The following is a 57671-nucleotide window of genomic DNA, read 5'->3' as shown; positions in this document are numbered from 1 at the left end:
AGTTGGTGGCGACGGGCTTCGTGGCGTTACGGTCCGGGAAATCCGTGACATAGGTCTTCAGGGCGTTCGACGGCAGGACATCCGTGATGTCGAGGTTGTCCGACTGCAGGTCAGTGTACGCGGGGCCCGGATCAGTGTAGAACTTGAAGGTCACGCCACCGTTCTTCGCCTCACGGGGTCCGCTGTAGTCTGCGTTCTTCACCAGTGAGATGGACTGGTCGTGTACCCACGCGCCGTCCTTTTCGAACTTGTACGGGCCGTTCCCGACAGGGTTTTCGCCGAAGGTCTTCGGATCCGTCAGGGCTGCGGAGGGCAGAGGGAAGAATGCCGAATATCCAAGTCGCAGCGACCAGTCAGCCTCGGGCTGAGCGAGCTTGACCGTGATGGTGGAGTCATCCTTGGCTTCAAGACCTGACATGGTTTCGGCTGTGGGTGCGGGCGTCGTGGTGGTCTTGCCGTCGGCAGACTTCTCAGTGGTGACGGCCGAGACTTCCTCGTAGCCGGCAATGGATTCGAAGAAGAATCCGTTGTTCTGGAGGTTCTTGGAGTTCGCGGCGAAGTTCCACGAATCCACGAACGTCTTAGCCGTGATTTCTTCGCCATTCGTGAACTTCTGGCCCTGCTTGACCTTGATGGTCCAGTTTTGGGCGTCAGGCGATTCAATGGACTCGGCAAGGGCGTTGACGGGTTTGCCGTCGGCGTCGTACGTGCGAAGGCCTTCGAACAGCAGTTCGACAACACGGCCGCCATAAACTTCATTGGTGTTGGCGGGCAGCAACGGATGCTGTGGTTCGTTGCTATACGCGGTAATGACCTTGTTGGGGTCGCCGGCAGACTGGGTGCCGCCGTCGTCAGTACCGCCTCCGGCACCGCAGCCGGTCAGGGCAAGCGCGGCGATTGCCACCATGCCCAGTGCTTTGGAAGTGCGCGTGAAACGCATTCCGCCTCCTATGAGTTGTGGGAGATATTCAAGGGAATCTTTTGCTTCCCCGCAGCCTGGACCACAGTCTTCCACTGTGACGCAGGCTACATATACGAGTAGCCTAACCGCACAGAGTCCAAATACTGGTACTCCGTTGCCAAACCGTAACCGGTTAATCGCCATTAGCTCGCCGGGGCACGGAAGTTGTGCAAGTCACATGTTACTCGCAGGTAGGACCAACGCCGAATTGACCCTGCCAACTCCGCCACAGCAGCCTGGACAGGCGGCAACGCGCCTTAGTTCAGGCGCCACTCCCACACGTTCCACCACACGCCCAAGGGGCCACCACTGGCCTTCACGCCCGTGATCCGTCCCGCAACGGCAGTGGTTCCCGTCGTCTGGTAGAGGGGCAGGCCGTAGTCGCTTTCCCAAACCCGTTTGTCTATCTCAGCCATCAGTTCGTCCTGCTTGGCCAGATCAGTGGTGGTGGACAGTTGTTCCATCACCTGGTCCGCGTCGGCGTCGGAATAGCCATTGAAATTACTGCCCGCTCCGGTCCGGAAAATCTGCGGTACCCGGCCGACGCCTACCCCTGTACTGATCCAGCCGAGGATGGCGGCATCGTAGGAGCCGCCGCCGAGTGCCTTGGCCCAATCGGCGTTGCCCTGCCCGGCATCGATCACACGGAAGCCGGCCAGGGCTGCCGAGTCACGGATCAACTCAAATGCCCGCACGCGGTTGGGGTTGTCGCGGTTGTAAAGGATCCGGACCGTGGGAGTCGCACCGTCCAGGAGCGACGCAGCCCCGCCGATGTCTACTTCCGTGTAGTCCGTCGAGCCGTTGTCCTTCACCGTTTCGGTGTACTTGGGGTGGGACGGCAGGAAGACGTGGGAGTCGAGCGGTTTGGCGTCCGGCATCTGGTCTCCGACGATTTCTTCGACGATGTCCTGCCGCGGGACGGTCTTGAGGAATGCCTCACGGATCTTGTCTTCGGCGAACACGCCGGAAAAGTTCAGGTCGAGGTGGTCGTACCCAGACTGGCTGTAGCGTTGAACAGCTATTCCCTGGCCCTCCAGGCCGTTGAACAGGTCCTCGGATCCTGCGGAGGGCTGGGGAGAAATGATGTCAGCCCGGCCGCTTTTGAGCGCGTCCACAGCCGCCGTCACAGCACCTGTGAATTGGATAGTGACCTCATCCAGGTAGGGCTCCGAACCCCAGACGTAGTCCTTGTTCCGAACAAGTGTCACTGAAGCCTCAGGGATGATGTCCCGGACAATGTAGGGCCCATTCGAGAGGTAAATTGCCGGATCACCGGGCAGCGTTTTCGCATCAAAGCCGGAGTTCCAGAAGCTGCTGACCACCTGGAGGTCCGCATTCAGCACCGGCTGCTCCGCGTCACCGCGGGGCGAATCCCGCAAGAGTTCAATCAGGTCATCTTCATCATTGAGTCCGCCCTTGGCGGCCACAACATGGGCCGGAAGACCGACGTCGAACGCCACTTCCCAGTCAGCGTAGGGCGATCCGTATTCCAAAGTGATGGAGCGTCCGTCTCCCCCTATTTCGGGAAAAACCGTAGTGGCCAGGCCGCTGGTGTCCGACGCTGCGGAAAAGTACTTTCTTCCGGTGCCGGCCGCGGGGTCAGCGTCGTCAAAGTAGCCGGACCCCGCCGCCCACGCCAGCACCAGGTCACCCGCATCGACGGCTTCGCCGTCGGACCATTTCACGCCTTCGTTGACCGTGTACCGCACTTTCAGCGGCTGGTCAGAGATCTTTTCGTACCGGCCGAACTTCTCGTTCCGGACCACTTTTGCGGAGTCGTCAACGTAGTAAAAGCCGGAGTGGGTGGCGTACCAGACTTTGGAATTGATGTCGGTGTTGCCGTCCGTGCTGAACGGATTAAAGGAGGAGAGGGCATTGACTTCAGCCACTGTGGCACTGCCGCCGCGTTTTGCCTCGCCGACCACGACGGGCAGCGCTCCCCCGCCGCCGCCGGAACAACCGGCAAGAACCAGGGCCGCCGCCGCTGCACTGCTGATGAGCTTTACCAGACGCCTGAGAGGCATGCCGTCTCTCCTTATGTGTACCCTCTGCCTGAGGGGCCCCTGGACACGCCAGGATCACGTCCAATGTCCTTCAGCAAGAATACTTCGTATGGTCCGGGGCCGGCACCAAAAAGCTGCCCGGTTCCCTGAACCGGGCAGCTTTCGATCCACCCAGCACGCGAAATGAAGGTGCCCTATATGCGCCTTTTCAGCCCGACGTGGGCAGTCCGATATCCGAGTCGGGTGTAGAAGGCTCGGGCCCGTTCCCGTGCTTCGTCCGTGGTCACCTGTGCCAGTTGCGCCCCACGCGCCCGCCCGAAATTGTGTGCCCATTCAAGCATCGCGGTGCCCAAGCCAAGTGAACGCTCCGCGGCCGCAACTCGCAGTCCCTCGATCTGAAGTCGGGAAGAACCACCCCGGGAAAGACCAGGAATAACGGTCAACTGCATCGTGCCCACGATGCGATCGGCACCATTGCGGACAACCCCCAGATAGTTTGAACTGTCACGTTCAACCACGTTGAAGGCCGCCTCGTATCGTTCGAGTTCGGCGCACTCACGATCGGGTCCGAACTGATCATCAGACAGCAGCGCGGCGATGGCCTGAACATCTTCGCGACTTGCCCGTTCCAGCCTGAAGGTCCGGCCCGCCACCCGCAACAGTCCTCGAACCGAGGATCGCGCGTCTGCCTGCAAACGGGCGACCAGCAGATCAAGCCATCCGCCGACGTTGGCTCGAGCCTCGACGGTATCGGGGTAACGGCATCTCAAGTGCAGCCCGGACTCGTCCAGAATGAACCAGAGCATGACGCTGTCGGTGTCGATTGTGGCGCTGACATAATGGGCTTCGAGTCCGACCGAGTCGATTCGCACCGGCAGTCTGCGCAGGTCCAGCCAGGAGATCGCAAACATACCAGGAGCTACGGGCATGCCGCCCCATGGAGCCAGCACGTCCGCGAGCGGCCACGAGCCAAGCTGTACGGCCTCTTTTACCGCGGCCGCCGCAGCGTGCGGCTCGGCGACCGCCGACTCAAGTACCGAATTGGTAATGAACCAGCCGACTGAGTCATGCCAGTTCTCATCGAAGCGGCTGTGAACGGGAAAAACAGCTCGCAGCGGCGTTCCGGCCAACTCGCGGGTTACCGCAGTCATCGCAACAACAGCGAGTGCGAGCGTCGACACACCGTCACTGCGGGCCTGCGCGGCAAAGGCGGCACCGTCGTCGAGATCGAACACATCGCGCACTTCCACACGCTCGTGCTGCGGATCGGCCGCGCCCAGGGGCAGTGGGAATTGCGGCATAACGCCGCCGCTGTCCCGGATGATGTTTTCCCATCGGTGACGCACGGAGCCCGGCGCTGCATTCCGCTCCAGCAGTGCTTGCGTGTGTTCAACAAATGCGGGCGCTGGCCCGCGGAACGGTTCGCGGTCCGCCCTCCCAGCATCGAGCGCCGACAGCAGGTCGCGCGCGATCACCAGCATCGACCACATATCGACGTGGGCGTGGTCTGCCGCAATCACGACGGTCAGTCCAGCAGCAGTCTCCAACACGCAGAGCCGGTGCGAGGGCTGCTGATATGGCGAACATGCGGCATCGAGAATGTCCCGCACCGTGTCGTTGACGGCCTGGCCAGGAGATATCTGATGCTCGACCCAGGTTCCCGGACCAACGTCAATTTCGTGAAGCTCCGGATCACCATCCGCACCGGGCACGAATGCCGTTCGCAGTGTGCCATGACGGGCTACGACAGCCAGCCACGCATCGGCAATTGACTCACGACGGGTTGGAGTCGGCAGCCGAAAAGACAATGCCATCCAAGAGCCGGGGCGGTCGCCTGCCCCCACATGGAGTTGCTGGTCAAAGGACACTGGAAGGCGTCGGTCCAGCACATTCACACTGACGTCGTAGCCCCAAAGTCGTCCAAACGGTAGGCGCAGGTGCTTGACGTTGGTCAGCCGCATGGCAGAAGCCTATCGCCCCGGATAACCTGAATGCTCAACGCGGCCGCCCGAGGTCACGCGGTCAGTCACGAAACGAGGAGCCAGATGCCCACTTTCGAGGTTCCCGGAGCGGAGCTTGCGGTTGCTTTGAGCGACGAAGGTGGACACCCGGTTGTCCAACTGCATGGCCTTACCTCAAGCCGCGCGCGCGATCGCGTGCTCAACCTCGACCTCGGTCGAGGCCTTAGTGGCACTCGGCTGCTGCGGTACGACGCACGCGGCCATGGCCGGTCGACGGGGCGGAAGGTCCCCGAGGACTATCAGTGGCAAAGCCTCGCCGACGACCTCCTGCGACTGCTCGATAAATGGTTCCCGGGCGAACGTGTCCACGGAGTTGGTCCCTCCATGGGTACCGGCACACTCTTGCACGCCGCTTCCCGCGAGCCGGACCGCTTTACCGGGCTCACGCTTATGGTGCCACCCACGGCGTGGGAAACCCGACCTGCACAGGCTGCAAACTACCGGGTTGCCGCAGCGCTAATCCAATCTGACGGTGTCAAGGCATTCCTCGCCACCACGCGCGGAGCGCCACCTCCGCCGGCCACAATTGGTGCGCCGGAAACGGTGCCTGACGTCCCCGACGCCCTCTTGCCGTCGTTGTTTCGAGGCGCGGCACTCAGCGATCTGCCTGCTCCCGAGGCCATCGCGCGAATCGATGTACGGACGACAATCCTGGCGTGGGTCGATGATCCGGGCCACCCGCTGTCAACCGCCGAATCCCTTGCCGCGCTGCTCCCCCAAGCAACGCTGACGGTCGCCCAAACCCCCGGAGAAGTCGAAACCTGGCCTAATATCCTGAGCCAGGATGTCGCCCATTGGGGCTAACCGATAATTGGCTCGACTACTTGGTCAGACGGAAGCGGCACTCGACTAAACGTTGAAGCGGAACTCCACCACGTCGCCGTCGGCCATTACATATTCCTTGCCTTCAATCCGGACCTTGCCGCGCGACTTGGCTTCGGCCATGGATCCGGCCTCGATCAGGTCGTTGAAGGAAACCACTTCGGCCTTGATGAAGCCACGCTGGAAGTCCGTGTGAATGACGCCGGCCGCCTGCGGAGCGGTGTCACCCTGATGGATGGTCCACGCCCGCGTTTCCTTGGGTCCGGCTGTGAGGTAGGTCTGCAGCCCCAGCGTGTGGAAGCCCACGCGGGCCAACTGGTCGAGGCCGGACTCGTCCTGGCCGTTCATTTCCAGCATTTCCCGGGCTTCTTCCTCGTCCAGCTCCACGAGGTCGGACTCGAGCTTGGCATCGAGGAAGACGGCGTCCGCGGGGGCCACCATGGCCCGCAGCTCTTCCTGCTTCTCCGGGTTCCCCAAAATGCCTTCGTCGGCGTTGAAGACATAAATGAACGGCTTGGCCGTCAGCAGGCTGAGCTCCTTGAGGTGCTCCATCTCCAGCTTGTCGCTTTTGATGGAGGCGAAGATCGTGTCGCCGCGCTCAAGGACTGCCTGCGCAGCCTTGATGGCTGCCAGTTCGGCGGCTTCCCGCTTCTTGATCTTGACTTCTTTTTCGATCCGCGGAATGGCATTCTCAATGGTCTGCAGATCGGCCAGGATCAGCTCGGTGTTGATGGTTTCCATGTCCGAGCGTGGGTCCACCTTGCCGTCCACGTGGATGACGTCGGGATCATCGAACACCCGGACCACCTGGGCGATGGCCTCAGCTTCACGGATGTTGGCAAGGAACTTGTTGCCCAGGCCTTCGCCCTCCGACGCGCCCTTGACGATTCCGGCGATGTCCACGAAGGACACCGGGGCCGGCAGCAGGCGCTGCGAGCCAAAGATCTCCGCGAGCTGCTTCAGCCGCGGATCCGGCAGGTTCACGACGCCGACATTCGGCTCGATCGTGGCGAACGGATAGTTCGCTGCGAGCACCTGGTTGCGGGTCAGTGCGTTGAAGAGAGTTGATTTGCCGACGTTGGGCAGTCCGACGATGCCAATAGTAAGAGCCACGAGCATTGATTCTACCCGCAGCAGGCCCAGAACCTTTCAGCGGCGGTCTTTGGAAGTCCGCGCAACCCTGCGGACATCCCGCGCGCAGGACTGCCGCTGCCCTGAAATGTCACAGGGGCGTGCCACAGTGAGGATATGGATGCTTTCGCCCTGATTCTTGCCCTGTTGATGCTGCTGATCGGCGCCTTTGCCGGTGCCGCCGCCACCTATTTTTCGTTCCGCCGCCGCGCCCACTCGCTGGAGGAGGATTTCGACGCCGTCTCATCCCGCCTTTCCGAGGTCAGCGCCCAGTTCGCCGCAGCCGACGCCGAACGCCGCCTCCTCAGCATCCAGAACCGGGAGCTCGGCGAGTCCCGCAGCCAGGACGGGAACGTGCTGCGTGCGCTCGCACCGGTCGCAGAAAAACTGACGGCCGTGCAGCAGCAGGTGGCTCTGCTCGAGCGTGACCGACTCGAACAGTATGGCCAGCTCGCTCAGCAGCTCCAGGAGGCCCGTCTCTCGGACGCCCAGCTGATCCGCTCCACCCACGCCCTCGAATCCGCCCTTCGCTCGAACAGCGCGCGTGGCCAATGGGGCGAGGTACAGCTGCGCCGGGTGGTTGAAGCATCCGGGATGCTCAAGCACGTGGACTTCCTGGAGCAGGTCCACAGCTCCGGCACGGACTCAACCGTCCGCCCCGACCTCGTGGTCCAGCTGCCCGGGGAAAAGCAGCTCGTGGTGGACGCCAAGGTGCCGCTGTCCTCATACCTCGCCGCCCAGGAACTGGGTTCCGTACCAGCGGGTGAGCAGGGAAATCGTCCCCTGGACGGCGGCGGCTCGCAGCAGGCCTTGCTGGCCGCCCACGCCAAGGCCCTGCGAGCCCACGTTGACGCCCTCAGCAACAAGAAATATTGGGACATTCCCGGAAACACTCCCGAGCTGGTGATCTGTTTCCTGCCCGCCGAATCGATCCTGGCAGCGGCCCTCATGGCTGATGCCACTCTGCTCGACCATGCCTTGTCCAAGAATGTGGTCCTGGCTTCACCCAGTACCCTGCTGGCCGTGCTGAAGTCTGTGGCCTTCACATGGCGCCAGGATGTGCTGACGGACAGCGCACGCGAACTCTTCGAGCTCGCTCATCAGCTGTACGAACGCATGGGAACCCTGGGCGAGAACGTGGGCAAGCTGGGCTTGTCGCTGAAGTCCTCAGTGGACCGGTACAACTCCATGGTCGGCACCCTTGAGGCCCGGATCCTGCCCACTGCCCGGAAACTCAACGCCATGGACGAATCCGGATTGCTCACTCCGCCTGCGCTGGAAGTAACGCCGCGTTCGCTGGCAGCCCCGGAGCTGCAGCAGGACGACGCCGCGGCCTGACGTTGCCGGGGAACTGTCAGCTGCGGGACCGGCGTCCGCCGAGCGCGCGGCTGACATCCCCGGCTTCCTTGAGAGTTGCGCGAAGTTCTTTGGGCAGCGAGAAGAGCAGGTCTTCCTCGGCCGTGACAACTTCCTCCACGGAAGAGTAGCCGTAGTCTGCGAGCAGCCGCAGGACATCCTTGACCAGGACTTCGGGCACGGAAGCGCCGGAGGTGACCCCTACAGTCGCCACGCCTTCAAACCATGCCTCGTCCACTTCGTTGGCAAAGTCCACGCGGTAGGACGCTTTGGCACCGTATTCCAGGGCAACTTCCACAAGCCGTACCGAGTTCGAAGAGTTGGCCGAACCCACCACAATGACCAGGTCCGCCTGCGGAGAGATCTTCTTGATGGCCACCTGCCGGTTGGTCGTCGCGTAGCAGATGTCGTCGCTCGGCGGATCCTGGAGGGTGGGGAACCGCTCCTTGAGGAGCCGGACGGTCTCCATGGTCTCATCAACACTCAGGGTGGTCTGGGACAACCAGATGACTTTTTCCGGATCCCGGACCGTCACCTGGTCCACTTCATGCGGGCCGTTGATGATCTGGATGTGCTCCGGTGCCTCGCCCGCGGTTCCTTCAACTTCCTCATGGCCGTCGTGGCCGATCAGGAGGATGTCGAAATCGTCCTTGGCGAACCGGACGGCCTCCTTGTGGACCTTTGTCACAAGCGGGCAGGTGGCATCAATGGTACGGAGTCCGCGGTCCTCCGCGGACTGGACAACGGCGGGCGATACGCCGTGGGCAGAGAAAATGACCAGGGCGCCTTCGGGCACCTCGTCGGTTTCGTCCACAAAGATGGCGCCCTGTTCCTCCAGCGAGCTCACCACGTGGACGTTGTGCACGATCTGTTTCCGCACATACACCGGAGGGCCGTAGTGCTCCAAGGCCTTTTCCACCGCGATGACGGCCCGGTCAACACCGGCGCAATAGCCGCGGGGAGCCGCCAGCAGAACCTTCTTCGGGCCCGCTACCGGGGCCGCCGCAGCAACGTCCTCAGGCGAGCGCCGCCTTCGCGGGACAGTTGGCATCGAGAGGGAAACGGCGGTTGAAGTCATTCCTCCATGCTACCGGGTGAGGGCCCGCCGCCCCCGCGAAGCGATGCCGATCACAAGGGCGGCCGCCAGGAGCACTCCGCCTGCAACCGCGGTTCCCGATATCCAGGACTGGAAGCTGCTGGACGCCGCCGCCACGAACGCATCCTTGAACCTGTCGGCCACCTCATTTCCGCTGGCCGTCCCCACGACGGCGCCGCGGGCCCATTGTGAGCCGAAAGTCCACAAGGCCGCCAAGACCAGTGCCCCCACGCCAGCACTGAAAAATACGGTCCAGCGCCGGCGCGCCAACACCAAGGCGAGTGCCAGGGCGATTCCCGCGCCGATCGCCAGCGAATAAGCCAGCGGGGCGTAGGCAGACAGGCGCTCGATCCACTGGCGCTGATCCGGCTGTCCAACGTTGATCAGGGTCTGTTCGGGGGCTTCCAGCTTCAGTCCCGTCGTGCGGGAAAGCTCCTCAACCGCCAGCGCAACCAAGGGTGCCACATCCAGCGTGAGCGACGTGGCGGCGTCCGCTTCGGCCGGCAGGGAGGCGGGGTCGGCAAAGTTCAAACGATGGCTCTTCCGGAGGGACTCTTCCCAGGCTGCCGGGTAACCGGGCAGCCCGGTCAGGGAGCCGGCCGCCGCTTCTGCCACCGGCTGGACGAGGCCTGCCAACGCGTCCGGGATGGAGCTTGTGTCGATGGTTCCCACTGCAGCGGCAGCGAGCCGCTGCTGGAAGTCTGCGTCCTGCCCCAGCGGAGCCGACATTGCCACAAAGCCGTCCTCATCCACCACGTTGCGGTCCACCCAGATAGCAGGGACTGCCACGGCGGACAGCAGGACGCCGAGGAGGACGGCTACGGCTGAAACGAAGGTGCGCAAAAGCTGGTCCTAACTGGTTGACGGCTGAGGGGCCATCCTATGCATGAAGCCTGGATAAAGAATGTCCGCCTTCGGTGGTAGAGCTTATGGATAAGGTTGAATGACAGCCGCCATTCAAACATGAACTGCCAATTGCCGAACAAAGGACCGCCATGCCGCCAGCCACAGCTTCCCGGGGCAGCGCGCATGTCTGAACAGGCTGCCCTTCCGGGCACCGCTGCCAGCACGTTGCCCGCCACTGCCGCTGAAACCAGCCCGGACAATCCTTGGCCTTTGCAGTTGTTGTCCCAGAAACTCAAGGCGCACATCGACCGCACGCCTTCGGCATGGGTCGAGGGCCAGGTCATCGAAATGAACCGCCGCGGCGGCAATGCCTATTTGACGCTGCGCGACGTCGACGCGGAGGTTTCGCTGCCGGCGTCGGTCTGGACCAAGGTGTTGGACCGCCAGAACATGCCGTTGGAGCGGGGATCCCGGGTGGTGGCCCTCCTGAAGCCTGAGTTCTGGCTGAAGACCGGCCGCCTCAACATGCTCGTCAGGGATATCCGGCCGGTAGGACTGGGCGATCTGCTGGCGCGGATCGAACGCCTGCGCCAGGCACTTTCGGCCGAGGGCCTTTTTGCGGACTCCCGGAAAAAGACCCTGCCGCTGCTGCCCCACCGCATCGGCCTCATCACGGGTCGGGATTCCGACGCCAAGAAGGACGTCCTGCAGAACGCAGCGCTTCGTTGGCCGGCCGTTGAGTTTGAAATCCGTGAGGTGGCTGTCCAGGGCAACACCGCGGTGTCACAGATCGTCCGGGCACTGCGCGAGCTTGACTCCCGTCCCGACGTCGACGTCATCGTCATCGCCAGGGGCGGCGGAGCCTTGGAGGACCTCCTTCCGTTCAACAGCGAAGAACTGATCCGCGCCGTCGCGTCCGCGGTCACCCCGGTGGTCAGCGCCATCGGCCACGAGGCGGACAGGCCATTGCTCGACGACGTCGCCGACCTGAGGGCTTCAACGCCCACCGATGCCGCCAAACGGATCGTCCCGGATGTCGCGGAGGAACTGGCGGGCGTCGGCCAGGCCAGGGAACAGCTCCGCCGCTGCATCAGCCGGCTGGTGGACCGGGAGACGGACCGCCTCCATGCTCTGCAGTCCCGCCCGGTGCTGGCCGCGCCGGAGACCATGGTGACTGGCCGCTCGGAAGAGATTGAGCGCCTCCTGCGGCGGTCCTCCGCGGCCGTCAGCTCGCTGGTGGTGCGGGCGGCTGACCAACTCGCCCACCTGCAGGCCCAGGTGCGGTCCCTTTCCCCACAAAAAACCCTCGACCGCGGCTACGCCGTAGTGGAACTGGCCAACGGCCGGCCCGCGCGGGCAACGGAAGCTTCCGGCCACGCCGTGGTCCGAGATCCGTCGGAGGCACCGTCCGGAACAGCATTATCGGTGCGGGTCGCCCACGGCCTCTTCGGAGCCACCTCCACCGGGAAACTTCAACAAGGAGAAGCACATGCCTGACACAAAACCCGATCCGGAAATCGAAGCGCTGAGCTACGAAGAGGCGCGCGAGCAGCTCATCGGCGTCGTGGGAAAGCTGGAGGCCGGAGGTGCAAGCCTTGAGGAATCACTGGCCCTCTGGGAACGGGGCGAAGCCTTGGCGAAACGCTGCGAGGAATGGCTCGAAGGCGCCAGGAAGCGTCTGGCTGCTTCCCGGGACCAGCCGCTCTGACCGGATCCGGGAAGAGTCAGGACCTTTCGACCAGTTCGCGTTCAATCGGGACGTCAAGCTCGGCCTTTGGCCACTCCAGCCTGAGGTCAGACAGTGCTCCCAGCACCAGCTGCTGCACAGCGATCCTGGCATACCATTTCTTGTTGGCCGGCACCACGTGCCAAGGGGCAACCTCAGTGCTGGTGGCGTCGAAGGCAGCCTGGTAGGCGTCCATGTAGTCGTCCCAGAAGGCCCGCTCCTTGAGGTCTCCGCTGCTGTATTTCCAGTGTTTGGCGGGGTTGTCCAGTCTGGCCACGAGCCGTGACTTCTGTTCATCCCTGCTGATGTTCAGCATCACCTTGACGATTTTCGTGCCCGCATCCGTCTGCCGCGCCTCAAATTCGTTGATAGCACGGTACCTGCGCTTGATTTCCTCAGGCGTTGCCCAGTTGTGGACCCGGTGGATCAGGACGTCCTCATAATGTGACCGGTCAAAGATGCCCACCATGCCTGCTGCCGGCACGGCCTTCTCGATCCTCCACAGGAAATCGTAGGACTTCTCCTCCTCGGTGGGAGCCTTGAACGCCTTGAACTGGACGCCTTGCGGGTCCATCGCGGCCATGACGTGGTTGACGATGCCGCCCTTCCCCGCCGTGTCCATGGCCTGCAGGATCAGGAGCATCCGCTTCTTCCCGCCAAAGCGCGACTCCGCGAACAGCTTCTCCTGCAGTTCGGCCAGCGCGCTGTCCAGCTCGGCCAGGATGGTCTGACCGTCAGCCTTGTTCCCTGGGTATCCGGGCGTGGCGTCCGCGTCTGCGTCGGCAAGGGAAAAGCCCTCACCAATCCTCAGCGTTTCAGAAGGGTGCTCCTCGAACTCAACGACGCCGTCCATGACGGTCCTTTCCCACGGTTCCGCGTGCCAAGGATGCACGTCACCACAGGCTAGTTCCCCTGGTACCTGCTTAGGAAGTCCCCCATGCGCCCCACAGCCTCCTCGATGTCCTTGACGTTGGGCAGCGTGACCATCCGGAAGTGGTCCGGACGCACCCAGTTGAAGGCACGGCCGTGCGAAACCAGGATCTTCTGCTCTTTCAGGAGGTCCAGGACAAATTTTTCATCGTCCCGGATGTGGTAGACCTCCGGGTCCAGTCGCGGGAACAGATAAAGCGCACCCCTGGCCTGTTGTGTGCTGACTCCTGGAATGGCGTTCAGCATGTCATACGCCTTGTTGCGTTGCTCCAGGAGCCTCCCGCCGGGAAGGATGAGGTCATTGATGCTCTGGTAGCCGCCGAGCGCCGTCTGGATGGCATGTTGGGCGGGCACGTTGGCGCACAGGCGCATGTTGGCGAGCAGGTTGATGCCCTCCAAGTAATCCGAGGCATCCTTCTTGGGCCCGGATATGGCCATCCAGCCAGCCCGGTAACCACAGACCCGGTAGGCCTTCGAGAGTCCGCTGAAGGTGAGGCAAAGGACGTCGTCTCCGGTCAGCCCGGCGAGGTTTACGTGGACCGCGTCCTCATACAGGATCTTTTCGTAGATTTCATCTGCGAAAAGGACCAGCCCGTGCTTCTCGGCCAGGGCCACAATCTTCTTCAGCGTCTCTTCGGGATAGACGGCCCCGGTGGGATTGTTCGGGTTGATCACCACAATGCCCTTGGTGCGCGGTGTGATCTTGGCTTCCATGTCTTCGAGGTCCGGCTGCCAGCCGGACTCCTCGTCGCACAGGTAATGCACCGGTTTGCCGCTGGCCAGGGCCACCGAAGCGGTCCACAGCGGGTAGTCCGGGGTGGGAATCAGGACTTCGTCGCCATCGTCCAGCAACGCCATCAGGGACATCGTGATGAGTTCGCTGACACCGTTGCCCAGGTAGATGTCATCCACATGGATGTTCTGGATGCCACGGGTCTGGTAATACTGCGAGACGGCGGTCCGGGCCGAAAAAATGCCGCGGGAGTCGCTATACCCCTGGGCATGCGGCAGGTGGCGGATCATGTCCACCAAAATCGCGTCCGGGGCTTCAAATCCAAACGGCGCGGGGTTTCCGATGTTCAGTTTGAGGATCCGGTGACCCTCCGCCTCCATCTGCTGGGCGGCCTGAAGAATCGGTCCACGGATGTCGTAAAGGACGTTGTGAAGCTTGGTGGACTGCCTGAATTCTGCCATCCATCAAATATGCCACAGGAAGGATGTACTTCCGTTGAGACCTCGGACACGTTCGACGGCGGCTGCCGGACACTGAAAGTCCGGCAGCCGCCGTCGTGGTTGAACAGAAAGCAAGGGCTACTTGACGATGCCCTTGTCCTTGAGCCAGGCGGCGGCAGCGTCCTTGGCGTTCTGCTTCTGGCTGCCGCTGACTGCACGGTTGAGGTTGACCAGGTCATCGGTGGTCAGAATCCGCGAAACGGCGTTGAGGGCTTCCTTGGCCTTGTCGGTCATTTTGGCCTCGTTGTACAGGGGCAGGACCTGCTGGGCCTTGAAGTTGTTCTTGGGATCTTCGAGCACCACGAGGTCGTTGTCCGCGATGGACGGCGTAGTGGTGTAGATATCAGCCACCTGGACCTCATCGGTCAGCAGTGCCTGCAGCGTCAGGTTGCCGCCGCCGTCACTGAACGGCTTCAGCGCCTTGAGCTCACAGCCGTAGTTCGCCTTGAGCCCCGGGAAGCCGTAGGCCCGGGTTTCGAAGGTCGCCGGCGCGGCCATGGTCAGGTCCTTGCAGACCTTGGCGAGGTCCTCGATGGACTTCAACTGGTACTTCTCGGCCGTTGCCTTGGTGACTACCATGGCGTCCTTCGACTCAGCCTTTGATGCCTCCAGGACTGCCAGGCCCTCGGGGAGCTTCTCCGGCAGGGCCTTGTAGATATCGTCAGCAGAGACCTCGGCGGCCTCGGGGTCCACGTGCGAGAGCAGGTTGCCGGAGTAGTCCGGGACGAGGTCGACCGAGCCGTCCTGCACAGCCTTGAAGTAGATCTCGCGTGATCCGATGTTGGGCTTGGTGCTGGCCGTGACACCGGCAGCCGTCAGGGCGCCGGCGTAGATTTCGGCCACGATCTGGCTCTCCGGGAAGTCTGCCGATCCAACCACGAGCGGTCCGCCGGTTGACCCGCCGGTTCCGCCAGTGGTGGGGGTGGACAGGGGGTCGCCGCCGCCGCAGGCGGAGAGCGCGACGGCGAGGCCAACGCCCGCCGCGAGGCCGGCAAGGCTCCGGCGGGTGATGGTTGTCCGTACTGGGTTCTTCATGGGGTGCCTCCTTGAACAGCAGCTGCCGCAGGCGCGGCAACCGTAAGATCGGCGGGAGCCTTGTGGCCGCCGTCGGGATCGGTGGACAGGCCGGGCGAGAGCACCATTCTCTGCACCGCGGCAAGAATAAGGTCGACGGCGATGGCCAGCCCCGCGATGAGCAGCGAACCGCCGAGCATCCGGGGAAAGTCTTGCAGGACCAGGCCGTCGAAGAGATACCGGCCGAGGCCGCCGAGCGGCAGGTAGGCAACAACCGATACGGTGGCAATGACCTGGAGCACGGCTGTGCGGATGCCGCCGAACATGACCTGCAGGCCGTTGGGTACTTCCACGCGGAAGAGGATCTGCAACTCGGTCATTCCCATGGCCCGGGCGGCATCAACCACTGTCCGTTCAACGCTGGAGATGCCCGCATACGTTCCGGCTAGCAGCGGCGGAACGGTGAGAATCACCAGTGCCCAAACCGGCGGCATAAGGCTGCTGCCTGCGAGCAGTGCGAAAAGGACGAGCAGCCCCAAGGTGGGGAGGGCACGCAGCGCGCCGGCCACGGCGACGGCAACCACGCGCCCCCGGCCGGTATGCCCGATGTACAACCCCACCGGGACCGCAATGGCGGCTGCTATCACCAGCACCAGGCCGCTGTACTGCAGATGCTCCAGCAGGCGGACGGCGATGCCCGAGCTTCCGGACCAGTGCGCGGGGTCGGTCAGCCAGGCGATGGTCTCCAGGAAGATGCTCATCGTGCCGTCTCCACAGCCAAGGGCAGGCCTGCGGCGTCTTTCATGCCTGAATCGGCAGGGGCTTTCGCAGCCCGCGTCCATGGCGTCAGCAACCGTTCCAGCAGCACCAGCACCATGTCCATCAGCAGGGCCAGCACCAGGATGGCCACGATGCCCACCACCACTTCAGTGACGAAGGTCCGCTGCAGGCCGTCAGTGAACAGCATGCCCAGGTTACCCACCCCCAGGAGGGCGGCAACACTGACGAGGGAGATGTTGCTGACGGATACCACCCTGAGCCCCGCGAACATCACCGGGAGGGACAGCGGCAGGTCAATCTGGAGGAACCGCAGCCAGGGCTTGTAGCCCATGGCCACCGCGGCTTGGCGCAGGTCTTCGTCCACGGAGTCGAAGGCATCCAGGGCGGCTCGCACCAGGAGCGCGACCGCGTACAAGGTGAGGGCAACAATAACGTTCAGCGGATCGAGGATCCGGGTTCCCAGGAGGGGCGGCAAGATGATGAACAGGGCCAGCGACGGGATGGTGTACAGCAGTGAACTTGCCGTCAGCACAACAGACCGGAGCGTGGCGTTCATCCGTGCGAGCTGGGCCAGCGGAATCGAGAGAACCAGTCCGAGCACCATAGGGATCAGGGCAAGGATCAAGTGCTGCCCCGCCCGTTCCATGACCATGCCGCTGTTCGACAGGAACCAGTTCATCAGAGCGCAGCCTGCCGGACCTGGCGGGCTTCCTCAATGACAGCCAGGACCTCCTGTGCCCTGATGGTGCCCAGGACGCGGCCCTCCCGGTCCACGGCCACACCCAGGCCCGAGGGCGAGGAGAGCGCAGCGTCCAGGGCCCGGCGAAGGGTCTCGCCAGGCCGGAACAGGGAGCCGCCGGGAATGAGTTCGCTATCCGTTCCCGGACCCGCCCAGCCGAGCGGGCGCATGTCGCTGTCCACTACCAATTGCCAGCCTGACACAGCTCCGGCGTCCCCGGCGAAGCCCGAATCTCCCCGGACGAGCGTGGGCACCGGGTGGATCCCCACGCCGTCGGACGCCGTAAAGCCCAGATGGCGGAACCCCCGGTCCCGGCCGACGAAAGCTGCAACAAAGTCGTTGGCGGGGGCCCGCAGGATTTCCTCGGGGGTGGCGTACTGGGCCAGCTTGCCGCCCACGGCAAAGACTGCCACCTTGTCTCCCAGGACAGTGGCCTCGTCAATATCGTGGGTCACAAAAACGATGGTTTTGGCCAGGTCTTTTTGCAGCCGCAGGAGTTCCTGCTGCAGTTCGTCCCGCACCACGGGATCCACCGCGCTGAACGGCTCATCCATCAGGAGCACGGGCGGGTCGGCGGCGAGCGCACGGGCTACGCCAACGCGCTGCTGCTGCCCTCCGGACAGCTGGGAGGGGTACCGCTTTCCCAGGACGGACGCCAGTCCGACGACGTCGAGCAGCTCTTCGGCGCGTTTGCGCGCTTCAGCCTTGGGGACTCCGTTGAGCCGGGGAACGGTGGCGATGTTATCCAGCACCGTTCGGTGCGGCATCAGCCCTGAAGACTGCATGACGTAACCCATGGAACGCCGGAGTTCGGCTGCGGGAACAGAGGTGACGTCCTTGCCATCCACGGTGATGACGCCAGACGTTGGCTCGACCATGCGGTTGATCATCCGCAGCGACGTGGTTTTGCCGCAGCCGGACGGGCCCACGAAAACGGTGATCGCACCCCTGTCGATTGACATGGTCAGCTGGTCCACGGCAGGGTGCCCGCCCTGATACTGCTTGGTGACGCTTTGGAACTCAATCATGGCCTGGTCCATTGCGGGACTTACCTGTTCTGTTGGACGGCATCGGACTGCGGATCGACTCGGTAAACAAGCACACTGATAATCACGGTAACCCTCATCCCGACCTCAGCTTAACCAGTGGCGCACGGAAAGTGGGCGAAGGAATCCCTACTGTAATCATTCGGAGACCTCGCCTGTGCGGATGGGCGGAGGTTGCGGAGGGACGCCAACGGCCCCGGCGGCCGCAGGGCTTTGGGCACTGACCGGGGCGCGCGGGGGGCCTAGAGTTGGACTGTGACCAATCTCGAAGTGACTCCCGAGCAGGAAGTTTGTCCACCGGCGGCCCCCGAAGACAGTTCGGGCCCTTGCCTGCAGCTCTGGCCGGAACGGGAAGTTCCGCTGGGTGGGGTGCGGGCCATGAATGTTCGTCGCACGCTACCCCAGCGGGGCCTGCCCACCATCGGTGCGTGGTGCTTCCTGGATAGCTTCGGACCGGACAGGACCGCAATGTCCGTGCTCCCCCACCCGCATATCGGGCTGCAGACCGTGACATGGCCGCTGGCAGGGCATATCCGCCACCGGGACAGCGTGGGCAGCGACGTCGTGGTCCGACCGGGCGAACTGAACATCATGACGGCCGGGCGCGGCGTCTCCCATTCGGAATTTGCTGTTTTGCCGTCGTCGCTCCCCACCTCCGACGGCGGCGGGCAGCTGCCGCTGCAGCGCGGGCTCCAGCTCTGGGTTGCGCTCCCGGACAGCCACCGGCACACGGAGCCTGCCTTCGAGCAGCACCGCGAACTTCCGTCCGTGACCGGTGAAGGATTCACCGCGACGGTGATGGTAGGGGAATTCGCCGGTGCGGCGTCACCGGCCACCATGTACTCCCCGATCGTCGGCGTCGACATCTCGTGCGCGGGCCCGGCCGTGCTCCCCCTCAACAAACACTTCGAACATGCCGTCCTGGTGCTCGACGGCGGGCTGGTGGTGGACGGGCAGGAGATTCCGCCGGGGCCGCTGGGCTACCTGGGCGTGGGACGGACGCAGCTGGCCGTTGAGGCGCTCCCGGACACCAGGTTCGTGCTCCTCGGCGGCGAACCATTCCAGGAGGAACTCCTGATGTGGTGGAACTTCGTGGCACGCACCCATGAGGAAGTGGAGGAGGCTCGTGAGGCTTGGGAGGCTCAGGCCGGTATGCCTGGTTCCGAGGCCAGGGAAGCACGCTACGGGCTGGTGGAAGGGCACGGGCCCGACGCCGGTGCTGAAGCAGGCCGGATCCCCGCGCCCGTCCTGCCAACCGTGCGGCTGACGCCGCGGAAGCGCAGTACCCTCCCGTGACGGGCCGTTGCCGGTAGGTCAGTCAGAACTGGCCGTCCGGCAGGCCCCCTTGGGCTACTCCTGCTCGGAGACCAGCTGCAGGACACCGAACACAGGTTCCTGGTCCAGTACGCGCACGTCGGTGATGCCCGCAGCGGCCAGATGCTTGCGGAAAGCGTCCTGGAGCGGGACAACATTCATTCCCAGGCCGCCGCCCAGAATGACGGGCCCGTCAATTCCCAGCTTCCCGAGCGCCTGCGCGGCCAGGGCTGCGAGGTCGCTGCCGGCCTGGTCGAGGAGCTCCTGGCTTGCGGCGTGGCCTGCCGCAGCCGCCTCCACCACCAGGCGCGCCTGCTGCGCCCAGAACCGGCGGCCGGTGTCCGGGGAATGGAACAGCGAGATCAGCCGGTTGGGATCATTTACCCCGCAGGAGGCCAGGAGCGCCGCCGTCAGCTGGTCGACCGGAAGGCCCTGGTTCATCCTGCGCAAGCTGTAGCGGACAGCTTCGCGCCCCAGCCAGTAGCCGCTGCCTTCATCGCCGAGGAGATAGCCCCAGCCACCGGCCCGGGCCTCTTCGCCTTTGGCATTCCGGCCCCAGGCCGCTGAGCCCGTTCCGGCGATCACTGCAACGCCTGTGCTGGCCCGGCCGGCCGCCAGCAGCAGGCGGGAGTCATGGACCACCGTAATCCTGGCTCCGGGAACGTGGGGTTCAATCAGTGCCGCGAGCGCTGCGGCGTCGTCATCCGTGTCGATCCCGCCTGCGCCGGCGTACACCTGGGAGACGCTGCCGCCGCCGATCCGGGCGAACAGGTCAGCGAGGTTGAAGGCCGCTTCCTCGCGGCTGACGTTTTGGACGTTGGAACTGCCGGCGGACTCGTCTGCGACCACCCTTCCGTCAACAAAACGGACCCCGCGGGTCTTGGTTCCCCCAATGTCCAACCCGATGACGGTTCCTGATAAGGGGCTGCGTCCGGCGGGGCTGTGTTCTGCGGAGGACGGGGTCAGGGGATTTTCGATGTCAGTCACATCACCAGCCTACTGATGCCCGTTCGGGAAGCCTGCGCCGCCGTCACCATTTCATACGCTGCGGGATTGGACGAGGCCTGCCAGCAGCTGTGGTCCCTCCTTAAGGACCATCTCCCGGAAAAGCCGGACAGCGTCAGGTTCGGCATCGGGGCCGGGTTTACGCAATCGCCACGCCAGTCCGATTTCCCGGAAGGCCAGGCCTGACTCAATTGCCACTTCGACCCAGCCCAGGTTGCCGGTCTCCGGGCTGACCTCACGGCCCGGGCCGCTGCCGCCGGGCGGGAGGATGCTCACGCCAAGCCCGGCCGATACCAGCCCCCGCACCGTGTGGGAGTCCTGGCTTTCAAAGGCGATGCGCGGCCGGAAGCCTGCTTCGCGAAAGAGTGCGTCCGTCAGGGAACGCAGGCCATAGCCGGACCCCAGTGCCACAAACGGATCGGTCCGGATGTCCTGGATCCGGGCGCTGCGGCGGGACGCCAGCGGGTGGGAGTGATGGACTACCAGCCGGAGCGGTTCGCGGTAGAGCGCTGCCGACGAAACGGAGCGGCCTGCCGGCGCCACGGGAGCAGTGAGGGCCAGGTCCGCCTGTCCGGATGCCAACTCCGCGAGGCAGCTGTCCCTTGCACCCTGGCTGAAAGTGAAACCTGCTTCGGGGTGGCGGCTGCGGAAGGCGCTGACCAGCAGCGGCAGGGTGGCCTCGCCGAAGGTGTGCTGGAACGAGATGGATATCCTTCCGCGTACGACGTCCGATTCGTGCCGGACCAGGTCCAGCCCGGTCTGGAATTCGTCCAGCGCAGCTTCGATGAATGGAAGCAGTGTCCGGGCGGCGGCCGTCAGGCGCACTCCCCTGCCGTCGCGGATCAGGAGTTCGGTTCCGACGGCGGCGCTGGCGCGGCTCAGTGCGCGGCTCACCGTGGACTGCGGCACGCCCAGGAGCTCGGCCGTTTCGGTGATGTGCTGCGTCCGTCCCAGCTCGGCAAGGAGAGGCAACAGCGGGAGCAGTTGGGCCATTTGTTTCTGGTCAGCGTCCATGGAGCCACCTTTCCAGCCGGTTATTCCGTTCCATTTTTGATATGAAATTCAAGGCAAACATGCATTGGAAGCATATATTGCCCGGCGTCTATCGTGGAGAAATGGGCACAGATCAGCGTTCGGCCGGCAACGGGAGACCAGTTCCGACGTCGTGGGAAGGCCATCCGAAAGGCTCCGCTGCGTACGGGAAGGTCCTGGCTGGCCTGGCCTTTGCCGGCGTCGCCACATTTGCCCAGCTCTACTCCACGCAGGCCGTGCTGCCGATGATGGCAATCGACCTGCGGATTACAGCTGCCGAGGCCGGGCTCACCATTTCACTGGCCACTGTTGGGCTGGCGGTCACAGTCATCCCCTGGTCCTTCCTCGCGGACAGGATCGGACGTGTGAAAGCTATGGCCCTGGGTATCAGTGCCGCCACGGTCCTCGGCCTGCTCGTGCCACTCGCCGAAAACTTCGGGATACTCCTGGGGCTGCGGTTGCTGGAGGGAATGGCTTTGGGAGGGATACCTGCCATCGCCATCGCCTACCTCAACGAGGAAGTCAACAAGGCACATGCTGCCTTGGCGGCCGGAAGCTATGTCGCGGGAACCACCCTCGGCGGCCTCGCCGGAAGGCTCGTTGCCGGGCCCGTCGGTGAACTCTGGGGATGGCGGGCAGCCGCGTTAGCGGTGTCACTGCTGGCCACCGTGGCAGCGGTACTGTTCCTGCTGCTGGTCCCCAAAGCCCGGGGGTTCACGCCGGCGAAGGCGGCAGGCCTGCGGGGCGCGTTCAGGACGCTTGCCGGCCATGTCCGTAACCGGAGGCTGCTGGCCCTGTATGTCCAGGCGTTCCTGCTGATGGGCGGCTTTGTAGCCGTCTACAACTACCTCGGCTTCCGGCTGGCCGCCGCTCCCTTTGGCTTGCCGGCCACGTTGATCAGCCTGATCTTCCTGGCATACCTGTCCGGAACTGTCTCCTCACGCTGGGCAGCGGGATTGACCCTGCGCTTCGGGCGCCGGAATGTCCTGTTGGGAGGCGTATTCCTGATGGTGGCTGGGCTTGCCCTGACCCTCACACAAGTGCTGGCAATCATTTTGCTTGGCCTGGTGATATTTACTGGCGGCTTCTTTGCAGCCCACAGCATCGGCGCCGGCTGGACAGGCACCATCGCCTCGACGGGCCGGGCGCAGGCCGCGTCGCTGTACAACCTCTCCTATTACCTCGGCTCCAGTGTCGTCGGCTGGGCTGGCGGGCTGGTCTTCCAGTCCTGGGGCTGGCCGGCCCTGGCAGCAACCGTGATGGCGCTGGCTTGCCTCACCGCGGTAACTGTCGCCGTCGCCCATCCCTGGCGTGAGACCCGAACGGCCCCGGAACCGTCCGCCGGCTCACAGGAAGCTGCTGCTGCTTAGTTGCGAACTATCGGCTGGCCGAGCCTAAAAGTACTGGCGATTATTCGGACACCCGGACTGCCCGCGGGGTGAATGGGCGGAATGGGACGTCTAGGATGAACTCAGCACACTTTGAGGAGATCCCATGAGCAGCAACGCCAAGAACGTCCGGACCGGGGCCCATTCCGAACCCCTGGATGCCATCGACGAGCGGCTGCTCGCGGCCTTGGTTGATGATGCCCGGATCTCCAACAAGCAGCTTGCCGAACTCGTGGGCATCGCGCCCTCGACCGCGCTCATGCGCACTCGGGCGCTCTCCGAACGCGGCATCGTGCAAGGCTTCGAAGCCAAGCTCAGCCTGTCCGCCATCGGACGGTCCGTGCAGGCACTCGTGGCCGTCAGGCTCAGGGCCCACGACCGGGACCAGATCGACCGCTTTACTGCCCGCGTCCCGCATCTTCCGGCGGTCCTGTCCACCTTCCACACCTCAGGATCCGTTGATTACCTGCTGCACATCGCCGTGGCCAGCACCGAGGACCTGCGGGACTGGGTGCTGGACAACCTGGCGACAGACCCTGTGGTTGGCCACACGGAGACAACCCTTGTATTCGACCACATCCAGGGAAACCACGGGCCGCTGCCCGAGTAGCCACTGCCCACGCTCCCGCACTGAGCGTGTGCTAGCGGCGGGCGCCCCGAACGGCCGTCCGCAATGCGAGTGCAGCGATCGCAAAGGACGCGGCGCCGCACAGCACCACAAAGCCGGTGACAGACGCTGCCAGCCCGAACACCGCCGTCGCCCATCCCAGTCCCAGTACCGGGACGGCGCTTCCCAGGTACGTGATGACATATACCGTGCTGATGACCTGCGCATGATGCGCCGATTCCACTTTGGCTGCGACGTCGTTGAAGACCACGCGGAAGGCCACCCCCTGCCCCAACCCGGCACAGATGCTGGCGGCAACCAGCAGCAACGGACTGTCCCAAGCCGCGGAGGCAGCCAGCAGCAGCACCGAAACGCCCAGTACTGCCAAGCCCGCCGGGACCACATACCGGCCGCGGGCACGGAGGAGCTGGCTCAGGGCGGAGGCGCCCAGCGTCAGCCCCGCCAGGGCACCGATGACCGGGCGGGACTCGGCATGCACGATCTGGGCAAAATAGCCCGGCGCCAAGGACAGGCAGAATCCAAAGACTGAGAAGCTGAGGAACCCGACGGCGGCCGCGAGCCAGAAAGCCCCCCTCGCCTCCGTGGACACGGACGGCCGTCGCGGCGCCAGCGCCTTGAACGGGCTGGCGCCGTCCCCAGGCATGATTGCCGGCCGGGCCTGGAGCAGGTACAGGGGTACGAGCAGGACGGCAAGCAGCGCGGAATGCACGTAGTAAGGTGCCGTCGTGTGCTCGGGCAGCGTGGACAGGAGTCCACCAATGGCCGGACCTGCCGCCACACCTCCCGCGGAGGCCAGGAGGGTAAAACGCGAGGCCCATTCCGGGCGGGTGGGCAGCAGCTCCCGCAGCGCGGCGGCACTTGCCCCAGTGGCCAGCGCCACCGCCACCCCCTGCAGGGCGCGCCCGGCGGAGAGAGCTGCCAGGCCATCCGCATGCGCGAAAATCCAGCCACCGGCAAGCCCCACAACAACAGCAAGGATCAATGCCGCCCGCCGGCCGATGTGATCCGACCAGTGCCCCGCCAGCATCAGGGTGGATACGAGGGCGAGCACGTAACTGGCGAAGGCAACGGTGATCCCGAAAGACGAAAGCCCCAATCTGGCCTGCAGCAGCGGATACAGGGGTGTAGCCAGGTTCGCGCCTACCAGCAGGGTAAAAATGACGGTTCCGGCGATAACCAGCCGTGCAGTTGTGGAAGCATCCCAGCCCGCGCGGCCAGCGGGGGCTGGACGCATGCGGAGTTCACTGAAAACTGTCAATCTTGTGCCTTTGCTTCGACCGGCGCCGGGTGTCCTTGTGGGATCCGGCGGCAGGGTAAGAACGGATATCTACAGATTGCGGCACAACTGCCCGATTGATCCTTTGTTCATGCAAGAATTGGTCAAAATCATCAATTCCTAGCCACATTCATGCCGGAAAGTGAGAGTTTTGAACAACACCCTTGACCCCACCGACCTGAAGATCCTGCTGGAGCTGATCCGCGATCCCCGCGTGCAGATCGGCGAACTCAGCGACTCTCTGGGTATCGCGCGCAACACTGCGCAGTCGCGTGTACGGCGGCTGCTTCGTGCCGGCGTCCTCCACGACGGCGGCCGCGAGATCGACCTCGAGGCGGTGGGGTACGACGTCGTCGCCTTCGTGACGATTGAAGTCACGCACCGGGAGCTCGACGGCGTTGTGTCGGCATTGCGGCTCCTCCCCCAAGTCCTGGAAGTCCACGAAATTTCCGGGCGGGGCGATGTCTGGTGCCGTGTGGTGGCCACGGACACCCACAACCTGCAGGCCGCGCTCCGCCAAATCCTCAGAATCAAGGGCGTTATCCGGACTGAAACCGTCCTGGCGCTCCATACGCACATCCCGTACCGGACCGAACCGCTGATCAGCAGGCTGGCACAGGGCGGGCAAACCCAGGCAACACGGCCGGCCCGGCCCCCCAGGGCCGCCCACGGGCAGCCAAGCGACTAGGCTTTCGAGCATGGATTGGCTCTCATATATCTCGCAGATCAATTGGCTGGCCGTGCTGGTCGCCTTCATTGCAAGCATGGTTATCGGCTTCGTCTGGTACCTGCCGGCCGTGCTGGGCAACAGGTGGATGGCCGCGATCGGCAAGACGGAGGAGGACCTCAAGAACATCAGCGGCGGCGCCCGGATCTGGATCCCGATGATCGTCGCGGCAGCCCTGACAGCCATTCTGCTTGCTGTCCTGATCAGCAAACTTGACCTGGACAATGCCATGGCCGGAGGGTTCTTCGCCCTGGTCCTGGCCTTGGTTTTCCGCGCGGGTGGACATGTCATCCATAACGGCTTCGCCGGACGGCCAGCCGCGGTCACCCTCATCGACTCCGGCCACGACCTCCTGGCGATGACCGTTGCTGGTGCGATCATCGGAGCCATGTCCTGAACCGCCGTCGCGCCGCCTCACCGAAAGGACCCTTCCACCGTTGACGATTATCGACAACGCCGTCTATGTGGACGGTGTCCGCAGCGCTGAGCCAGAGTCCATGGAACAGACATTCGAAACGCTCGCCCACCACGGGGGCATGGCCTGGATCGGGCTGTACCGGCCGACCCAAGCGGAGATGGCCGCCGTGGCCAGCGAGTTCGGCCTCCATGCCCTGGCGGTCGAGGATGCGATTTCCGCGCACCAGCGCCCCAAGCTTGAGCGGTACGAGGACAACCTCTTCACCGTGCTCCGGCCGGCCCGCTACCTCGATGCCACCGAAACTGTGGAATTCGGCGAGCTCCACATCTTTACTGGCCGGAACTTTGTCGTCACCGTTCGCCATGCCGAGATGGCAGGGGTGGCCACGGTGAGGCGCCGGCTGGAGTCGCGGCCCGAGCTCCTCCGGCACGGCCCGGAGGCTGTCCTTTACGCTCTGCTGGACAAGGTAGTGGATGACTATGCCCCCGTGGTGGCCGGGCTCGAGAACGACATCGACGAAATCGAAGACCAGCTGTTCAGCGGTGACAGCACGGTCTCACGCCGGATTTACGAACTCGCCCGGGAGGTCATCCAGTTCCAGCGCGCGATCCACCCACTCCCAGGCATGATGCAGCAGCTCAAGCGCGGGTTCGAGAAGTACGGGGTGGAAACGGAACTGCAGCACAGCCTCCGTGACGTGGAGGACCACGTAGAGCGGGTCATTTCCCGTGCCGACTCTTTCCGCGACCTCCTCCAGAACGCGCTGACGCTGGACGGGACACTGACCGCCAACCGCCAGAACGAGGCCAGCGCCGAGCAGAACGAACAGGTCAAGAAGATCTCGTCATGGGCGGCGATCTTCTTTGCGCCTTCGTTCGTGGCCGGCATCTACGGCATGAACTTTGACCACATGCCCGAACTCCACTGGGCTCTGGGCTACCCCATGGCCATTGCCTTGATGGCCGGGACGGCAGGCCTGATGTACGGCATCTTCAAGAAGAAGGGCTGGCTCTGATGCCGGGCCCAGGGAACGATGGCGCTGCTGCGGCGGCGCTGGTCCATGGCCGGATCATCACTCCCGGCACAGATCACCAGCTGGGCACCTACGGGTTGTTCCCGCCGTCGGCCGCCCAGCAGCGTATCCTGACGCCAGCCACCGCGCCGCTCACGGCCAAAAACGCTGAGCCGGACCTGCTGTGGGTGGGATTTGCCGAGCTCTGCGGGGGCGCTGCGGCCCTGGCCGACTACCGGGCGTTGGCGGACCAGCACAGCACGTGGGTCATCGACGGCGTTCCGGACCCCGAGGCGGTCTCGGCAGACATGGCCCTGGGCTGGATCCGCTTCGCCAAAGCCGTGGAGGCCCTCCGGGAGCGGGGCCGGACGCTGTTCCTGATCGGGCGCAGCCCCCTCGACTGGGACCGCGCGACCGTCGCTTGGCGGGGCGCCCACATTCCTGGCACTTCAGACGTGCCGGAAGCGATGGCCAGGATTGCCCGACACCTGGCGGTCCTAATGCGGGTGGAATCGGCCGCCGAGGCGGTTCCGGAAGGTATCTCCGGAAGCTAGGCGGCGTGAACGCCGATTTCCGCACCGTCGCCGAATACAAGACGGCGATTGGCTACCTTTTCAGTGAAGAACCGGTCGTGGCTGACTACCACCACGGCGCCGGGGAAATGCAGCAAGGCGCGTTCCATGACTTGGGTGCTGGAGAGATCCAGGTGGTTGGTAGGCTCATCCAGAAGCAGGACTGAGGCCCCGGAGAGCAGGCACTGGGCCATTGCCACGCGGGCACGCTGGCCACCAGAGAGGTTGCCGATCCGTTGCTTGAGGTCGGCATCGGAAAACTGGAACATCGCCAGAAACCGGTGGACGGATTTTTTCGTCGCAGTCAGCGCCAGGCTGTCGGGCATCGCGTTGACCGCGTGGGTGACCGTGTCGTCGTCGTTAAGCTCTTCAAGCACCTGGTTGTACGAGACCATGCCCGCTCCCTTGGCCCACGAGACCGAACCGGAATCGGCAGGCTCCTCGCCCGTGAGTGCCCGCAGGAGGGTGGACTTTCCGCTGCCGTTGGCGCCGATGACCGCGATCCGGTGCCCGCGGCCAATCTCGAAGCTTAGGTCTTGGAAAAGTGTCCGGCCGTCATAGGATTTGCCGAGCGAATCCACCCTGCACAGCACGTCCTTGACGTAGAGGCCGCCGTAGATCTCCGTGATGATCTGATCCACGGGCCGGGGCGTCCGCGACTTCTTGATCCTGGCCAGCTGGTTGGCCAGCCCCTTACTGGCCGCTTTGGCAGCCTCCCTGCGGTCCGAGATGCCCTCGGCTTCGAACGCCAGCAACTCGGACTCGTGCAGAAACTGGCTTTCCAGGCTCTTGAGCCGGAACTGCTTGGCTACGACGTACTCAGCGAAGTTGCCCGGGTACTCATGCAGGTGGAAGTTTTCCACCTCCACGATGCGGGTGACAACGGAGTCCAGGAATGTCCGGTCGTGGGAGACGATGATCGCCGCACCCTTGAAGGTCCGGAACCAGCCCTCCAGCCATTCGACGCCGGCCACGTCCAGGTAGTTGGTGGGCTCGTCCAGCAGAAGCACATCAGGGGCCTCAAGCAGGATCTTGGCCAACGCGGCGCGGTTCCGCCAGCCACCGGACAGTTCATCGATGGAGCAGACACGATGGGCGTCGTTGAATCCCAGGGTGGTGAGCACTTTGTCGATGCTCCGCTGGTAGTCCCAGCCGTCCAGCCGGTCCATGTCCTCGAAGAGCTCCGATTGGCGGTGGATAAGGATGTCCAGTTGAGCATCCCCCGGCCCTGCGGCGATCTCGGCGTCGATGGCCGCCAGGTCAGTTTCAATGTCCTTGATGTGGTTGAACAGGCCGTCCAGGACCTCAAGGATGCTCGCCTCGCCGTCCAGTTCCGAGAACTGTGAAAAATAGGCGGTGCTGACACCCGGATCCAGGCTGATGGTGCCGGCATCCGGTGCCATCTGCCCGAGGATGAGCCTGAGGATGGTGGACTTGCCTGACCCGTTCCGGCCGATGAGGCCCACCCGGTCTCCCGGTTCAAGGCGGAAGAATGCTTCACGGAGCACCGGTGTTTTTTCGAAGCCGACGCTGACGTCGTTCAGCCGGATCAAACTCATTGACTCTGTCCAATCCAGGGAAGGTTCGTGCGCAGGAAACCGTCCGTATCAGACAGCCAAGTTTGTGGAGCTAAGGGGATTCGAACCCCTGACCTCTTCGATGCGAACGAAGCGCTCTACCAACTGAGCTATAGCCCCGGAACCGCCCGCTCTCCGGTGGGAGCCGCGGGGCCGGTGACCCTAGGCTACAAATTTTCCGGTCACTTTACCAACCGGGAGCCGAAAAGACTCCTTGGCCTGTGAGTCCGGCGGGCAGCAGGATGTCAGGCGCGCCGGCGCTGCAGGACGTCGTCGAGATTGCTCAGTGCGCTCTGTGCTTTTGTCAGCGGCTTCGCGGCTGGCGCGACCGCCGGCGCGGCCGGAGCGCCCTGCTTCAGGGAGGGCTTGCCTACGGCCTTGGGCGACTCGGGCAGGTCCAGGGGCTCGGGTGCGGGCCGTTCGGCTTTTGCCGCGTCGACGTAAACCGGTTTGGGGACATCAACCGGTTCCCACGTTTCTCCGGCAGGTACTGAATCCTTGGCCGTGCTGGCGCTGGTGTCGCCGGCTTCGAGGGCAACGGCGAGGGCAGCCTGGCGCAGTTCAGCGGCCGTCAGGGGCTTGGGTTTTGGCCGGTGGGCTTCGGCGTCGAACAGCTGGCTTTCCGGCTGGGGCCCGGGCTGAGGTGCCGGGGTCTGCTCCGGTTGACCTTCACGGCGGGCCGGTGCACTCATCGCGGACCTGAACGCGGCACTGACCTTTTTCCTGCGGTCACGGACAGCAAGTCCACGCAGCAATGCCAACGATCCAAAGGCGGCCAGGAAGGCAAGAACCGGCAACAGGGGCGTGCCCAGCCCGAACGGCAGAAGCACACCGGCAATGACTGCGGTCAGGAGGGCAATGAGTGCCAGCAGCGCAATGGCCGTACGGCCGTAGCGGATGCGGAATCCACCGGTCCCTGCCCTGGCCCCGGGCTCCGCGGCGGCGTCCAATGCGGCTACGGGGCTCTTCCTGATGTCCATGGCTTTCTCCTGCTGGGCGGTGATGTTCATGACCGTCCCGGCTCTCGGGTCCGATGATTCAGTAGCTGGTGCGTCCGCCGTCATCTCGCCTGCGGCTTGAAACTGGTGCCGGCGGTTCCGGAGAACATACGGGGCAACCCAGACAATCCAGAGCACAACGGCGACCACAAGGATCACTGAGCTGCTAAGGGGGAAGTCCACAATCAAAACCGTATGAGCATTACGCCAAGCCCTGCGGCATTAGCCACGGTGTGTCGCCGGCAACGTGGCAAATCAATGGATTTATGACGGCGCGGGACCTAGGAGGGGCGGGACGCCAGCCAGCGGGGAAGCAGCCCATCCGGGACTTCTTCCGAGGTCAGGGCGAAGGTCCGGTGGTCTGCCCACTCCCCGTTAATATGCAGGAAGCGCGGCCGGTAGCCTTCGTCGCGGAAGCCGAGCTTTTCAACGACGCGCAGGCTGGGGCCGTTTTCCGGACGGATGTTGATCTCCATGCGGTGCAGCCCCAGAACCTGGAAGCAATGATCCGTAGCCATAGCTACGGCCGTTGGAGCAATGCCGTGTCCGGCCCGCGCCTGGTCCACCCAATACCCCAGCGTTGCCATCATGGCCGAACCCCACACAATGGATGACACTGTCAACTGGCCAACGATGGCGGGAGCAGCTTGCTGGGGACGCCGCTCCGTGATGAGGAACGGCAGCGCGGTGGACTGCGCCGCCTGGATCTTGAGGGACCGCACCATCTGCCGGTAGTCGGGCAGGCTGCCGCCAGGAGCCGGGTTGGACGCCTCCCAGGGAGCAAGCCATTCGCTGTTCCGCCCCCGGACCTCGGTCCACTCCTTTTTGTCCCGGTACCGGATAGGGCGCAGTACCAGGTCCCCGCACTCCAGTGTGACGGGCCAGATGGGGCCGGCGCGCACGGTGCGTTACTTGGAAAGACCGGCGGTGAAGCCGGGCAGCCATTCGCGTAGACCGGGCCCGAGGTCGTCGCTGTCGATTGCCAGCTGGACGCAGGCCTTGAGGTAACTAAGTTTGTCGCCGGTGTCGTAACGGCGGCCACGGAAGATCACGCCGTAGACCCCATGGCCTTCATTGTCGCCAGCGGCCAGTTCCTGCAGTGCGTCCGTGAGCTGAATCTCGCCGCCACGACCCGGTCCGGTGCGTTCCAGTACGTCAAAAACAGCGGGGTGCAGGACGTAGCGCCCGATGACGGCGAGGTTGGACGGCGCTTCCTCCATGCTCGGCTTCTCCACGAGCTCGTTGATCCGCACGTAGCTCTCACCGTCGATGTCCTGGATGTCAGCGCAGCCATAGGCGCTGATCTCTGACGGTTCCACCTCGATCAGGGCGACGACTGACCCGCCGGTTTTCGCCTGGACTTCGATCATGGTGCTCAGCAGTTCGTCCCGGGCGTCGATCAGGTCATCGCCCAGCAGGACGGCGAACGGTTCGTTGCCCACGTGCTGCTTTGCACGTAGCACCGCGTGGCCAAGCCCATTGGGGTCGCCCTGGCGGACATAATGGATGTCGCCGAGGTTGCTGGCGGCCTGGATCGAGGACAGTTTGGCGGTGTCGCCCTTGTCCGCCAAAGTAGCTTCCAGCGCCGGAACCCGGTCAAAGTGGTCTTCGAGGGCCCGTTTGTTGCGTCCGGTGATCATGAGGATGTCGTGAAGCCCCACTTTGACGGCTTCCTCGACGACATATTGGATGGCAGGTTTGTCGACTACCGGGAGCATTTCCTTAGGCATGGCCTTCGTGGCAGGCAAGAACCTGGTGCCGAGTCCCGCTGCAGGAATTACGGCCTTACGTACTGTCTGGTTGGTGGTAGTCACTGGACTAATCTAGCGGAGGGAACATTCAGACAGTAATCATTGGCCCGGTGAAGCCCGGCCCCGGACAACGGGAAGTTGAGCCATTCATGACCGCCGGCAACAGCTCGTACAAGGAACAGATCCGCGCGCGGCACAGGGCTGCACGTGCCGCCATGGACCTCGCCACCCGCGAGGCAGCTGGTGCCGGAATTGCGCACCACGGCCTCCACTGGGCTGAACAGTGCTCAGACGGAATGCCATCCACGTTTTGTGTCTACCTGGGGGTCCACTTCGAGCCGCCGACCGTCCCCCTCATCGACGCACTTCACGGCCGAGGGCATAAGGTTCTGCTGCCAATCTGCGAACCGGGGCGCAGGCTCAGTTGGGTTTTCTGGGCACCGGGCGGTGAACTGGTCCGAAGCAGGTATGCCCCCATACTCGAGCCGGCAGGGACACGCCACGGACTCGACGTGATGGCAGGGGTGTCGGCGCTGTTTATGCCCGCCACCGCCGTGGACCGCGACGGCAACCGGATCGGACAAGGCGGCGGCTACTACGACGTTTTCCTCAACTCCCTGGACGGCCTGCGGCCTGGCCTGCCTTCAGCGGCAATCGTCTATGACCAGGAAGTACTGCCACAGGGCAGCATCCCCGCGGAGGACTTTGACAGGAAGGTCCCGGCGGCCCTCACTCCCTCCGGTGTCGTTCCGCTCCGCACGGCTTGAGCAGCATCGGCTCCGCGGTTGGCCTTCGGAGTTGGCCTTCGCAGTTGGCCTTGGCGGCAGGGATGATAGAATTGGCACTCAGGCCCTGCGACTGCTAATGGACGGCAAAGATCGTCCTGGCAGCACGGGACCTCTCGTTTGCCCAAGAGGAGGAGCACCAGTGCCAACGTATGCGTACGCCTGCAAGGATTGCAGCCATGCCTTCGACATTGTCCAGTCGTTCACGGACAGCACACTGACGTCCTGCCCCGAATGCCAGGGGACCTTGCGCAAGAAGTTCAACAGCGTAGGCGTGGTCTTCAAAGGCTCCGGTTTCTACCGCACGGACTCACGGGACAGCAAGGGAAGCGCTGTATCGCCCGCCCCTGCTGCGCCAGCTGCTCCGGCACCTGCCCCGGCCGCTGCTGCTGCTGCTGCTGCTGCTGCAAGCTAACGACCAACCCAGCTCATAAGCCCCTGCGGTAATGGTTCCGTGCTGGGCGGGTTTCCAGGCTAATTTAGCCTCCCCTGTTTCCGACGCCTTTCCTGGGCCCCCCAGCAATCCCGGCTTCAGGTTGTCCACATAGCCTTCAACCGGCCTGCCCTGGACCCGTCGCCCGGAACTAGCGTGGGCCTATGCCTGTCCCACTGTTACACCCCTATCAAAGAACCCGCCGCAGCAGAGAAGCCAATGCGCCCGGGCGCCAACCCCGCAGGACCGGTCCCCAGCCGGCCGGCCGTCCGCCCGGCCGACGGCTTGGCCCTTTGCTGGCCAGGAACCGTCGCCTGGCCATAGCGTTCCTGCTGTGCGTTGCGGCCGCCGTTGCCGTCCATCAGCTGACTCCGGCCCCTGCCGATTCGACGACAGCACTCGCAGCAGCCAGGGATCTTCCGGCCGGTTCCTCGCTGGCGCCCTCGGACGTGGCCGAGGTAAAAGTGCCGCCGGGGATGTTGGCTGCGGGATTCATCCGGGGCAGTGCCGAGGCAGAGGGAAAGCAGTTGGCTGCCCCGCTCCGCAAAGGGCAGCTCCTCACTGACGCCCAACTGCTGGGACCCGGCCTGCTCACGGGAACTCCCCCAGGGTCCGCTGCCGTTCCGCTGCGGATGGCGGACCCGTCATCCATCCAGCTCGTGTCACCGGGCCAGCTGGTCAACGTGGTGCTCACGGGCACCAACGGTTACGACCAGCAGGCTCCCCCGGAGGTTCTGGCGACGGCAGTCCCGGTGCTCTGGACCTCGGGCCAGGGCGGCAAGACCGGGGAATGGCTCGGTACCGCCGAGACAGACGGCCTGATCGTGGTGGCGGCCCGCCCTGAGCAGGCAGCCCGCCTGGCGGGTGCCTCCACGCAGGGCAAGCTGTTTTTCGTCCTGGTGACGCAGCCACCAGGTTGAGCCAGCCCGCCTGTTGTCCGGGGGCCTATGCCCCTCGGCTGCCAAGCTGTCTCGGTCGGGCGGCGCCCCTCAGGCAAAGGTCTCGCGGTGACCTAATGGACGCGTTGCCGTCAGCCCCAGTGCGGCGGCTTCTGCTCCTTCAGCCAGGCGTCGTGGTCGTCCTCCGAACCATCGCCCCAGCGGCGGGGATCGTCTTCAGCGGCTTTGTTGGGAAGGATGCCCTCGGTGCCTGCGGCAGCCTGCGCCGAGGCCGGAGTGGATGCTTTGCCCTCGTGCGCCGTGTTGTCCTGGCCTGCGTTTTCCTGCGCGGTGCCCTCGCCGGCCCGTTTGCCGCCAGCGGCATCCTCACCGGCCGGACCGGCGGTGCCGTGTGTTGGGGTCATAATGACCGCCTCCTCCTTATCCGGGCGTGCGGCCCGGTGCTGTTGGTTCTCCGGCGCGCTAGGCTGCACCTGCTGCCGGTGGTCGGCCCGGACGGGACGGGCAGGCTCGAGGCCAACATTCCCGTAGGCCTCAAGTGAAAGCGGGTCGACGTCGTCATCGAAGAAATTGGCTGAGGCAGTGACCCGGCCAGGCAGGACCACTTTCTCCAGGCCCAGATATCCGGCAATGCGGTCAGCACAGGCCGACGGGTCGGTGAAGACCTCAATGGTCCACAGCGGCATGTACCGCCACCCGAGGCGCTCCAGCAGTTGGGGCCGGAGCCTGCTCCGCTCGCGGACGCTCATGGTCCGGTACTGCTCGGTGCCGTCGGATTCGATGGCCACCGGCCAGGGGGTCTCGGGGTCGTCCTGGCCCATAGTGCTGAGCGGGTCCGCCGCGGCTACGACGTCAATGACGCCGTCGTACTGGTGCCAGACACGGGCGCCGCGGGCACGCAGGCGGTCTCCGAGGTCCGCTACCAGCGGGTCAGCGCCGAGCGCCTGCTCGCTGGCCGCTGCCCGGGACGCAGGCGTGCCAAGGTTGGTGTTGCCGGCGATCTCGCGGTCCAGCAGCTCGTAGAGGTCGACCGCGCCGTGGGTCAGCCTGGTGTGGTCCAGGTCCTCGGGCCGGAAGCAGGTCAGTACGTGCAGGGACCTGCGGGCGCGCGTCATGGCGAGGGCGAACTTTTCGCGGCCGCCCTCTGCGGACAAAGGACCGAAGTTGTGCAGGGCCCGGCCGTGCGGCGTGCGTCCGAAGCCAGGTGAAAAGATCACGTGGTCCCGGACCAGGCCCTGCGCGCGCTCAAGATCAACAACGCGGAAGGACTCGGGGCCTGCTCCGAAGAACCCGGCCAGGCCGGGATGGTTGGGCAGCTGCAGCCTGATGGACTCGCCAATCCTGGCCGCATGCCGGAGGCTGGCCGTCACCACGGCCAGTGACGTGCGCGGGCGGAGCCGTGCGTGTTCAAACACCAGGTGTACAACGCGGTTGACCTCTGCCACGACGGATTCAACACCCTCGTGGTCGGCGCTGGGCAGCCCCGTGCCGTCCGGCAGGTACTCGACCAGCAGCGCCCTGTCCAGACCCGTGGCGGACTGGCCTTCGGGGAGTCGGCGGAGGCCGCCGTCGTAGAAATTCTTGCTGAGCTGGAGGACCAGGTCTTCGTCGACGGCCCGGTACACAAAGTTCAGCCGCCAGACGGGCAGCACGGCCGACAGCGCAGAGAAGGCGCTCTCCACCCGTTGGTGTGCCGTTTCGCCGGCTGCGAGTCTTTCCACTCCCACAGTGAATGTACGCGGGCTGGCAATCCGGGAATCACCGAAGGCAATGACCTGCTTGGCCCGTGCGATGGAAGGCAGAACTGCCTGGAGGGACGTGGCTTCAGCGTCCAGGACAACCACGGCGTCAAAGCGTTGCTCGGCCGGTAGGAGCCCGGTCATCAGGTACGGGCTCACGGACCAGACAGGCACCAGCATGGGCACCAGCGCGGGCGCTTGGGCGGTCAGCGCGGACAGTGTGACCCGGCCGTCCTTCAGCAGGCTCCGAAGCAGGGCAGCCTGGCGCGGATGTTCGGCGATGGCGGCACGCCACCGCTCGGACAGGTCCCAGCGAAGGCGGGCGGCACCGCTGGCGACATGCGCGTTGTCGGCGAGCCTGTATTCGGCCTCCAGCTGCCGGAGGGCGTCGCCGTCGGACATGGCGAGGTAGTCGTCGCCGCTGATCATGGCTTCCAGGGCGGACTGCCACCAAGCGAGTTCAAGCTCCGCTGCCACGGACCCGGCCGGGACCTCCCGCTCGGCGAGGTCGTTTAGGAGTTCCCCCAAGCCGTGTTCGCGCATGTTCTCTACCAGCAGCGTGCGCTCGGGCAGGGTTTTCAGCGTCTCGGTGTCGGCGACCAGCCGCTCAAGGCGTTCCATGAGTTCCGGATATGGCGTGGTTGCCAGGGAGCCGCCTGCCTCCGTATGGCGCATGGCCTCCCCCAGCTCAGTGAGCTCACGGTCCAGCGACCGGTACATCATGTTCATTTCGGCAAGGCCGGACGGCACGGCGGGGTGGCGCTGGGTTGTGGCATAGCCGGACCACAGTGCCCGCTGTTCCTGCACGAGAATCAGGGAGCTGTGAAGGTCCGCGATGTGCACGCCGGGACGGACGTACTCCTTCGCCACGCGGCGCAAGCGGGAACGCTGCATGGACGCCATGTCGATGTTCCGCTCACGCCGCCACGCCGAGGACGCGGTCGCCGAAATCAGGTCATGGACAGGGCGGTCGAAAATGTCCGGCGTGAACTTGTCCAGGCTTTCGCGCACCGCCATGAGGAGCTCAAGCTGCTCACCCCATTCGGCAAATGAAAGGCCAAGGCGGATTTCGGCGTGCTCTGCAACAGCGTTCATCCTCTCGCGCAGGACCGGCAGGTTTTCCTCCACGGAGCGGGCCAACTGCTGGGCCTCTTCGGTTTCCTTGCGGGTGAGCAGCCTTGCCCCGTGCCAGGGGCTGGTGGTGGACGCGCGGCTGAAACTGCCCAGCTCAGCGGCACGGCGGAGCCGGCCGGCGAGTTCGTCACGGTCCCGGATGTTGTCCAGGACGCTCCGCTTGAGCCGGACCGTGGTGGCCGGGGCCGGCTGGATGGAGGTTAACTCAGCCAGTGACTGCATGGCCTGGTAGGGCGAGCACCCCCAGCGCTGCCGCACGTTGTGCAGGGACGCCACATGGTCCGTCAGGGCGTGGCGGTGTTCGGTGAGGGTTTTATGCAGGTTGCCAAGCTGGGGCTCGAGGGACTTCTCATTCCGGACAATGGCCCGGACGAGCTGCGCCTTGAGCTGCTGCGGAGTAGCGGTCCCTGAAAGCTGGAACATGATGGACTCAAGCCCGAGGGTCTCCAACTGGGCGGACACTTCGTTGAGGCTGGCACGGCGGTCCCCGACCACCAGCACGGTCTTGCCAGCATCCACCAGAGTGCCGATGGTGTTAATGGCGGTCTGCGTCTGGCCCGTCCCGGGCGGGCTGCTGACCACCAAGGAGTCCCCCGCACGGGCGGCGTCCAGCACGTACTGCTGCTGCGCGTCAGCGTCCAGCAGAAGCAGTTCATCGGCTGGGTGGCGCTGGTCGACGCCGGGGAAACGGGAGACGTCCGGCTCGTCCACGTCCACCACGGCACCGCTGGCAGCCGTAGCCAGGGCGGCAACCAGTGGGTTCCCTTCGTTGATCCATGGGTCGTCGAGGTTTCCGGACAAATCGGCGAAAGTCGAGACCAGCAGGTTGTGCTGCGCCTCCGCACCATGAATCGGCCTGATGAGCGTCGCCAGCCGGTCCAGCACCGGTTGTGGATCGAAGCGGGCAGTACTGTACGCAAGGCGGGTGACGGCGTTGACGTCGAACACAATCCCGTGGATGTTCTTCAAGTGACGGACCAGCGCCGGATTGATGTGAGCCTGTTCGGTGAGCTGCAGTTCGTAGTCATCTTCCCCGGGGCGCACCGTCAGGGAGATCGCTGTGAGCATCACCGGCGCGGAAATGCGCTGCGGTTTACCCCCGACGGCGGAGGTCCACACCACCGTACCGGCGGACAGGTAGCCGGCGTCGATACCGCGGTCATTGCCGAGTTCGAAGATTTTGGAGCGGATGTTCCGGGATGCCCGAGCCGCGACCACGTACTGCTGGTGATCCCGGATCAGGGTTGAGAGCCGCGTGCGGCGGCCCGCCATCAGCTGGGCAAGACCGGATGGGTGGGCGTGGGTGAGGTCGATGGAACCCTCAGGTGTCTTGGTGAAACGCAGCATGGTGTCTGCCCCGGTGACGGGCTTGAGACCGGACAGCCATTTCCTGAACTCCTCGGAGCCCTCCGGGTGGCCTTGACCAACTGACACTACTGCCTTCTTTTCTGCGTTTTCACGTGACGCCCTGGACCATACCGGCATACTTTCGAGCGTAGCCGCAAAGATGCCGTAGTGAGAGACCGCAACACTGATCATGCCAAATTGCGGAGTAATTCCCCGCATAGCGACCAGTGGCCGGCCTCCGCTTCGGAGACCGGCCACTGTCAGGACGCTATTCCCATTCGATGGTTCCCGGCGGCTTGCTGGTCACATCCAGCACCACGCGGTTAACGCCTTCCACCTCATTGGTGATCCGGTTGGATATCCGGGCCAGGAGGTCATACGGAAGCCGTGACCAGTCCGCGGTCATGGCGTCTTCTGAGGAAACCGGGCGAAGGACGATCGGGTGGCCGTAGGTTCGGCCGTCACCCATGACGCCAACGCTGCGGACATCTGCCAGCAGGACAACCGGCATCTGCCAAACGTCGTTGTCCAACCCTGCGGCTGTGAGCTCTGCCCGGGCGATGGCGTCCGCCTTGCGCAGCAGGTCCAGGCGCTCCTTGGTGACTTCGCCGACGATGCGGATGCCGAGGCCAGGCCCCGGGAAAGGCTGGCGGCCAACGATTTCCTGCGGCAGCCCCAGCTGGGCGCCGACGGCACGGACTTCGTCCTTGAAGAGGGTCCGCAGCGGCTCGACGAGTTCAAACTGCAGGTCCTCGGGCAGGCCGCCCACGTTGTGGTGACTCTTGATATTGGCCGCACCTTCACCGCCGCCGGATTCGACGACATCGGGGTACAGCGTTCCCTGGACCAGGAACTTGATCTTTTCGCCGTGCGCCGCAGCCTCGGCGATGATGGCCAGTTCAGCCTCTTCAAAGGCGCGGATGAACTCACGCCCGATGATTTTGCGCTTCGTTTCGGGATCGCTGACGCCGGCCAGTGCGGCCTGGAAGCGCTCCTGCTCGTTGGCAACGTAGAGCTTGACGCCGGTAGCCGCCACAAAGTCCCGTTCCACCTGTTCGGCTTCGCCTTCGCGGAGCAGGCCGTGGTCCACGAACACACAGGTCAGCTGGTCGCCGACTGCTCGCTGGACAAGTGCTGCCGCGACCGCAGAGTCGACGCCGCCGGAGAGGCCGCAGATGACGCGGGCATCGCCGATCTGCTTGCGGATGCGCTCCACCTGCTCGTCCAGGATGTTGCCGGTGGTCCAGTTGGGTTCCAGTTTGGCGCCCTTGAACAGGAAGTTTTCCAGCACCTGCTGGCCGTAGGCCGAGTGCTTCACTTCCGGGTGCCACTGCACGCCGTACAGGCACTTCTCTTCATTGGCGAACGCTGCGACTTCGGCACCGGCGGTGGTGGCCAGCACTTCGAAGCCTTCCGGCGCCTCGTGAACGGAGTCGCCGTGGCTCATCCAGGTGTTCTGGTGCTGCGGCATTCCTTCCAGCACGGAGCGGCCCTCGCCGAGGATGGTGGTTTGGGTGGAGCCGTACTCGCGCAGGCCGGTCTTGTCGACTTTTCCGCCCAGGGCATTGGCCATGGCCTGGAAGCCATAGCAGATGCCGAAGACAGGAATCCCGGCTTCAAAGAGGTCAGCGCCGACGGACGGTGCGCCGTCCGCGTAGACACTGGACGGGCCACCCGAGAGGATGATTGCGGCCGGGTTTTTGGCCAGGAGCTGCTCGGTGCTGTAGGTATGCGGAACCACTTCCGAATACACATTCGCTTCCCGGACGCGGCGGGCAATCAGCTGCGCGTACTGGGCACCGTAGTCAACAACCAGCACCGGCTTCTGGGAAGTCTGGGATGCAGTGGGAGTAGTCACCGTACTAGCCTACTTTGCGCGGTTGCCCGGCCGCACATCCAGGGCCGCCGGTGTGACGGACAAAACGTCCGACGGCGGGACGGCCGCCGTGCCGCCGCCCTAGTAGCGCTGGGGTGCCTGCGGGTTGGCAGTCAGCTCCGCCTCGACCTCCGCGTGGAATCGCTTCTCCACAATGAACGACAGGAACGGGACAACGCCGCCCAGGGCCAGCACGATCAGTTTGGCGAACGGCCAGCGCATCAGCGACCAGAGGCGGAAGTTGGACATCAGGTACACGACGTACATCCAGCCGTGGACGATCAGCACGGTGACAGAGATGTTGACGCCGCCCACCACGCCCTTGGGCTCGGCGTCGGCGAACCCCAGGCCGAACGGCGCTCCGGTGACAGCGTTGGTGCCGCCGGCGAACAAGTACTGGCCGAACGCATAACGGGCGATGAGTTCGGCGCAAAGCAGCAGCAGCATGGCGCCGGTGAGATACGCCAGCACCTTGTAGAACTTCAGGGCCGAGCGGATCTGCTGCTCGGTGCCGCCGAAGCGGCGCTTCTTGCCCTTGCCGGCGGTTCCGCCACCCTGGCTGCTGTCACCGGTGGGCTGTGCCTGCATGGCGGGTTTGGGTTCGATCATGGCTGTACCTTTTGTTGGGTCTGTGCAGGAGGTGTCTTGGCTGGAACGTGATGGTGGTCGCCGTCGGCGCCCTCGCCGCCGTCGAACTGGTCTTCAAGGTCCCGGCGGTAATCGTCCTTGACGAGGCGCCACCAGATAAACAGGGCAAAGCCGGCGAAGACCACCCACTCCAGGGAGTAGAAGAGGTTGAGCCAGTTGATCTGCTGGGCAGGTGGCTGGGGTCCGATGCGCAGCGGCTTGAGGTCCCCGTCCATGGAGGCAGCGCTGACGTCCTTGCCGGCGGACACTTCGGACGTGGCCGCGATGAAACCGGGATAGCTGCTGACGTCCCAGTAGTTGATGAGTTCGGCCACGGAGACCGCCGTGGCGCGTCCGGGTCCGGGCGCCGTTTCGGGCACGGGCGCCTCAGACGGCAGGAGCCGTCCCGTCAGTTCAAGAAGGCCCGACGGCGGTTCGGCGGCATCGGCGGGGTCGGCCACCCAGCCGCGGGCCACCGGGATCCAGGTTTCGGGCGAGGCTCCGACGCCGCTGAGGACGGGCGCTCCCTTGACGGCAAACGCGGTCACGACCCAGTAGCCCGACTCGCCGTTATGCAGCCGGCCAGGTATCAGAACCTGCTTCGTGGGGTCGTACGTCCCCTCGGCGGTGACCATCTGGTCAGCCACGGAGCCGTGGAAGAAGTCTCCGGGCTGCAGCGTGCTGGACAGCGCCTGTGCGGTCTCGGTGGCCGGGTTTACCGGAATCTCGGCTTGCGTGGACCTGCCGAACTGCCATTGGCTGAGCAGGACGAAGACCCCGGATACTGCAATCGCAAACACCAGGCCTGCGATCCATCGGGGTTTGAGGGCTGTTTTCCACACCCCTTAACCGTACTTCGTTCCGCCGTAGAACAACTAAACGGAGAGTGGGGCAGCCGGGTCCCTGCGTGGCGACGGAGTCGACACGAACGGGCATGCCCCCAGAGTGGGGCAGCCGGGTCCCTGCGTGGCGACGGAGTCGACACGAAAGGGCCTGCCCCCAGAGTGGGGCAGCCGGGTCCCTGCGTGGCGACGGAGTCGACACGAAAGGGCCTGCCCCAATCCTTAGTGGTCGAAGAAGACCAGGCTTGAGTTGATGAGTTCTGCTATCACTTCGGGGTCGTAGGCACGGCGAAGTGACTCCCGGAACGATTCCTTGGACAGGGAGCGGGCCAGGGTTGCGAGGACTTCCAGGTGGTCCGAAAAGGAACTCGCCGGGGTGGCGATCAGCAGGACGACCGTGGCCGGCCCGTCGGTGGCGCCAAAGTCCAGCGCATGGCCGTACTTGGTGATACCGACGGCGATGGAGGTTCGGGAAACGAATTCGCTGCGGGCGTGCGGCAGGCCGATGCCGCCCGGCAGGCCAGTGGCTAGCTGGTGCTCGCGGGCATGGACGTGCTCGAGGAAGCCCGGCAGGTCGGTGACCCTGCCGGCGGCGTAAAGACGCTCCGCGAGCTGTGAGGCCGCGTCCACCTTGTCCGATGCCTCAAGCTCCAGGATCACCATTTCGGGAGTGGTGAGTTCGGCATCGTACCGGTCAAGTGGTTCCGCCAAGGCGTGTCCCTTCAGTGAGGCGAGAATGCTGGTGCGTGGAGCCCCTCAGCGCAAGGGAACGATGTCGTCGACGCCCATTCGTGCGGCATCGGCGGACTCATCATCAGGTTGCTGCTGGCTCAGCCGCTCGGCTTCTACGCGTGCAATGTAGTGCTTGATTTCGCTTTCACGCTGCACATCGCTCCAGCCAAGGACTTCACCCATAAGTTTAGCGACTACCGGAACCGCGGAGACACCACGATCCCACGCCTCGATCGAAATCCGGGTCCGGCGAGTCAGGACATCGTGGACGTGCCGGGCGCCTTCGTGGGTCGCGGCATATACGGCCTCGGCCTGGAGGTAATCGTCGGCGCCGGGCAGGGGCTCGGCCAGCTCAGGCCTCTCGGCGATGAGGGCCAGCACTTCCGGTATCAGCGATCCATAGCGGTTCAGCAGGTGTTCCACCCGCGCCACATGGACCCCTGATTCCTCCGCCGTCCGGTTCCTCCGGTTCCAGGCAGCTTTGAAGCCGCTGGCGCCGAGCAGCGGAATGGTCTCCGTGCAGCTGGGCGGCACGCGCTCGTCCATGGTGCGGGTGGCCTCGTCAACGGCGTCCTTGGCCATGATCCGGTAGGTGGTCCACTTGCCGCCCGCCACCACCACGAGGCCGGGCACGGGGTGCGCTACAACATGTTCGCGCGACAGTTTGGCGGTGGAGTCGTTTTCACCGGCCAGAAGGGGGCGCAAACCGGCGTAAACGCCCTCCACGTCCTCACGCGTGAGCGGCCGTTTCAGGACTGTGTTGACGTGTTCGAGGATATAGTCGATGTCTTTGCTGGACGCCGCCGGATGGGCCTTGTCGAGGTTCCAGTCAGTGTCGGTGGTTCCGATGATCCAGTGCCGCCCCCACGGAATGACAAACAGCACTGACTTCTCGGTGCGCAGGATCAGGCCCACGGTGGATTGGAACCTGTCCCTCGGCACTACGAGGTGGATGCCCTTTGAGGCGCGGACCTTCAGCTGGCCTCGCTCTGTCACCATGGCCTGGGTCTCGTCCGTCCACACACCGGTGGCGTTGATGACCTGCTTGGCCCGGACTTTGAATTCCGTGCCGTCCTCATGGTTGACCACCTTGGCCCCCACCACGCGTTCGCCCTCGCGCAGGAAGTCCACTACCGCCATCTGGTTGACTGCGTGGGCGCCGTAGTAGGCGGCTGTCCGGATCAGGTTGGCGGCATATTTGGCGTCATCGACCTGGCCGTCGTAATAGCGGATGGAACCAACGAAGGCGTCATCCTTCAGGCTGGGCGCGGCGCGGAGGGTCCCGCGGCGGGTCAGGTGCTTGTGGAACGGCACCCCGCGGCTATGCCCGCCGGTGATGGACATGGCATCGTAAAGGGCAATCCCTGCGCCCACGTACGGCCGCTCCAGGAAAGGCTTGGTCAGTGGGTAGAGGAACGGCACGGGGCGGGCGAGGTGCGGCGCGAGCACGGAAAGGATCAGGCCGCGCTCGTGCAGGGCTTCCTTGACCAGGCCGAAATCGAGCATTTCGAGATAGCGCAGGCCGCCGTGGATAAGTTTGGAGGACCGGGAAGATGTTCCCGCCGCCCAGTCACTGGCCTCCACGATCCCCACGCTGAGGCCACGCGTCACGGCGTCCAGGGCCGCTCCCGTACCCACGATGCCGCCGCCGACAATCAGGATGTCCAGTTCCTTGCCGGGCTCGGTCGTGGCCCGCAGCCGCGCGATTGATTCTTCGCGGGCTGCCGGACCCAGGGTGCCGCTGGTGTTGGGAACACTCGTCATGGAAGCCTCCGTTGCCGCTGGTGCAGGTAGTAAACCACACTACTTGCTAGCTGCATGCTTGGGCAGGCGGGGCCCGGAGGGCCTCCCACCCGCCCCCGGCGCAGGTCAGTTTCCGGCGTAAGGCGAGACGACGACGTCGACCCGCTGGAATTCCTTGAGGTCCGAGTAGCCTGTGGTGGCCATCGAACGGCGGAGCGCGCCGACCAGGTTGGACGTGCCGTTGGTGTGGTGGCCGGGCCCGAAGAGGACCTCCTGCAGGGATCCTACGGTGCCAACGTTGACGCGGTCGCCACGCGGCAATTCGAGGTGGTGAGCCTCCTGGCCCCAGTGCCAGCCCTTGCCTGGCGCCTCTTCGGCGCGGGCGAGTGCGCTGCCCAGCATCACGGCGTCCGCACCCATGGCTATCGCCTTGACGATGTCGCCCGAGGAGCCCATTCCGCCGTCGGCAATCACGTGCACGTAGCGCCCGCCCGACTCATCCATGTAGTCACGGCGGGCAGCCGCGACGTCGGAGATGGCGGAGGCCATGGGCGAGTGGATGCCCAGGGCACGGCGGGTGGTGGTGGTGGCGCCGCCGCCGAAGCCCACCAGGACCCCGGCAGCGCCGGTGCGCATCAGGTGCAGCGCCGGGGTGTAGCCGGCAGCGCCGCCGACAATCACGGGCACGTCCAGTTCGTAGATGAACTGCTTAAGGTTCAGCGGCTCGTGGTCCTTGGAGACGTGTTCGGCAGACACGGTGGTGCCGCGGATGACAAAGATGTCGACGCCGGCGGCCACCACGGTTTTGTAGTGTTCCTGGGTGCGCTGCGGGGTCAGTGAACCGGCCACAGTGACGCCGGCGGCGCGGATCTCCGCGAGGCGCGTCGTGATCAGCTCGGGCTGGATGGGGGCGCGGTAGAGCTCCTGCATGCGTCCGGTGACGGCGGGGCTGTTGATCTCATCCTCAAGGGCACCGATTTCGTCCAGGACCGCCTGCGGGTCCTCGTACCGGGTCCACAGGCCTTCGAGGTCCAGGACACCAAGCCCGCCGAGGCGGCCCAACTCGATGGCTGTCTGTGGGGACATGGCCGAGTCCATGGGTGCAGCAATGACCGGCATATCGAACTTATAGGCGTCGATCTGCCACGACACGGAGACGTCCTTGGGGTCGCGTGTACGACGGTTAGGGACAATCGCAATGTCATCCAGGGAGTAGGCACGACGCCCACGCTTGCCACGGCCGATCTCGATCTCGTAAGTCACTGCTCTAGGTTATCCCAGCCGGCCCCCCTGCCACGGCCGGTGGAGCGTGGCCCGGTGGGCGAAGGCAGGATCTTTGACGGCCGCGGGGCCGGTTCGTTACGGCCACGCGGCCTATGGCTCGCTCTGAGCGTCGAAACTGAGCTGGGATTCGAACATCCTGAAGTAGCGGCCCCGCAATGCCACCAACTCCTTGTGGGTCCCCTGTTCCACGACCCGGCCGTCTTCGAGCATGTAGACAATATCCGCCTTTTCGATCGTGGCCAGGCGATGGCTGATGGCGATGATCGTGCTGCTGCGGTCTGCGAACAGCCTTGTGAAGATGCGGTGTTCGGCCAGCGCATCGATGGCCGAGGTTGGCTCGTCCATCACCATAAAAGACGCGTCGCGGTAGAAGTTCCTGGCCATGGCGAGCCGCTGCCATTGGCCGCCGGAGAGTCCGCTGCCCTTGCGTCCGCGCGGATCTTCCATCCAGTTGCTGACGTGGTTGTCCAGGCCGTTGGGCAGTTTGTTGATGAATTCCAGAGCTTCGGCGTCTTCCGCCGACCGTCGGATCCGGCCGTCGTCCTTCGCGGAATCGACGTCGCCGAAGTAGATGTTTTCCGCCGCGGTGGCGAATTCGTACTTCAGGAACTCCTGGCTCAGCACTGCCAGGTGGCGGTGCCAGGAGGTGACATCGACGGCGGCGAGGTCCACGCCGTCGAGCATTACCTGCCCTGAATCCGGAGCATAAAGCCCCGCCAGGATCCTGATAAGGGTGGATTTTCCGGCCCCGTTCTCCCCCACGATGGCGATGTGCTGGCCTTGCCGGATGGTCATGCTGATACCGCGGATCACCTCGATGTCGCTGCCGGTGTAGGTGAAGTGGATGTCCCTGAGTTCCACCGTCCGAGGGGCCTGTAACAGCGGCGGCGCGTGCCGGGAGTGGACAGGCAGCGCCATAAACAGTTCGTAGTCCTTGAGGTTCGCGAGGTCCTCGTCGATGGAGCTCAGCGACGACACCAGGTTGTTGGCGGTGGACAGTGCCCGGCTGACGATCTGCTGGACGTACAGGAACTGACCCACAGGCTGGGCACGGGCAATGATCTGACCCACCACCCAGATCAGCGACACCACCTCCGCGCCGTACTGCAGGGCGTCGGCGGCCAACTGCTTCGGGATGTACCGCTTCTGGAAATCCAGCCGACGGCGCTCGTCCGCGTCCCGCAACCGGGACCGGAAGTCCATCAGGTAGCCCACGATCCCGTACAGCCGCATCTCGGCGATGTGCTGCGGGCGCAGGAGATTGGTCTCGATCATGCGGCGCTGGCGGCGCGAGTCCACCTGGGTGTTCCAGTGGGCGATCTGCTCCCGCGAAAGTTTGAACTGCAGGTAGACGCTTGGGACGATCGCGACCAGCACGATGACGGCGATCCACCAGCTCACCAGCAGCAGGGCGCCGACGGCGAGGATCACCGACACGAGCTGGGTGAAGATCGCCGCGATGCGGTCCAGGACCCGGGCGTAGGAGTCAGAGAACCGCTTGGCGCGGTCATAGAGGTCAACGGTCTCTTTGTCGTCGTAGCGCCAGAATTCGAGGGCCAGGAACCGCTCGTACATGAGGTCGCCCACGATGGCGCCCACCTTGAAGCTCATGAGCTGCTGGATGTACCGGTCCACGCTGCTGAAGGCCCCCCAGAACAGTCCCAGCGCCGCGGTGATGATGACGTAGATAATTGCCTGCTGGCCTGCGGCTGCGTCGCCGGAATACGCCGCTGCCAAGGCAGTGGTAGTCAACGCAGCGAAGTAGGTGGTGACAAGTGGAAGCAGCGCCGAGATCAGCGAACCGACAATCTTCATCACGACGGCGGCAGGCGAGGCCCGGAAACTGACCCGCAGGACCTGCGCCACGGCCCGGGCGTACGGCCGGACGGAGAGCTTCCGCTGGGGATCCCGTTTGGGACTCAGCTCAGCGGGATGGTGTGGTTCGGGCATGAATACAGCCTAGTTCGGCGCCCTGAAACAGTGGTGCGGCTAATATTTTTCGCCGTACTCGTATTCGGGAAGATCAAAACAGGCGCTGAAGCCATCAATTTGGACACTCTCGGGTCCGTCCCAGATGCCAACGATCAGGTGCGTTCCGTCATCGTGCAGGATGTCCACAGTACGGGCGCCATCGCTGTCGGAGTCGTCCTTCACCGTCCAACCCTGCATGCCCTTGGTTCTGTCACGCACCTGGTCTAGGAACTTGTCCCTGTCCAGGCCAGGCTGAAGTTCCACCTGACCGGTGCCTGTCCATTTCTTCTTGTCTCCCTGGCAGCTCAACAGGCTGGAGGAGTCGTTCTCGAAGACGGATACCACCAGCTCCTCGGGAACCATGTCAATTATTTGATGCTGGAGGGCCAACAGTTTCGTTTTTGCCTCTTCCAAAGTCATATTGGACATCCCTTTATTCGCTTCCTCTACTCCGCACGATGCCAGGCTGAGAGCCAAGCTGATGGCAGCGGCCGCCCACGCTCCCCGGACTGCCTTGGATGGGTCGATCACTGGCGAATCTCCTTGCGCATATCCCTCAAAGCCTGGTCATTTTCCTCGTAGGTGGTCGCGATGAGGCTGTGGTTGTCGATGCTGTAGAACTCTGTCCATCCGTTGCCCCCTGGTGGCTCATAAACGTGCTTTTCAAAGGCCGGCTCCTTCATTGGGTAGTTCTCCCCCACAACCCCATTCGCTTCAGCGGTCAGCAGGATATCGGGGTAGGTGAAACTGGAATACTCGGTGCCGGGATCGGGCACCCAGCCAGGCGGCATAGCGGCACCGGACAGCGCGAGCAGCTTGTCGTAGTGCGCTCCTTCATTTTCCGCCCCGGTGAGGTTCCGGACTCCCCAACTATGGCCTACACCCACGGATTGGGCACCGGGTGGCAGCTCGAGATCCACGGCGCCCTGGAAGGCCCGCAGGACCGGCGCAGAGCGGGCTACGAACTCATCGCTCTTGGCCTCCACCAGGAAGGCCTCTACCGGGTCGCCGTCGGGAAATTCCGACCCCTTGTAGACGAACGCCGCAGTTCCCCCGGATTGGTCGTCCTCGACCAGGCGGGCTGGCAACCGTTGGGGTCCACCGTCATGGAACGATGCCTCATTGGTAGTGGTGCCGGGGACGTAGGTGATAACGGTCGTCGTGTTCTCGTCATAGGTGCCTTTCAGCTCCACGATCGACTGAGCGGCGGGATCGTAGGCGGCCAGCCTGATTTTTCCGTCCACCACTCTTTGCAGGTAGGACTGGCGCTTTTCCCATGCTTTGTGTTCATCGGTGAACCGTTGCGGATAGCCGGCATCCATAAGGAACGGGTTGAACCTCGGCTCGGGATCGTTCTCGTTGAGCCAATCAATCCTGTTTTGTGCATTGATGCGGTTCGCCTCTACGCGGGCATCGAACGGGATGCCGTTCGTATTGCCTGCCTCCACGGGGTAGTTACGGATGAACGCCTGCTTCTGCCCCGCGGTCAGGCCTGACCACCAGTCCTTGATCTGCGCCGCAGACTTTCCCATGAGGTCATCCGGCCGGACCGGACCGGAAGTGTACTCGCTGGTGCCGTTAGAGGAGCCGGCGGGGCCTGTCGAGGGCCCGGATCCGCCCGGCAGGCTGGCTGCCTCCTGCTCGTCGGCGTTACGTGTTAGTTCATCAGCCGACTGGTGGAGGAAAAGGACGGCCTCCCGAAGGACCAAGGTGTGGCTGGTTTTCCAGTCATGGCGAAACTGCTCTGCATCGGGGCCGGGCCAGAGCGTGCCAATAACGCGGGTGTTGAAAGTGCCCAGTTGTAGCTGCAGCCTGTGGCCCGCGCCATGCATGGCTGCCGCCAGTTGCCGAAGTTGGGCGACGTCAGCGCCAGTAAAGCCATTGGACAACCTGTTCCCCCAAGATCGATCGAGCTTTACTCCATCGAATATACAAGGGTGGGACGCCAAAGGAGGTGGGGAGAACTCCCCACCTCCTTTGCAGTCGGACTAAACCTGGCCACCCACAGCGCCCCGGGTTCCCTGGCCGAGCTTGCGAGGCTAGTCAGGCGACGGGTGGGCCCACGGCGCGCGGGTTCCCTGGCCGAGCTTGCGAGGCTAGGGAGGCGCCGGGGACTAGCGCGAACCGTAGTTCGGTGCCTCAACCGTCATCTGGATGTCGTGCGGGTGCGATTCCTTGAGCCCGGCCGGAGTGATGCGCACAAACTTACCGCGTGCCTTCAGCTCCGCGATCGTGGGTGAGCCGACGTAGAACATGGTCTGGCGCAGGCCGCCCACAAGCTGGTACGCCACGGATGCCAGCGGCCCGCGGTAGGCTACGCGGCCCTCGATGCCCTCAGGGATCAGCTTGTCGTCGCCGGAGACGTCAGCCTGGAAGTAGCGGTCCTTCGAGTAGGAGGTGTTCTTGCCGCGTGATTGCATGGCACCCAGGGAGCCCATACCGCGGTAGCTCTTAAACTGTTTGCCGTTGACGAAGATGAGCTCGCCCGGGGACTCGTCGCAGCCGGCAAGCAGGGAGCCGAGCATCACGGTGTCGGCGCCGGCAACCAGCGCCTTGCCGATGTCGCCCGAGTACTGCAGGCCGCCGTCGGCGATCAGCGGAACCCCTGCCGGGATGGCTGCTTTCGAGGATTCGTAGATGGCTGTGATCTGCGGGACGCCTACCCCGGCCACCACACGGGTGGTGCAAATGGAGCCGGGGCCCACGCCCACCTTGATGCCGTCGGCACCGGCGTCGATCAGTGCCTGTGCGCCTTCACGAGTGGCGGCCTGGCCGCCGATGATGTCCACGTGCGCCGCTACAGGATCGGACTTCAGGCGGCGGATCATGTCCAGCACGCCCTGCGAGTGGCCGTTGGCGGTGTCCACGAAGAGGGCATCGACGCCGGCGTCAACGAGTGCCATGGCCCGTTCCCAGCCGTCGCCGAAGAAGCCGATGGCCGCACCGACCCGGAGGCGGCCTTCCTCGTCCTTGGTGGCGAGCGGGTACTGCTCGGCCTTGGTGAAGTCCTTGGTGGTGATCAGTCCCTTGAGGCGGCCCTGCTCGTCGACGAGGGGGAGCTTTTCGATCTTGTTGGTGGCCAGCTTGTGGGAGGCTTCTTCGCGGCTGATGCCCACGTGGCCGGTGACCAGCGGCATTTTGGTCATGACGTCGCTGACCAGCCGCAGCGGGAAGTCTGCCTCTGGCACAAAGCGGGTGTCGCGGTTGGTGACGATGCCCAGGAGCCGCATGCCCTCATCCACTACAGGCAGGCCGGAAACGCGGTACTGGGAGCAGATCTCGTCAAGCTCCGCCAGTGTGGCCTCAGGGCCGATGGTCAGCGGGTTGGTGATCATTCCCGACTCGCTGCGCTTGACCCTGTCCACCTGGTCGGCCTGGTCCTGGATGGACAGGTTGCGGTGCACTACCCCAAGACCACCCTGGCGTGCCATCGCGATGGCCATCCGGGATTCGGTCACCGTGTCCATTGCTGCGGACAGCAGCGGGGTTTGCACCGTGATCCGCTTGGAGATCCGGGAAGAAGTGTCGGCATCGGAGGGGATGACGTCGGTGTGGCCGGGGAGCAGCAGGACGTCGTCGTACGTCAGGCCGACAAAGCCGAAAGGATCGTGTGCGGGCTGGGTCATGAGTGCGCCTCTTACCTTGGTTGCGGGGGTCACGGGTAGGGGTTGCAGCTGATGACCAGCCCGTCATTACGGGACTGGTCCGTGCATGGGTTGCGGTGCGGGGGTACTTCGGACACGGGATTCAGTGCAGAAAGTATTGAGTAAATATTAGAACCTCCGCGCCGATCCCCCTATTCCGGGAGGGCAATGTGAGCAACGGCACCATCCCCACCGGCTCCGTGGCCCGCACGTCCACACCGGCTCCGCGGAAAGGAGCCCTTAAGTCCAGCCGGTAGCGGCCAGGAGCCGTTCCTCAAACATGGGGATCATGCTCTGCACGTAGGTCTTGGTGAGGTGGTTATCGTCCTTGTACACGTAAACGTTTCCCACCACGGCCGGGCAGGTGCCGCCGGCGCAGATGAAGTCGCTCAGGTCCATCAGGTGCAGCCCGTCCACCTGACCGCGATACCTGTCCAGCGGCGACGACTCGGCCAAGGACTCATTCAGTGGCGCATTGCATTCCGGCGCGTCCGGTCCGTGTTTCTGGACGCACTCGGGCATGTTGATGTGGAATCGGGGGTTGTCCCGGACTCCCACTACGTCCATCCCGGCCTGCGTGAAGGGCCGGATGCCGTCAAGGTAACCGGGAACTTCGGTTTCGAACGGTGCCTCCGCATGCGTCAGCGAGGCAACCGTAAACACCGCGTCCGGCCGGTGTTCCATGACGTAGGCTGCGCTGGCCCTGTTGAAGGCGTTGCACTCCTCATCCCGTTCGGGCGATTCGGCGCCGAAGCGGCAGTTCCCCTTGAGCAGCGTCACCACTTCCCAGCCGCGCTCCTTGGCGATCGGGCCCAGTGCAGCCATGTACTGCTGGGCATGGGAGTCACCCAGCACCACGATCTTTTTCGTGACGGTTTCCGGCTTGGTGTTTTGCAGGCATCCGGACAACAGTGGGTCCGACGGAACGTTGGCATCGGTACAGAGCCCGTCGATATCCGCCCATTCGTCCTTCATGGCCGCCGGGGCAGGAATGATTCGGGCTTCCGGCGTGGGTTTGCCGGCATTCTCGGGCGCCAGGGAGGCGGCCCCCGGGGTCAACTCACGGGGCTGCGCCGCCGCGGCAGCCTCCTCCGCCGTGAGCGTGGTTTGCCACACGGCAACCGGACCGGCGAGCATCCCGCAGCAGGCAGCAACCACGACGGCGGTACGCCAGGACCGCTTCTGCGGCCAGTGCCATTCACGGAGCGGCTTTTCTACAAAGCGGGTAGTGAGCACCGCGAGGACGATGGACGCGGCCACAACGGCCAGGCCCTGGCCCAGCCCTGGCTTCTCGATCCCGGTAGCGGCCAGCGCAAGGACAAGCACCGGCCAGTGCCACAGGTACAAGGCGTAGGAATTGTCGCCCAGGGCAACGAGCGGCTTCCAGCTCAGCAGCCTGTCCACGCCGAACCGGCTTCCGCTCTGGCCTGCAACGATGATCGCCGCCGCCGCCAGGGTTGGCCACAGGGCAATGAAGCCCGGGAAGGAACGGTCCACGGTCAGCACCAGGCCACAGGACACCATGGCTGCCAGGCCGGTCCAACCGAGCACTACGCGCAGCGCTTTACCGGGTTTCGCGTAGGGCAGTACCAGTGCCAGCAGCGAGCCCAGGGCAAATTCCCACAGCCTCGTCCGGGTGTCGAAGTAGGCGTAGGCCTGGTTGGTGGCTGTCTGTTCGACAGAATAGGCCAACGACGCCAGGAAAATCGCGGAGAAGGCCGCTACCAGGACCAGCCGGTAACTGGCGTTGGTCCGGCGCCGGAGCCACCGCCACACGAGCGCCGAGCCGGCGAATACGAGCGGCCAGAGGATGAAGACCTGGCCTTGGATGGACAGCGACCAGAAGTGCAGCAGCGGGCTGGCTCCGGAGTGGTCCTGGGCGTAGTAGTCGACGGCGGTATCGGCCAGCAGCCAGTTCTGCCGGTAGAGCAGCGAGGCCCAGGCCTGGTCAAGGACGCCGGGCCAGCGGCTTTGCGGCAGAATCAGCCACGTGCCTGCCAGGATGCCAAGCAAAACCACGACGGCGGCAGGCAGCAGCCGCTTGAAGAGGTGCAGCCAGTGCCGGATGAGGTTCAGGGGTTTGCCGGCCTCGACCTTCCGGACGAAGGATAGCGTCAGCAGGAACGCTGAGATGAGCAGGAAGATGTCCACGCCCCCGGAGACCCGTCCCAGCCACACGTGGTAAGTCACCACCATCAGGACTGCGAGCGCCCTGAGGCCCTGGACTTCCGGCCGGAAGGTCGCTTTGCGTCCCTTGGGGGTCGCTTCATTCGCACGACCGGGAGCGGGCGTGGTTCTCGCAATCGACACAAAAGACCTCTCGCAGCGGGCAACCAAAGCTTCCATGTTACCGATCCGTAATTTCGATGACCAATCAGGGCCGGCCAGTCTACGTAGTCGACATGGCCGGGAAACTATGCTGTCACCAAGCCAGGAAAGGGATCTGACGTGATAGTCCAGATGCGCATTTGTGTTCCCGGAGAGCTCTCCGGCGTCGTGCAGGAATGCTGTGCCGGGCAGACCGGAACCGCCGAAGTCGCGCGTCTTGTGGGGGCGTCCATCCTTCCTCCAGGGGATGTCCTCGAGGTCCAGGTCGCCCGTGAAGCTGTGGAGGAGTTACTGGAGAAACTGCACGTCCTCAAAGTGCACGAAGCGGGGTCCATATCCGTCTCCATGCCGGAACTGGTCCTGTCCCGCCGCGCGGACGCGGCCGAGAAAGCGGCGCCCGGTGACGGGGCTGACGCCATGATCTGGGACGAGGTGACGCGGCAGACCGGTGAGGACTCCCGGCTGACGTGGAGCTACCTCGCCTTCCTCGTGCTGGCAACGCAGCTTGCCGCCATCGGCATTGTGACCGATTCAACGATCGCCATTGTGGGTGCCATGGCGGTGGGGCCGGAATTCGGCCCCCTGGCCGCCTTGGCCGTCGCGGTGGCCCGGGGCCGCTGGCGGCTGGGGCGACGTGCCGCCGTCGCGCTTGGCGTCGGTTTCCCGGTGGCCATGCTTCTGGCCGCCCTGAGCGCCTGGCTGTCCGTCCCGCTTGGGCTCTTTCCGGCCGATGTCCTCAAATCCGGTTCCGCGGTGGAGTTTATTTACCATCCGGGGCCGTACTCGCTGATCGTTGCCGTGCTGGCGGGGGCGGCCGGGATGTTGTCGGTCATCAGCCGGCGTTCGGCTGCCCTCATCGGTGTTTTCATTTCGGTGACCACGGTGCCGGCGGCCGGATTCGTCGCGGTGGCACTGGTCCTCGGCGAATACCAGAAAGCTGCAGGTTCGGCGCTGCAGCTTTTGGTCAACTTGGTGGGGATTGTGGCCGCGGCCGTGGCAGTGCTGGTTTTCTATCGGCTGGTCTCCAGTCGGCTGCCTGCGGGCACGGCGCGCCAGCTCAGGTGGAAGATGCGGCGGACTCGCGGGTGACGGATACCGGTATCCTCCTGGCCAGGTAGCGGGCGTCGCGGCTGACTCCGGGAAGAGTGGCCGATACCGCCGCGAACAAGAATTCCTGTCCAAGGAAGAACAAACCAGGTGAATCAAGCGCCACACCGCGTTCCTGCCGGGGCAGCCCGCCGTCGTCCAGGAGGGCGGGATCGATCCAGCTGAAATCATCTTTGAACCCGGTGCACCAGATGACGTTCGATACTTCCAGCCGTGTACCGTCCGCCAGGACGGGCATTCCGTTGTCCACCCCGGCCGCCCGTGGCACGAGGCTGACGCCTGCGTTGGCGAGGTCCTTGGACTTGGTGCGGATCAGCGGATCGGCGTGTGCTTTGAAGGACGGGGCCGCCTTGCGTCCGATCGGTGTGTTGAGGGTGAGGATGTGCAGACCCAGGAACCGCACGACGGGCAGGAAGTACCTTGCCGCCGTCGGGCCGTGCTTTACCGGGATCTCCCCGCCGGGCTTGCCCGCCACGATCGTCTGATGTGTCCTGGACACTTCGATGCCGATCTCCGCCCCGGAGTTCCCCAGACCTACTACCAATACCGGGCCGTCCTGCAGTTGCCGGGGGTTACGGTATTCGCTTGAGTGGATCTGGACGATGGACGGCGACAGCTCCGCGGCGAAGCCAGGCACCTTGGGGGCCTGGCTGCATCCCGTCGCCACGACGGCATTGTGCGCTTCCCAGCGGCGGCCGTTGGCGACGGCAATGTAGCGGTCCCCTTCCCGCCACAGGCGTTCGATGCGGACTCCGTTGATAACTGGGAGGTCATACTGCGCGGCGTAGCCCTCAAGGTATTCGGCCACTTCATCTTTGGTGGGAAAGGTCAGCGGGTCAGCCGGGAACGGCGCGCCCGGGAGCCCGTCGTACTTGGCCGGAGTAAAGACCCTGAGCGAATCCCACCGCTGGCGCCAGGCGTCTCCGCCCCTCGGGTTAGCGTCGAGGATCAGGAACTTCCGTTGTTGTTCTTTCAAGTAATAGCCCATGGCAAGACCGGCCTGGCCGCCTCCGATGATCATCGTGTCCAGCATTCCGGTCACGTCTTCGTTGTTCATCACTGCGCTCCTTTTTCACTGAAGTTGATTCCTGCGGCTGAACCTTCCCGTGTTCCAGCGGCCGGGCTCCCTGCCGCTCCATGTCCTGTCTCCCTGTAGCGCCACCACCACGCCAGCATCAGCGCGGACGCGAGGACATAGGCAAGGTGGAGTGCCCAGATCGGGCCGGCGGGCAGGTTGAAGACGTAGATGGAATGAACAGCATTGGCCACATTGCTCAGTACCAGGTTCCCCAGACTGTAGGAGGCGAGGTCCCGTGTGCGGGCCGCTTTGACCAGCATCGGCAGCATTCCCAAAGCAAACAGCACTGTCGAAAGTGTGCCGGCAAGGACTGGAAGGTTCATGCTTTGAGGCTACGATCGGGGCCAGCCCGCCCGCGTCGGCCAAATCATGTAACTCTGCCCGGGGGCATTGTGGGTATTTTTGTGCAGCCCCTTAGCCCGCCAGCCCATGCTCAAACGCATACCTTGTGGCCGCCGCCCGGGAGGAAAGGCCAAGCTTCAGGAAGATGTTGCTGATATGCCGGGCCACCGTCTTTTCGCTCAGATAAAGTTCAGCGGCTATCGCCCGGTTGCCCTCGCCGGAAGCAACGAGCCGAAGGACTTCCCTCTCCCTCGGGGACAGCGGACCCTTTGGTCCGGCGTCGGCGCCATCCCGCATGAGCGAGGCGGCCCAGGCGGCGGCAGGTGCAGCGCCCAACTCCAGGAGCTCAGCATGCGCGGCCTCGAAGTCCATCAGCGCCGAGGGCTCGTCACCAAGCGCCCGGCACGCACGCCCAATGAGTACGCGGCAGCGCGCGGCCTCGTAGGGCACGCCGAGATCCAGCCACAGCTTCCAGGCATTCCGCAGTGCTGGTGACGCACCCGCCGGATCGCCGTTAGCGAGCCGGACCGCGCCGTCGGCCTGGTCGGCAACCGCCCGGACCATGGGCATCGGGCATTCGCGGGCAAAGACTTCCAGCTCGTCGGCGCCCCGCCTCGCCGCTTCCAGGTCGGGTGCGGCCAACTCGATCTCCACCAGGGCGGGCAACAGGTTCCGGCGGGTTGCGACGTCGGCCACGCTGACCGCCCGGCGGATCATCGACTGCGCCTGCTTCGCGTCTCCGCGGGCCAACCACAGGAGCGCCATGCCGGGCTGCGGCTCATAGCCGCTCCTGGCGGCCTGCCGGTAGGAAGCGTCGGCGTCCTCCAGCTTGCCAGTGAGCCGCTGCACTTCGCCCTGCTGATAGTAGCCGCCATAAAGCGCCTGGGGGTCACCCCGGGTGGAACGTCCCTGGGCTGCTGCCGCCGCCTCCATCGCCTCGGCCCAGGCCCCGTGCAGCCGGAAGATTTCCGCGCGGTGCGACTGGCACTGCCCGCTGAAGGCCACCATGTCAGGGCGGGCGTTGCACCAGCGGTCCAGTGCCGTTGTCCATTGCAATGCCCGCTCCAGGTCAAAGGCCAGGTGGCAGTTGCCAATAACGGCGCAGTAAATGATTCCAGAAGGAATTGGAGACAGTTCCCCGGCCGTCACTGCCACCATGACTTCGTCGAACATCCGGAGGCCTTCGTCGGGGTGCCCGAGCATGAGGGTCGCCTGGCCGGTCCCGAGGAGTGCCAAGGCTGACAGGTCTTTGTCCTGGAATTTCTGGCCGAAGTCCGCCACCTGGGAGAAAACCTGAAGCGCGCCCGCCGGATCACCGCCGTAGAGCTTGCCGAGGCCCATCGGGAGGAGCAGGAGGCCCTGGACGGCATCGGGCTCAGCCAGTTCGTCCACCAACCTCTGGCCACGGGCAAACCAGCCCCCGGCCCGGGCTGCCTCCCCTAGGTTCATCAGCTGCATCCCCATCCAGCCGGCACACCGGGCGGCGCCGATAACGTCGCCGACGACCAGGTACTCTTCATGTGCCCGGGTGAGGGTGTCCAGACCGGCTGTTGTGTTGCCGGTCAGGATTTCCGCGACGGCAAGCCGGTCAAGGTCCGGTGCAGGCAGTCCGCCCTGCTGGTCGGCATCACGGAAGCTCTCGAAGGCATCGGTCCAGCGGTTCTCGCGGAACGCCACCCGGCCCTGGTCAATGCCCGCCTCAGCTGTCATCTGGCTGCCTTTCGGATACCGTCCACCCAGCGGTTCAGCCCCTCCACGTGTTGGACGCGACGGTAGTTAAGCGCCACGGTACGCCCGCTGGCGAGCGGGCACAACCTACGAGCGCAGCAGCGCCCGCAGCGTCTGGATCGTGTCGGCCTCCGCTGCCGTCTTGTCGTCCCGGTAGCGCTTGACACGTGCGAACCGAAGGGCGATTCCGCCGGGATAACGTGAAGACTGCTGGACGCCGTCGATCGCGATCTCAACAACTGTGACGGGTTCCAGCCAGACAGTGCCCGCCGTGCGCCGCACCTCGATCTCCTGGAACCTTTCGGTCTGCCAGCGCAGCAGCGCGTCGGTAAGGCCCTTGAAGGTCTTGCCCACCATGACGTAGCCACCGGGTTCGCCAAACTCACCGGTCGGATCGAGGGCGCCGAGGTGCAAGTTCGACAGCAGCCCGGAGCGCCGTCCCGACCCCCACTCGCAGGCGAGCACCACAAGATCGTAGGTGAGCACCGGTTTTACCTTGATCCAGTTGGAACCGCGCCGGCCGGCAGCGTAGGCCGACCCGACCGCTTTTACCTTCCCTGTCAAGTTCAGCGTGTTGACGAAGGTGCGGCCGACTACAGCCAGAAATTTGGATGGACGCTTTCCCACTTG

Annotated in this window: 50 protein-coding genes and 1 tRNA gene (1 of these 51 running past the window's edge); 15 read left to right on the top strand and 36 right to left on the bottom strand. The window is 64.5% G+C overall.

Annotated features, from left to right (window positions below; translation table 11 throughout):
• The 3 genes from V9L18_RS02850 to V9L18_RS02840 all read right to left on the bottom strand — a co-directional run.
• Positions 1-940, bottom strand: partial view of a peptide ABC transporter substrate-binding protein gene (locus tag V9L18_RS02850; RefSeq protein WP_337345674.1) — the 5' portion only. It extends 746 nt beyond the left edge of the window; 940 of the gene's 1686 nt are visible here — the first part of the coding sequence; it begins with the start codon at positions 938-940; its stop codon lies beyond the left edge, outside the window.
• 278 nt (positions 941-1218) lie between these two features.
• Positions 1219-2985 carry an ABC transporter family substrate-binding protein gene (locus V9L18_RS02845; protein ID WP_337345673.1) on the bottom strand — a complete coding sequence of 589 codons (1767 nt, stop codon included), beginning with the start codon at positions 2983-2985 and terminating at the stop codon, positions 1219-1221.
• A gap of 173 nt (positions 2986-3158) precedes the next feature.
• Complete coding sequence (locus tag V9L18_RS02840; RefSeq protein ID WP_337345672.1) at positions 3159-4925, bottom strand: GNAT family N-acetyltransferase; 1767 nt, start codon at positions 4923-4925, stop codon at positions 3159-3161.
• Positions 4926-5009: 84 nt separating this feature from the next.
• Between V9L18_RS02840 and V9L18_RS02835 the strand changes: the two genes are divergently transcribed.
• Positions 5010-5789, top strand: a complete 780-nt coding sequence (locus V9L18_RS02835) for an alpha/beta fold hydrolase (RefSeq protein ID WP_337345671.1) — start codon at positions 5010-5012, stop codon at positions 5787-5789.
• A gap of 45 nt (positions 5790-5834) precedes the next feature.
• Here the strand turns inward: V9L18_RS02835 and ychF are convergent, their stop codons facing one another.
• A complete protein-coding gene (gene ychF / locus V9L18_RS02830) occupies positions 5835-6920 on the bottom strand; it encodes a redox-regulated ATPase YchF (RefSeq protein WP_337345670.1) in 1086 nt (361 codons plus the stop codon).
• Positions 6921-7055: 135 nt separating this feature from the next.
• Here ychF and V9L18_RS02825 point away from each other — a divergent pair, with 135 nt between their 5' ends.
• Complete coding sequence (locus tag V9L18_RS02825; RefSeq protein ID WP_337345669.1) at positions 7056-8276, top strand: DNA recombination protein RmuC; 1221 nt, start codon at positions 7056-7058, stop codon at positions 8274-8276.
• 16 nt (positions 8277-8292) lie between these two features.
• On the opposite strand, the gene V9L18_RS02820 is transcribed toward V9L18_RS02825, so the two are convergent.
• Positions 8293-9372, bottom strand: a complete 1080-nt coding sequence (locus V9L18_RS02820) for a 4-hydroxy-3-methylbut-2-enyl diphosphate reductase (RefSeq protein WP_337345668.1) — start codon at positions 9370-9372, stop codon at positions 8293-8295.
• Between the two features lie 9 nt (positions 9373-9381).
• The gene (locus V9L18_RS02815; protein WP_337345667.1) at positions 9382-10233 is read right to left on the bottom strand and encodes a hypothetical protein; all 852 of its coding nucleotides are present in this window, start codon (positions 10231-10233) and stop codon (positions 9382-9384) included.
• Positions 10234-10419: 186 nt separating this feature from the next.
• On the opposite strand from V9L18_RS02815, the gene xseA reads away from it, so the two are divergent.
• Entirely contained in the window at positions 10420-11733 is a 1314-nt protein-coding gene (xseA, locus tag V9L18_RS02810; RefSeq protein WP_337345666.1) for an exodeoxyribonuclease VII large subunit, read from the top strand.
• Positions 11726-11944: an exodeoxyribonuclease VII small subunit gene (locus V9L18_RS02805; protein WP_337345665.1), complete on the top strand. Its 219-nt coding sequence runs from the start codon at positions 11726-11728 to the stop codon at positions 11942-11944. Before xseA ends, V9L18_RS02805 begins: the two co-directional genes overlap by 8 nt.
• A 16-nt stretch (positions 11945-11960) precedes the next feature.
• Here the strand turns inward: V9L18_RS02805 and V9L18_RS02800 are convergent, their stop codons facing one another.
• The 6 genes from V9L18_RS02800 to V9L18_RS02775 all read right to left on the bottom strand — a co-directional run bounded on the left by V9L18_RS02800 (position 11961) and on the right by V9L18_RS02775 (position 17698).
• Complete coding sequence (locus V9L18_RS02800) at positions 11961-12815, bottom strand: polyphosphate kinase 2 family protein (protein ID WP_337345664.1); 855 nt, start codon at positions 12813-12815, stop codon at positions 11961-11963.
• A 50-nt stretch (positions 12816-12865) separates the two neighbouring features.
• A complete protein-coding gene (locus V9L18_RS02795) occupies positions 12866-14086 on the bottom strand; it encodes a pyridoxal phosphate-dependent aminotransferase (protein WP_337345663.1) in 1221 nt (406 codons plus the stop codon).
• A gap of 117 nt (positions 14087-14203) precedes the next feature.
• Positions 14204-15160: an ABC transporter substrate-binding protein gene (locus V9L18_RS02790; protein WP_337345662.1), complete on the bottom strand. Its 957-nt coding sequence runs from the start codon at positions 15158-15160 to the stop codon at positions 14204-14206.
• A complete protein-coding gene (locus V9L18_RS02785; protein WP_337345661.1) occupies positions 15157-15900 on the bottom strand; it encodes an ABC transporter permease in 744 nt (247 codons plus the stop codon). The genes V9L18_RS02790 and V9L18_RS02785 overlap by 4 nt, the downstream gene beginning before the upstream one ends.
• Positions 15897-16598 carry an ABC transporter permease gene (locus V9L18_RS02780; protein WP_337345660.1) on the bottom strand — a complete coding sequence of 234 codons (702 nt, stop codon included), beginning with the start codon at positions 16596-16598 and terminating at the stop codon, positions 15897-15899. The genes V9L18_RS02785 and V9L18_RS02780 overlap by 4 nt, the downstream gene beginning before the upstream one ends.
• Positions 16598-17698: an ABC transporter ATP-binding protein gene (locus tag V9L18_RS02775; RefSeq protein WP_337345659.1), complete on the bottom strand. Its 1101-nt coding sequence runs from the start codon at positions 17696-17698 to the stop codon at positions 16598-16600. The genes V9L18_RS02780 and V9L18_RS02775 overlap by 1 nt, the downstream gene beginning before the upstream one ends.
• A 261-nt stretch (positions 17699-17959) precedes the next feature.
• Between V9L18_RS02775 and V9L18_RS02770 the strand changes: the two genes are divergently transcribed.
• Positions 17960-19000 (top strand): pirin family protein, encoded by a 1041-nt coding sequence (locus V9L18_RS02770; RefSeq protein ID WP_337345658.1) that lies wholly within the window; start codon positions 17960-17962, stop codon positions 18998-19000.
• A gap of 54 nt (positions 19001-19054) precedes the next feature.
• Here V9L18_RS02770 and V9L18_RS02765 read toward each other — a convergent pair whose 3' ends face one another.
• Both V9L18_RS02765 and V9L18_RS02760 read right to left on the bottom strand, forming a co-directional pair.
• Complete coding sequence (locus V9L18_RS02765) at positions 19055-20005, bottom strand: N-acetylglucosamine kinase (RefSeq protein ID WP_443197921.1); 951 nt, start codon at positions 20003-20005, stop codon at positions 19055-19057.
• 51 nt (positions 20006-20056) lie between these two features.
• On the bottom strand, positions 20057-21037 hold the full coding sequence (locus V9L18_RS02760) for a LysR substrate-binding domain-containing protein (protein ID WP_337345657.1): 981 nt from the start codon (positions 21035-21037) through the stop codon (positions 20057-20059).
• 101 nt (positions 21038-21138) lie between these two features.
• On the opposite strand from V9L18_RS02760, the gene V9L18_RS02755 reads away from it, so the two are divergent.
• Both V9L18_RS02755 and V9L18_RS02750 read left to right on the top strand, forming a co-directional pair.
• Positions 21139-22425 carry an MFS transporter gene (locus V9L18_RS02755; RefSeq protein ID WP_337345656.1) on the top strand — a complete coding sequence of 429 codons (1287 nt, stop codon included), beginning with the start codon at positions 21139-21141 and terminating at the stop codon, positions 22423-22425.
• Between the two features lie 124 nt (positions 22426-22549).
• Positions 22550-23053, top strand: coding sequence for an Lrp/AsnC family transcriptional regulator (locus V9L18_RS02750; protein WP_337345655.1), 504 nt, complete (start codon positions 22550-22552; stop codon positions 23051-23053).
• A 31-nt stretch (positions 23054-23084) separates the two neighbouring features.
• On the opposite strand, the gene V9L18_RS02745 is transcribed toward V9L18_RS02750, so the two are convergent.
• Positions 23085-24329: an MFS transporter gene (locus tag V9L18_RS02745; RefSeq protein ID WP_337345654.1), complete on the bottom strand. Its 1245-nt coding sequence runs from the start codon at positions 24327-24329 to the stop codon at positions 23085-23087.
• 169 nt (positions 24330-24498) lie between these two features.
• On the opposite strand from V9L18_RS02745, the gene V9L18_RS02740 reads away from it, so the two are divergent.
• The 4 genes from V9L18_RS02740 to zapE are packed head-to-tail and all read left to right on the top strand — an operon-like array spanning position 24499 to position 27058.
• On the top strand, positions 24499-25035 hold the full coding sequence (locus tag V9L18_RS02740) for an Lrp/AsnC family transcriptional regulator (RefSeq protein ID WP_337345653.1): 537 nt from the start codon (positions 24499-24501) through the stop codon (positions 25033-25035).
• A gap of 10 nt (positions 25036-25045) precedes the next feature.
• Positions 25046-25471, top strand: a complete 426-nt coding sequence (locus V9L18_RS02735; protein ID WP_337345652.1) for a DUF1761 domain-containing protein — start codon at positions 25046-25048, stop codon at positions 25469-25471.
• Between the two features lie 40 nt (positions 25472-25511).
• A complete protein-coding gene (gene corA, locus V9L18_RS02730; protein WP_337345651.1) occupies positions 25512-26507 on the top strand; it encodes a magnesium/cobalt transporter CorA in 996 nt (331 codons plus the stop codon).
• Complete coding sequence (gene zapE / locus V9L18_RS02725; RefSeq protein ID WP_337345650.1) at positions 26507-27058, top strand: AFG1/ZapE family ATPase; 552 nt, start codon at positions 26507-26509, stop codon at positions 27056-27058. The genes corA and zapE overlap by 1 nt, the downstream gene beginning before the upstream one ends.
• On the opposite strand, the gene V9L18_RS02720 is transcribed toward zapE, so the two are convergent.
• The 5 genes from V9L18_RS02720 to galU all read right to left on the bottom strand — a co-directional run bounded on the left by V9L18_RS02720 (position 27055) and on the right by galU (position 31465).
• On the bottom strand, positions 27055-28635 hold the full coding sequence (locus tag V9L18_RS02720) for an ABC-F family ATP-binding cassette domain-containing protein (protein ID WP_337345649.1): 1581 nt from the start codon (positions 28633-28635) through the stop codon (positions 27055-27057). The two genes, zapE and V9L18_RS02720, sit on opposite strands and share 4 nt — an antisense overlap.
• A gap of 65 nt (positions 28636-28700) precedes the next feature.
• Positions 28701-28773 (bottom strand) — tRNA-Ala (locus V9L18_RS02715).
• Positions 28774-28898: 125 nt separating this feature from the next.
• Positions 28899-29834: a hypothetical protein gene (locus V9L18_RS02710; protein ID WP_337345648.1), complete on the bottom strand. Its 936-nt coding sequence runs from the start codon at positions 29832-29834 to the stop codon at positions 28899-28901.
• Between the two features lie 98 nt (positions 29835-29932).
• Positions 29933-30553: a GNAT family N-acetyltransferase gene (locus V9L18_RS02705; RefSeq protein ID WP_337345647.1), complete on the bottom strand. Its 621-nt coding sequence runs from the start codon at positions 30551-30553 to the stop codon at positions 29933-29935.
• 6 nt (positions 30554-30559) lie between these two features.
• Positions 30560-31465 carry a UTP--glucose-1-phosphate uridylyltransferase GalU gene (galU, locus tag V9L18_RS02700; RefSeq protein WP_337345646.1) on the bottom strand — a complete coding sequence of 302 codons (906 nt, stop codon included), beginning with the start codon at positions 31463-31465 and terminating at the stop codon, positions 30560-30562.
• 86 nt (positions 31466-31551) lie between these two features.
• Here galU and V9L18_RS02695 point away from each other — a divergent pair, with 86 nt between their 5' ends.
• From V9L18_RS02695 to V9L18_RS02685, 3 genes are all read left to right on the top strand, one after another.
• Positions 31552-32169, top strand: a complete 618-nt coding sequence (locus tag V9L18_RS02695; protein ID WP_337345645.1) for a 5-formyltetrahydrofolate cyclo-ligase — start codon at positions 31552-31554, stop codon at positions 32167-32169.
• A 160-nt stretch (positions 32170-32329) separates the two neighbouring features.
• Positions 32330-32602 carry an FmdB family zinc ribbon protein gene (locus V9L18_RS02690; RefSeq protein WP_337345644.1) on the top strand — a complete coding sequence of 91 codons (273 nt, stop codon included), beginning with the start codon at positions 32330-32332 and terminating at the stop codon, positions 32600-32602.
• Between the two features lie 311 nt (positions 32603-32913).
• Positions 32914-33540: an RcpC/CpaB family pilus assembly protein gene (locus V9L18_RS02685; protein WP_337345643.1), complete on the top strand. Its 627-nt coding sequence runs from the start codon at positions 32914-32916 to the stop codon at positions 33538-33540.
• Positions 33541-33650: 110 nt separating this feature from the next.
• On the opposite strand, the gene V9L18_RS02680 is transcribed toward V9L18_RS02685, so the two are convergent.
• From V9L18_RS02680 to V9L18_RS02625, 12 genes are all read right to left on the bottom strand, one after another.
• The gene (locus V9L18_RS02680) at positions 33651-37877 is read right to left on the bottom strand and encodes an AAA family ATPase (protein WP_337345642.1); all 4227 of its coding nucleotides are present in this window, start codon (positions 37875-37877) and stop codon (positions 33651-33653) included.
• Positions 37878-38007: 130 nt separating this feature from the next.
• On the bottom strand, positions 38008-39597 hold the full coding sequence (gene guaA, locus V9L18_RS02675; RefSeq protein ID WP_337345641.1) for a glutamine-hydrolyzing GMP synthase: 1590 nt from the start codon (positions 39595-39597) through the stop codon (positions 38008-38010).
• Positions 39598-39696: 99 nt separating this feature from the next.
• The gene (locus V9L18_RS02670; protein ID WP_337345640.1) at positions 39697-40224 is read right to left on the bottom strand and encodes a DUF3817 domain-containing protein; all 528 of its coding nucleotides are present in this window, start codon (positions 40222-40224) and stop codon (positions 39697-39699) included.
• Positions 40221-41084 (bottom strand): SURF1 family protein, encoded by an 864-nt coding sequence (locus V9L18_RS02665; RefSeq protein ID WP_337345639.1) that lies wholly within the window; start codon positions 41082-41084, stop codon positions 40221-40223. Before V9L18_RS02665 ends, V9L18_RS02670 begins: the two co-directional genes overlap by 4 nt.
• Positions 41085-41306: 222 nt before the next feature.
• Positions 41307-41795 carry a PTS sugar transporter subunit IIA gene (locus V9L18_RS02660; RefSeq protein ID WP_337345638.1) on the bottom strand — a complete coding sequence of 163 codons (489 nt, stop codon included), beginning with the start codon at positions 41793-41795 and terminating at the stop codon, positions 41307-41309.
• A gap of 45 nt (positions 41796-41840) precedes the next feature.
• Entirely contained in the window at positions 41841-43580 is a 1740-nt protein-coding gene (locus V9L18_RS02655) for a glycerol-3-phosphate dehydrogenase/oxidase (protein ID WP_337345637.1), read from the bottom strand.
• Between the two features lie 105 nt (positions 43581-43685).
• Positions 43686-44822 (bottom strand): GuaB3 family IMP dehydrogenase-related protein, encoded by a 1137-nt coding sequence (locus V9L18_RS02650; protein WP_337345636.1) that lies wholly within the window; start codon positions 44820-44822, stop codon positions 43686-43688.
• A 111-nt stretch (positions 44823-44933) separates the two neighbouring features.
• Positions 44934-46793, bottom strand: coding sequence for an ABC transporter ATP-binding protein (locus tag V9L18_RS02645; protein WP_337345635.1), 1860 nt, complete (start codon positions 46791-46793; stop codon positions 44934-44936).
• Between the two features lie 39 nt (positions 46794-46832).
• Positions 46833-47345 carry a hypothetical protein gene (locus V9L18_RS02640; protein WP_337345634.1) on the bottom strand — a complete coding sequence of 171 codons (513 nt, stop codon included), beginning with the start codon at positions 47343-47345 and terminating at the stop codon, positions 46833-46835.
• Positions 47342-48703: a hypothetical protein gene (locus V9L18_RS02635; protein ID WP_337345633.1), complete on the bottom strand. Its 1362-nt coding sequence runs from the start codon at positions 48701-48703 to the stop codon at positions 47342-47344. The genes V9L18_RS02640 and V9L18_RS02635 overlap by 4 nt, the downstream gene beginning before the upstream one ends.
• Before the next feature lie 225 nt (positions 48704-48928).
• A complete protein-coding gene (gene guaB / locus V9L18_RS02630) occupies positions 48929-50440 on the bottom strand; it encodes an IMP dehydrogenase (RefSeq protein ID WP_337345632.1) in 1512 nt (503 codons plus the stop codon).
• A 258-nt stretch (positions 50441-50698) separates the two neighbouring features.
• Positions 50699-52804 (bottom strand): acyltransferase family protein, encoded by a 2106-nt coding sequence (locus tag V9L18_RS02625; RefSeq protein ID WP_443197920.1) that lies wholly within the window; start codon positions 52802-52804, stop codon positions 50699-50701.
• A 102-nt stretch (positions 52805-52906) separates the two neighbouring features.
• On the opposite strand from V9L18_RS02625, the gene V9L18_RS02620 reads away from it, so the two are divergent.
• Positions 52907-53875, top strand: coding sequence for a DUF389 domain-containing protein (locus V9L18_RS02620; RefSeq protein WP_337345630.1), 969 nt, complete (start codon positions 52907-52909; stop codon positions 53873-53875).
• Here V9L18_RS02620 and V9L18_RS02615 read toward each other — a convergent pair.
• From V9L18_RS02615 to V9L18_RS02600, 4 genes are all read right to left on the bottom strand, one after another.
• A complete protein-coding gene (locus V9L18_RS02615; protein WP_337345629.1) occupies positions 53844-54950 on the bottom strand; it encodes a flavin-containing monooxygenase in 1107 nt (368 codons plus the stop codon). The genes V9L18_RS02620 and V9L18_RS02615 overlap by 32 nt on opposite strands.
• Complete coding sequence (locus tag V9L18_RS02610) at positions 54950-55294, bottom strand: hypothetical protein (protein ID WP_337345628.1); 345 nt, start codon at positions 55292-55294, stop codon at positions 54950-54952. The genes V9L18_RS02615 and V9L18_RS02610 overlap by 1 nt, the downstream gene beginning before the upstream one ends.
• Before the next feature lie 91 nt (positions 55295-55385).
• Entirely contained in the window at positions 55386-57023 is a 1638-nt protein-coding gene (locus V9L18_RS02605) for a LuxR C-terminal-related transcriptional regulator (protein WP_337345627.1), read from the bottom strand.
• A gap of 105 nt (positions 57024-57128) precedes the next feature.
• Positions 57129-57671, bottom strand: a 543-nt coding sequence (locus V9L18_RS02600) for an ATP dependent DNA ligase (RefSeq protein WP_443197919.1), incomplete at its 5' end; no start/stop codon positions are given.

Source organism: Pseudarthrobacter sp. CCNWLW217 (assembly GCF_037203985.1).
Classification (GTDB): Bacteria; Actinomycetota; Actinomycetes; order Actinomycetales; family Micrococcaceae; genus Arthrobacter.
Note: the sequence above shows the minus strand (reverse complement) of the source record. Positions and strands in the feature narration are given on the sequence as shown.

Excerpts from the sequence above, each read along its gene's own strand:
- V9L18_RS02670 (WP_337345640.1), bottom strand. The coding sequence starts at position 40,224 with ATGATCGAACCCAAACCCGCCATGCAGGCACAGCCCACCGGTGACAGC.
- V9L18_RS02780 (WP_337345660.1), bottom strand. The coding sequence starts at position 16,598 with ATGAACTGGTTCCTGTCGAACAGCGGCATGGTCATGGAACGGGCGGGG.
- V9L18_RS02760 (WP_337345657.1), bottom strand. The coding sequence starts at position 21,037 with ATGGACGCTGACCAGAAACAAATGGCCCAACTGCTCCCGCTGTTGCCT.
- V9L18_RS02785 (WP_337345661.1), bottom strand. The coding sequence starts at position 15,900 with ATGAGCATCTTCCTGGAGACCATCGCCTGGCTGACCGACCCCGCGCAC.
- V9L18_RS02655 (WP_337345637.1), bottom strand. The coding sequence starts at position 43,580 with ATGACGAGTGTTCCCAACACCAGCGGCACCCTGGGTCCGGCAGCCCGC.
- V9L18_RS02695 (WP_337345645.1), top strand. The coding sequence starts at position 31,552 with ATGACCGCCGGCAACAGCTCGTACAAGGAACAGATCCGCGCGCGGCAC.
- V9L18_RS02790 (WP_337345662.1), bottom strand. The coding sequence starts at position 15,160 with ATGAAGAACCCAGTACGGACAACCATCACCCGCCGGAGCCTTGCCGGC.
- V9L18_RS02825 (WP_337345669.1), top strand. The coding sequence starts at position 7,056 with ATGGATGCTTTCGCCCTGATTCTTGCCCTGTTGATGCTGCTGATCGGC.
- guaB (WP_337345632.1), bottom strand. The coding sequence starts at position 50,440 with ATGACCCAGCCCGCACACGATCCTTTCGGCTTTGTCGGCCTGACGTAC.
- V9L18_RS02835 (WP_337345671.1), top strand. The coding sequence starts at position 5,010 with ATGCCCACTTTCGAGGTTCCCGGAGCGGAGCTTGCGGTTGCTTTGAGC.
- V9L18_RS02840 (WP_337345672.1), bottom strand. The coding sequence starts at position 4,925 with ATGCGGCTGACCAACGTCAAGCACCTGCGCCTACCGTTTGGACGACTT.
- V9L18_RS02750 (WP_337345655.1), top strand. The coding sequence starts at position 22,550 with ATGAGCAGCAACGCCAAGAACGTCCGGACCGGGGCCCATTCCGAACCC.
- V9L18_RS02775 (WP_337345659.1), bottom strand. The coding sequence starts at position 17,698 with ATGGACCAGGCCATGATTGAGTTCCAAAGCGTCACCAAGCAGTATCAG.
- V9L18_RS02800 (WP_337345664.1), bottom strand. The coding sequence starts at position 12,815 with ATGGACGGCGTCGTTGAGTTCGAGGAGCACCCTTCTGAAACGCTGAGG.
- V9L18_RS02605 (WP_337345627.1), bottom strand. The coding sequence starts at position 57,023 with ATGACAGCTGAGGCGGGCATTGACCAGGGCCGGGTGGCGTTCCGCGAG.
- V9L18_RS02680 (WP_337345642.1), bottom strand. The coding sequence starts at position 37,877 with ATGCCGGTATGGTCCAGGGCGTCACGTGAAAACGCAGAAAAGAAGGCA.
- V9L18_RS02805 (WP_337345665.1), top strand. The coding sequence starts at position 11,726 with ATGCCTGACACAAAACCCGATCCGGAAATCGAAGCGCTGAGCTACGAA.
- zapE (WP_337345650.1), top strand. The coding sequence starts at position 26,507 with ATGCCGGGCCCAGGGAACGATGGCGCTGCTGCGGCGGCGCTGGTCCAT.
- V9L18_RS02735 (WP_337345652.1), top strand. The coding sequence starts at position 25,046 with ATGGATTGGCTCTCATATATCTCGCAGATCAATTGGCTGGCCGTGCTG.
- V9L18_RS02645 (WP_337345635.1), bottom strand. The coding sequence starts at position 46,793 with ATGCCCGAACCACACCATCCCGCTGAGCTGAGTCCCAAACGGGATCCC.
- xseA (WP_337345666.1), top strand. The coding sequence starts at position 10,420 with ATGTCTGAACAGGCTGCCCTTCCGGGCACCGCTGCCAGCACGTTGCCC.
- V9L18_RS02615 (WP_337345629.1), bottom strand. The coding sequence starts at position 54,950 with ATGAACAACGAAGACGTGACCGGAATGCTGGACACGATGATCATCGGA.
- V9L18_RS02845 (WP_337345673.1), bottom strand. The coding sequence starts at position 2,985 with ATGCCTCTCAGGCGTCTGGTAAAGCTCATCAGCAGTGCAGCGGCGGCG.
- V9L18_RS02795 (WP_337345663.1), bottom strand. The coding sequence starts at position 14,086 with ATGGCAGAATTCAGGCAGTCCACCAAGCTTCACAACGTCCTTTACGAC.
- V9L18_RS02610 (WP_337345628.1), bottom strand. The coding sequence starts at position 55,294 with ATGAACCTTCCAGTCCTTGCCGGCACACTTTCGACAGTGCTGTTTGCT.
- V9L18_RS02755 (WP_337345656.1), top strand. The coding sequence starts at position 21,139 with ATGGGCACAGATCAGCGTTCGGCCGGCAACGGGAGACCAGTTCCGACG.
- V9L18_RS02720 (WP_337345649.1), bottom strand. The coding sequence starts at position 28,635 with ATGAGTTTGATCCGGCTGAACGACGTCAGCGTCGGCTTCGAAAAAACA.
- V9L18_RS02625 (WP_443197920.1), bottom strand. The coding sequence starts at position 52,804 with ATGGAAGCTTTGGTTGCCCGCTGCGAGAGGTCTTTTGTGTCGATTGCG.
- V9L18_RS02820 (WP_337345668.1), bottom strand. The coding sequence starts at position 9,372 with ATGACTTCAACCGCCGTTTCCCTCTCGATGCCAACTGTCCCGCGAAGG.